Here is a 57,671-nt window from a genome sequence, read left to right as displayed (position 1 = left end):
TATGTGCCATGGCCCAAGCTGTAGCTTACCTGACAGGGACCTCAAACCCGCCAATTGTTCGCCTGGAAGATATTTCTCTGCGACGACCAATAGTCGTTAATCCAGAGACTGGGGTTGAGATTCAAATTGAAGCAGAAATTGCCGAGGCTACCAGCAATGGGGAACGTCGAGTTAAAGTGGGTATTTATACCGAGCAAACGGGCTTTTCTCTGGCTCATTTTTCTGCCAATCTCATTCTCGGAGAGTTGACTTCTGCTTTTCAGGAAAAACCCGAATTAGGCCAACCTCTCCCAATCGCTCCCAAAACCGATCTCTACGGGGATTTACTCTTCCAGGGAGAACGTTTTCAACGCCTGGGTGAAATTTACACCCTTAGTGAAAAACAGAGTGTCTTCCGTTCCCACGCTCAACTTTCTGGAGAAGATTTATCCAATCAAAGCTTTAGCAAAGGATTGAATCAGTCTTTAATCCTCGGCGATCCCTATTTTCGCGATGTCTTGCTCCAATCGGTACAGTTGACCATTCCCCAAGATATCTGTTTACCCGTGGAAATTGCCAAGATTGAGCGATTTAAACCGGCCAGCAGCGATCAAGGTCGCCGCCTTGTCACCGTTAACCTATTGGCGCGGGAAGATCGGGAGTATATTAGTGAAGTGATTGCTACCGATGAGCAGGGGAACCTAATTGAACGCTTGAGTGGATATCGCCTACGGATTCTCGAAGAACACCCAGAAAATCCGACGGCGGCTGAGTTAGTTAATCCTGAAATTCGCGATCGCCAACACCTGCGACAAGTGTTACAGACAACTTGCCAGGGATTAGAGATTCCACCGCCTACCGTTGCGCTTGGTTATGCGCCTAACCTGCAAGGGAAATCCTTAGAACAGCGCCGCCAACAGGAAAAACCCATTGTAGAACGCGCGCTGAAAACTAAGCTAGGACTCAAACCCGAGCAAAAACTTGTTTTCGAGCTTGAGTCTCTCCCCTCTGGTAAGCCTCAACTGAGCGGGACACAAGTTTCTGGGTTAAATGTTTCTTTATCTCACTGCGATCGCTATTGTCTCTGCACTGTGGCTGAAACTCCCCAAGGTTGTGATATCGAAGCAATTACCCCTCGCAGCACCGAGGACTGGGTCGCCCTCTTAAGTGATCGCCGCAGTCAACTGATGGAGCAATTAGTGCGCCAAGGAGACACCCAAGAGCGGGCCGGTATGAGGATTTGGTCAGCCACAGAAGCAGTTCGCAAAGCTTTTAATGGTAGTGATCCGCAATTTTGTCTAGTGGCGAAACAGGGAGATGGGGTCTTGTTATCCACCTCAACCCCGGAGGGTGAGTCTCAAGTGCTGACTGTCCCTGTCAAGTTAACCCGTCCACCGGAACGGATGGTGGCAATTGTGGTTTCCCACATCCCAGTGTCTGTCCCCACAGAAGCTAATTTCCAGTCTCCTCAAGCAACGGAAGCGGCGATTATCCCAGCGACGCCTGGGAAAATTGACAGCCATAGCTCTCGCTACACCCATGATGGCCCGCAAGGACAATTAGTCTATGAGCAACGCTATCAAGTCAGTTTCAAAGATAGTGGTAGCATTAGCCGTCATGTTTACTTTGCCCAATATTTTCGCTGGATTGGCAAAATTCGGGAATTGCCGATGGAAAGTATTGCCCAGCAAATGTTAGCCGACTTCTTAACCGGAGATTGGGGCATGGTTACCAATTCCGTTAGCCTGCGAGTTGTGGGAGAAGCCACCTCCTATGATGTGATTCAAGCGCGAGCCTGGGTGGGCAATATTGTCGGCTCTTCCTTTGAGACTTACATCGAGTTTTGTAAGGTACTGCCCGATAATTCCCTAGAGCGTCTGGCGATTGCCGAAGTTAAAGCCACTTGGGTGCGGTTAGTCAGCTATGGAGTTCCTGCTCCCATGCCTTTCCCGCCCTATCTCCAAGACTATTTGGCTCGCTTTGCCGCTGACAAACCCGCCAGCCTTGATTTAAAACACCCAGAAACCCTGCCTCTGGCTCCCCTACCCGCCAGCCTTGCTTCCCTCAAGCCGGGGGCTGTCATTGATGACATTCCACAACAAGAAAGCCGCTATGGACGGTTATTGCGGTCTGAGGTCTTCCAAACCACCCTGGAAGAATCGAATTTGGTCGGTAATGTTTACTACGGCAATTATTTCATCTGGCAAGGACGCATTCTCGACCTGTTTCTTTACTCAGTTGCTCCCGAATATTTGCGGATTTCTAATCCCTGTGGGGAAATGGTCTGTCTCTATACCCGCATGGACTATCTACGCGAAGCGATGCCTTTTGACCGCATTCGCACCCTTCTCTATGTGCGTTCAGTGTCCGAGTGTGGCGCATCCTTCAACTTTGAGTTCTTCCGGGAACAGCCTGATGGCACTTTGGAAAAACTCCATGTCGGTCAACAAGATGTGGCTTGGGTGGAGCGGCGAAAAGATGGAACGGCTGTAGCCGCACCCTGGCCCGAGGCGGTGAAGCAATCTTTAGTCGCAAGGGCGACCACCAGGGAAGCCGCTCTGTTAATGGTCTAGAAAAACCTGCTCTCTAGGATGGGGGGGAAACCCATCCTCAGACCAACCTACTGACTAGATTCTGCTTTCTCACTTTTCTCTATCTATCTGCCCAGGAAAATTTGTCATGTACAAGCCGAATAAATCATTGAGAAGCCAACTCCGACTGATCCACATTTTGGCATCACTTCTGTTAGGGATTTTTATCTATTCCCCCTGGCGCAATCATCCAGGAATGCTGATAGCCGTCGGGATTGTTGTCTTTCCCCTCCTAAGCTTCACTGGACTTTGGATGTGGCAAGGGCGACGCATCGAAAAATGGTTAATGGAGAGCCGAACCATACTTTCCTCAGAGGATTCTCCCTCTTAATTGAACTAACTTAACGTAATTCTGGTTCTTCGGTGTGTGTTATGTAATAGACGGGGATTATAAGGCATGAAAACCTTATAAAGAAAGACATTAGGCGATTTTTGTCAATTGTTGTTGATCTAGAAGGAACTAATCAATTAAATCTCTTGCCAGATCAGGATTTAGTCGATTTATGCCCCCCCGATCAAACCGGACCTAGTAACGAAGAACCGTGATTCTCATCCCTTTATCAGGAGAAATTGATCAATGAACACGACTCAAGCTTTGCACTACGATGTTGTAATTATGGGGGCTGGCTTTGCCGGCTTATGTCAAGCGCGACACCTGATGCTCAACATCCCTAATATTCGGGTGGCGCTGATCGATCCTCGTCCCGAAAATCGACCCGATACAGATCTCAAAATTGGCGAATCTACAGTTGAAATAGCCGCCCTACTCATCTGTAAAGAGTTGGGACTGCATGATTACATGATTGAAAATCATCCTCCTAAAGCGGGACTGAACTTCCACTGGCCGAAAAATCTGGCTGAAACTGATTCAATTGACGATTATTATCACGTCTGGATCAATCGTCAACCCCCGATTCCGACTTTTCAGATCAACCGAGCAAAGTTTGAACGGGACTTGCTCAAAATGAATAAGGAAATGGGAGCAATCTTCTACAACGGAAGAGTTGTCGATGTAGATTTAACCGAAGGCGATCAACTCAAAACCGTCACAGTCAAATTAGAGGATACAACCATAGAAATAACAGCCAAGCACATTGTTGATGCGGCTGGTCGCCGATTTATTATAGGCAAAAAAACCGACAATCTCATTTTTGGTTCAGACCAACTTTTAGGAGTTAATAATGGCTCCGCTTGGGTAAGGATTAAAGATGTAGATCGGACCATTTTCCATAGTGGTTATCATCCAGCAGGAACCACTGTCAGTCATTACTACGCTACCAACCATTACTTTGGCCCTGGTCATTGGTTGTGGATGATTCCCATTGATCGAGATAGTAAAGAACTTTCTCTGGGAGTCATTCACCACCACGATGTCATTCCCGCAGCTACCATAAACACCCAAGAAAAGTTTACTGCTTTTTTGAAAGCCAACCATACGGTTCTCTATAAATTATTGCAAAATAGCGAGTTGGTTGACTTTCATTATTTGCCCCGAGTTGCCCACAAAAGTAAAGTGATGTTTTCGCATGATAACTGGTATGTAGTGGGAGATTCAGCCTGTATTTTTGATGCTTTTTATTCCCTGGGAACGACGATGATTGCCATCGCCGTTGAAAGCATTACCGAAATTATCCGCGCCAAATTGGCAAACGAGGCCAATGCTGAAGAAAAACGGGCTGTTTACAATGACTTCAATCTGGCTTTTTCTGATAGCGTCAACACTTTCATGCAGGAACATCAAAAACAGTTAGGTCATGCCAGTATCATGAGTTGGCGGATTTACTTTGAGTATATGTGGTGGTTCGGCGTTTTAGTTCCTATGTACATCGGTAAATGGCATTTAGATCCAGCTTTTCTCAAACAGTTTACTGGTCCTTTCCGCACTTTTCTCAATGGCTTATTCGTCGATGTCTATCAAGATTGTAACAAATTGGTAGAGCGAGGAGTTAATATGGGTTTGATGGATGCGATTCGAGCCGATCAACTAATCGGCAGTTACTATACCTTTAAACACTTTGAAGACTTCCTAGAAAATAGCAAGCTTGAACCCCAACGCTGTAACATTTTCACCAGCATGAAGAATACCTTTTTCTATGTGGCAATTTGGTATGCAATGTTCCAGTGGAAAGGTTTTGGCTGGCGTGGCCTGTTGAAACCCCGCAATTTAGCTCATTTTAGCTATTTGTTAGCCCAAAGTGGATTATCAGCCCTGGGAGAAATGCGTCATAACTTCTTGACTCGTAGTCTGCCAGATAATAGCGAAATCGAGGAAATGCGCCAAGAATTCAAAGAATATCGCTATCAAGGTAAGTTACAGCCCTGGAGTGCTGAACTTTCTTAAAACTTGGTTCAAATCTCACAGTTTTTTACTCTCTCAAATTCAAGCAATTTGCCAAAAATAACGTCGATTAATTCAGGAGTAAATCAATGCAAATGACTCAAGATAAAGAGTATGATGTGGTCATTATGGGGGCTGGTTTTGCTGGCTTATGTCAAGCGCGACACCTGATGCTCAAGATTCCCAATATCAAAGTTGCTCTAGTGGATCCTCGTCCCGAACAACGCACAGATAAGGACTTAAAAATTGGCGAGTCCACCATTGAAATTGCCGCTCTTTTTCTCGCTAAAGAATTGGGACTACATGATTACCTAATTGAAAATCATGCTCCCAAACAAGGGCTTAACTTTCACTGGCCCAAAAATCCAGCAAAAACTGAAACAATCGACGACTACTATCATGCTGGCTCGAACCGACAAGTTCCCATTCCCTCTTTTCAAATCAACCGCTCCAAGTTTGAACAAGACTTGCTAAAAATGGATAAAGCCATGGGAATCAACTTCTATAACGGGCAAGTTGTTGATGTTGATTTAACTCCTGGCGATGCCATTAAAACAGTTAAAATCAAGGTAGGCGATGAAAGAATGGAACTGCAAGCCAAACACGTTATCGATGCAGCAGGACGGAAATTTATCATCGGACGCAAGACTGACAACCTCCTATTTGGTCCAGAAAACTTAATGGGATTAAACACGGGTTCTGCCTGGGTGCGAGTCAAAAATGTAGATCGTACCATCTTTCACAGTGGCTACGATCCTCTTAATGCCTCAACCAGCCATTATTACTCGACTAATCACTATTTTGGCGAAGGACATTGGCTGTGGATGATTCCGATTGACACCCAAACAATGGAATTATCTATTGGTGTGATTCATCACCATGATGTGATTAATTCTACTCAGGTAAACAGCCAGGAAAAATTCCATGATTTCCTGCGAAATAACCACCAAATTCTTGCCAATATTATTGACAGTGGAGAAGCAGTAGATTTCCACTATTGGCCGAGGATTTCTCACACAAGCAAAACCCTATTTTCTCCCGACAATTGGTATGTCCTTGGCGACGCTGCTTACATCTTCGATGCTTTCTATTCCTACGGAACCACCACGATTGCTTTAGCTATTGAAGGGATAACGGAGATTGTACGGGCCAAACTCGCAGGTGAAGCTGATGCGGAACAAAAACGGGCTGCTTACAATGAGTTTAACTTAGCCTACTCCCGTAGTGTCAACTGTCTCTATCGGGGACACGCCAAACAGTTAGGACAAGCCAGTGTGATGAGTTGGCGCATTTACTTTGAGTATATGTGGTGGTTTGGGGTACAAGTTCCCATGTATGTAGGTAAATGGCATTTGGACCTCACCTATATTCCCATCTTTCTCAAAACTCTAAACAGCAATATTGATGGACTGTTTGCTGATTTAAATGAACAATTTACCGAACTAGCAGACAAGGATGTCAATATTGGCTTGATGGATTGTTACCGGGGCGATCAACTTTTCAAGGGTTATCACACTCTCAAACACTTTGATGACTTCCTGGAAAATACCAAGTTTGAACCGCGGCGGTGTAATGTTTTTGCTGGTTTAAAAGCTACCTGTTTTTATGCCGCCCTCTGGTATGCACTCTTTCAATGGAAAGGATTTGGTATTCAAGGTTGTCTCAATCCCCGCCATATTTACCATTTCTTGCGCCTATTAGGGTTATCAGGACAAGCAACTATCGGCGAGTTAATTTATAAGTTTAAAACCAAAGGACTGCCCGCCAACAGCGAAATTGAAGCGATGCGTCAAGAGTTTAAAACTTATCAATATCAACCAAAACTCCAGCCTTGGCTGGCAGAAGCTACCAATTCTTAAGGATTTTGACTTGCATCAAATTCAACGCTCTTCTCTCAATCATCTGTGAGTGTCAATTACCTCATCAACTATCAAGGAGTTAACCATGAATTATACCATTACTCAATCCCGAGAATACGATGTTGTCATTATGGGAGCAGGCTTTGCTGGACTGTGCCAAGCACGACATCTCATGCTCAACATCCCTAATATTCGGGTGGCACTAATCGATCCCCGTCCCGTTGAACGTACAGACAAAGATTTAAAAATCGGTGAGTCTTTAATCGAAGTTGCCGCTTTATTTCTCTGCAAAGAGTTGGGACTACATGATTATTTAATCGAAAACCACCCCCCCAAATCTGGTCTCAATTTCCACTGGCCAAAAGATCCAGCAAAAACAGAAACCCTTGATGATTATTATCATGTCTGGGCAAACCGTCAAACTCCAGTGGGGTCTTTTCACCTACAACGGGCTAAATTTGAGCAAGATTTACTGGTGATGAATTGTCAGATGGGAGCCGATTTTTACGAGGGACGGGTCAAAGATGTCGCTCTTACTTCAGGGGATGAGCTAAAAACAGTTTATGCCAAAGTTGGCGAGGAAAATATTACCCTTCAAGCCAAGCACGTCATCGATGCCGCAGGCAAGAATTTTATTATTGGACGCAAAACTGATAATGTACTTTCTGGTCCAGAGAATCTCCTGGGACTCAATAATGGTTCAGCGTGGCTGCGGGTGAAAAATATCGACCGCACGATTTTCCACAGTGGCTATCATCCCGAAGGCGCATCTACGAGCCATTATTATGCCACCAATCACTATTTTGGCCAGGGTCACTGGTTGTGGATGATTCCGATTGATAAGCACTCGATGGAACTATCTATTGGCATTATTCACCATCACGATGTTATTCCCGCCCAGAGCATAAATAACCTGGAGAAGTTTTCCAATTTTCTCAAGAGCAATCATACTATTCTCTCTCGATTGATTGAAAGTGGTGAAGTAGTTGATTTTCATTACTGGCCGAAAATTGCCCACAAAAGCAAAGTTCTTTTTTCTCCTGATAACTGGTACGTTATTGGGGATGCTGCCCATATTTTTGATGCTTTTTATTCCTATGGAACGACCATGATCGCTTTTGAGGTAGAAAGTGTTACAGAAATTATCCGTGCTAAATTGGCTGAGGAAGCAGCAGCAGAACAAAAACGATCCGCTTACAATGATTTCAACCTAGCTTATGCTCGTACTGTCAACTGTCTCTACCGAGATCATGCCTATCAACTCGGTCATGCTAGTGTTATGAGTTGGCGGATTTATTTCGAGTATATGTGGTGGTTTGGTGTCCATGTTCCCACCTATATTGGTAAATGGCATCTGGACTTAAATTTTATCCCCCGCTACGTGACAATTGCCGATGGCAATGTTAATGGAATTTTCGCTGATTTATGTCAGGAATTTCATCAATTAGTGTCACAGGGTGCTAATATTGGTTTAATGGATGCCTATCGGGCCGATCAATTGCTGGGTGGTTATGGAACCTTAAAACACTTCGACGATTTCTTAGAAAATACCAAGTTCGAGCCTCGGCGCTGTAATGTTTTTGCCAGCATGAAAGCCGCTTACTTCTACATTGCTATTTGGTATGCTCTCTTTCAATGGAAAGCTTTTGGCATCGCTGGTTGGTTAAATCCGAAACATTGGTATTACTTTGGTCGGATGTTGAAGCTATCGATTCAAGCCACAATCGCCGAAGTAATTTATAAGCGCAAAACCCGAGGAATAGCTGATAACAGCCAAATTGAGAAGATGCGTGAGGAATTCAAAAACTATCACTATCAACCGCAGAAGAAATCGCCTTCTGTTGTTCAAAACGTGGTCGGTGAAAGAGTAACAATTGAGTCTTTTCCTGCTTAGTAGGAGCGAATAGCTGTCACTGGTGTCAACTTAAGCAAAGCCAAACTATAATCTGTCATGACGAGACGGCATTTTTGTCAATCCCCCCCTCGCTATGACATTCAAAAAATCATCATTTTTACTTAATTTGAGACTAATGATCGCTGTTCACCCGTAAAATTCCTGCTCTTAGTTGAGGTAATTATCATGGAATTAGCCACCTTTGTCTCATCCCAATTCATCTTAGAGCCTAATGAATTGCGCCGGGGAATTAACCGCATTGGCTTGAATCTTTCCGAATCAGAATTCAATGCACTCGTGCAGGGGAACTCAGTTGACTTGGAAGGTAGAGGACTGAGTGAAATTGGCTCAATATTTATCATGGCAGCCGCTGTTGCTCCACTTAATTTAGGTAAGCCGAGAACGCTGCTTAAGTTTTCTGATTTACCGACTCTTGTTGAGCCAAACATTCCGCCTGAAAATGCTAGTTGTCCTGGAATTCCGATTTACTGTTGGCTCTCTGACTTAGACAAAAAACGTTGTGTTTATCTCACCTTAACCGATAGTAAACCAGTTCTCCAGATCGGGTCTTAGCAGAGAATTTTATCAGTTAACTAATGAATCATAGGGAAAAAAGATGAAATTTTGGCTACTCGGCGGAATACTTATTACTTTGGTGGCACTACTGGTACTTTTAGGACTGGTTTACCAGCAAGTTGCCACAATTAAAGACCTAAGTAAGTATCCACCACCTGGTCAATTGATAGATGTAGGGGGTTATCGCTTGCATCTCCACTGTAAAAGTCAAGGTAGTCCCACTGTGGTGATGGATTATGGACTAGGGGGAATATCTCCCCTCTGGCATTGGGTTCAATCGGAAGTGGCAAAGTTCACCTCTGTCTGTGTTTACGACCGCGCTGGCTACGGCTGGAGTGAACCCAGTCCCCATCCTCGCACCAGCCTGACTATGGTTCAAGAACTACACACTCTACTAAGAAAAGGGGGAATAGCCGGGCCTTATTTACTGGTGGGTCATTCCTTGGGAGGGTTGAATATGCGCCTGTTTGCCAGCCAGTATCCTTCAGAAGTAGTGGGAGTGGTTTTAGTGGATGCGGTACCGGCAAATGTCTATAGCCGTCTGGGGAATGAATTTAGGAAAAATATGGCAGCAACGCGGCAAATGTTTCGCAGTTTATCCATCATTTCTCGCCTGGGAATCTTGCGCCTCCTGCTTCAACTCAAAGGCAGTGATGTCGCTCCCGAATTTGTCCAAAAATTGCCCCCGTCTGTACAATCTGTTGTTTTAGCAAAGTTCCTACCCCAAAGCTTTAATACTGCCTTAGCCGAAAGCGCATTAATGAAAAAAGATGCTGCATTGGTCAGTAAAACTTCCTTTCCCTCGCACTTACCCTTAGTCGTAATTTCTCACGGACTGAATATGTTTTCCGGGCAAAATGTAGAAGTGTCTGAGTCTATCTGGCGGCAATTACAGGCAGAAACCTCCGAGCTTTCGACTTCGGGAAGCTTACAAATCGCTCACAGCAGTGGTCATAATATTCATATTGATCAACCTGAATTAGTTGTTGATGCAATCAGGAAAATCTTACAACAGACTAACCTCAAGGAGAAGACAAATGAAAAACTCTAAAATTAAAATACTGGCACTTGTTCCAAGCATTATAAGCTTAACAGTTTCCCTATTGCCGGGAGCAATCACTCCCGCCAATGCATCTTCTTTAAACTGTGGTTCAGGGAACAATTGGATTTCTAATTGCTCGAGCCAGATCTATAATTTTTTCAACACAGTTATCGTTAGTGCTAACTTTGGCTTTAGTCCAAATAATTTACCAGATTTTACCGCAATTCTTCAGGGAAACACCCAGATTTTATTAGGAAATCCCGTTGATGCCATTATTGGCGATCCTTTACTGGGTAATGTAGGCAGTGTTGATGGTATTGCCGACGTAGTTCAACTGGAAGTCTTCCACAATATATCTTCAGGTACTACTCCTTTTGTCCCCCTGATTACTGCCTTAGCTGGGGATGGAGTGCCGGATTTAGCTCCGACTCCTCCAGGGTCAACTTTACCCTATGTTTCCCTTTATTCGGCAGGAGCTATCAGCCAAAGAAATGATAATCCCTCATTAGGAGATAGTTTCTTGAAATTCTTTTTAGAAATCCAAGGAACACCGGAAGGGACAATTCGCACCAGAGACCCCGTAACCCTCAATGTCTCCTCACCTTTAACTGGGTTTCCTCCAGAAGGAGCTGGGAGTCAGCTAGAATTTTTCAGTTCTGCCATTACCCCTTTATTTACTCCTGGACCTGATGGAGTGTTTTGGACAGGGGATGAAGTCGAAGTAGCTCGCATTGTTCCTGATGCTAACAATCGGGCAGTGACTCTTTCCCTAACGCCAATTCCTGAGCCTTCTAATACCTTGTCTTGTTTACTATTAGGACTCGGACTCTTCGGGGTTAGTTGTTTACAAAGACTCGGCAAAAACTTTCAGTAACTTGAAATAAAAAGCTTTTAATCGCAAAGGAGAAAATGACATGGCTACTTTTATCGGCACCACTGGCAACGATCTTTTATTCGGCAGCAATGACGATGATATTTTATATGGCAACGGTGGCAACGACTATCTTGATAGTGGACTTGGCAACGACACTTTGGTTACTGGCGATGGCAACGATGCCTTACTTGGGGGCGGCGGTAACGATTTGCTGTTCGGCGGTGGTGGTAATGACTATCTAGGTGGCGGCGATGGCAACGATGATCTACTTGGGGGCGATGGCCGTGATATTCTCCTTGGTGGTAATGGTGATGACGCTCTCAATGGCGGCGATGACAACGACATTCTCAACGGTGATGCTGGCAATGATACTTTAAGTGGAGGTGCTGGCAACGACGGGATTATTGGCGGTTCTGGCGACGATCAGGTAACAGGAGGTGATGGCAACGACGGCATCTGGGGCGGTAGTGGCAATGACGCTCTCTTTGGCGGTTCTGGCAACGATGGCATTATTGGCGATGTTGGCGACGACGTACTCAATGGCGGTGATGGTGACGATGCTCTCTTTGGTGGTTCTGGTAACGACATTCTTTTTGGTGAGGTGGGCAATGATGCTCTCTTTGGTGATAGTGGCAACGATGTATTAATTGGTGGCTTGGGTGGGGACACTCTTGCGGGCGGTACTGGAGCAGATCAATTTGTTTTCAACAGTCCCCAAGATGGCATTGACACTATTACAGATTTCTCGGTTGTTAATGATATTATGATCGTCTCTGCTGCGGGTTTCGCTGACGACCTCATAGCAGATGCTTTGCTGATGCCTGAGCAATTTGTCATTGGTACAGCAGCAGTTGATTCTAATGATAGATTTATCTATAACCGAGCTAACGGCACTTTATTCTTTGATGTCGATGGTGTAGGCGGAATCGCTCAAATTCAGATTGCTAAACTATCATCTGGACTTGATTTGACTAACAATAACATTTTTGTTAGTAATAACTTCGCAGTCTAAGCAGCGGCGTTCAACTTTTTATTTAAAGGCAAAAGTTTATGTTCAATTATCGCGGCAAAACAGCATTAATCACGGGAGCATCATCTGGGATTGGCGAGATATTCGCCCGCGAGCTTGCTAAACGTGGCATGAATCTCATTTTAGTAGCACGAACCGAAGAAAAACTACGCACAATAGCAACCGATCTTTATCAAGTTTACGGTGTCCGCACTGAAGTAATTGTTGTCGATCTAAGTCGTGAAAATGCTGCTCAGGACGTTTTCAGCGCTGTCGAGGAAAAGGCACTTACTGTAGATTTACTTGTTAATAATGCCGGGTTTCTTAACTATGCGCCCTTCGAGCAAATTCCCCTTGAGCAAGATCGCGCACAGGTGATGGTTAACGTAGTGGCTTTAGTTGATTTAACCCATAAATTTATCCCAGGAATGCTGGCTAAAGGGGAAGGAGCGGTAATCAATTTATCCTCTAGTGGAGCCTTTCAGCCCATGCCTTACATGGCCGTTTATGGAGCGAGTAAGGCGTTCGTCCTCTCCTTTAGTGAAGCGCTTTGGGCTGAGTATCGCCATCGAGGACTAAGGGTTTTAGCACTCTGTCCTGGGCCGACAGCAACACGGTCTTTAGTTAATATCTTTGATGATGGGAGTGCCACCTCTCCTCAGCGGGTGGTAGCAGTTGCTCTCAAAGCTCTTGAAGACGGGCGCAATTATGTCATTCCCGGACTAAAAAATTACTGGCTTGCTCACAGCGTTCCTCGCTTAATGCCACGCAGTATAACCGTGCAAATCTTGGAACGAATAACTCGACCGAGAAGAAAAGACCTCAATGAAACCAGATAATTAAAGAGAGTAAAGCTTCTTATGAAATCTCCACTTTTTGTCAAACCAACTAATTGGCTACTTATTACCTGTCTCACCACCGGGACTATGGCAAGTGGCGCTGTAGCGACTTATTCAATTTGGCGCTATCAATCTTTAAAAACAACATCCCCGGCTGTCGCTTCCACTACTCCGAGAAAGCTGAAAGCCGTGGCGGCTTTAGGCTATGTAGAACCGGCGGGAGAAACAATCAAGATTTCTGCTGCTGCTTTTATGGAAGGGTCTCGCATTAATCAACTGTTGGTAAAACGGGGGGACCAGGTTGAAGCTGGACAAGTTTTGGCTATCCTCGACAGTCGGGATAGGCTGCAAGCAGCACTAAAACAAGCACAGGACGAAGTTCGCATCTCTCAATCCCTTTTAACTCAGGTGAAAGCTGGCGCAAAACAGGGGGATATTATTGCCCAAAATGCCAGATTTGAAGGGACTCGCTCCGAATTAGAAGGACAGATTACCACCCAAAGAGCTACTATTGCCAGTTTAACGGCTCAATTACAAGGGGAAAAAATGGCTCAGTATGCCACTATTGAGCGCATTAAAGCTGAGTTTCACAATGCTCAAAAAGATTGTCAGCGTTACCATACTCTATACCAAGAAGGTGCGGTCTCAGAGCAAGAACGCGATCGCTTCTGTCTGATGGCTCAAACTAGCCAAGAAAGTCTGCGAGAAGCCAACGCTAATTTAAGTCGAATTGTCACCACTCTAACCGCAAGAATTGATGAAGCTGAAGCTAATCTTCAGCGCACGGTAGCAACTCTAGATCAGAAAATCAAAGAAAATCAAGCGACCTTAGATGCGGTTGCGGAAGTCCGTCCCGTAGATGTTGAAGTTGCTCAATCCCAATTAATCGCCGCTAAAAGTGCTGTCCAAAAAGCAAAAGCTGATTTAGATTTAGCTTTTGTCAAAGCTCCCAAAGCGGGGCAAATTCTCAAAATTTATACTTGGCCCGGTGAATTAATTGGTGATAAAGGCATCCTCGATCTCGGTCAAACCAGTCAAATGTATGTCACTAGCGAAGTTTACGAAACCGATGTGAGTCGGGTTAAACTAGGACAACGGGCAAAAATTACCACCGATGGATTGATTGGGGAACTAAGGGGAACCGTCGCTGAAATTGGCTTACAAATTGGCAAAAAAGATGTCTTGGGTACCGATCCAGTTGCTGATGCAGATGCGCGAGTGGTGGAAGTCAAAATTCGTCTCGATCCATCTTCTAGTAAGAAAGTGGCTAACTTGACTAATTTACAAGTCAATGTGGTGATCGATACGAACAAAACTAATCTTTAAAAGAGCTATCGAAAAATTATAACCCAATCACAGCCTGCTTTTAGGTTGTGCGCTAACTAAATAGTTCTATATATGAAATGAATACCTATTTAGTTAAATTTCTTATCTAGAAAGACTTTTAGCCTTGAGATAATGTTAGGTCAAAGTCTTAAATAAGGAGTAGTATTTGTCAACAAGTCAGCCGCGAGCAATCTAGAATCTTTAGGAGGAGCAAAAGATGAAAATATTCCACGGGAAGTTACCGACAGCTTGGTTGCAATTACGCTACCAAAAAACCAGGTTACTGGTGGCTCTATCGGGGGTTATTTTTGCGGTTGTAATTGTCTTTATGCAATTGGGGATTCGGGATGCTTTGTTTGATAGTGCTGTTCGGCTTCACCAAGCTCTACAAGGGGACTGTTTTTTAATTAGTCCTCGTACCACTTCACTGATTGGCATGGAAAGTTTTCCTCAACGGCGATTACTCCAAACCTTGGCTTTTGAAGAAGTAGATTTTGTCAGCCCGATTTATTTAGATTTTGCTCAGTGGAAAAACCCTGAAACTCGTAATTATTGGCGTAATATATTCGTGATTGGATTTGATCTTAAACATTTGGCATTTGATTTACCCGGTCTCGCAGAAAATATGGAGCTATTAAAACTTCCCGATCAAGTTTTATTTGATCAAGATTCTCGCTCTGAATTTGGTCCTATTGTTGCTAATTTTAAAAAAAAGGGATCGGTTATTACTGAGGTTAGCAATAAGGGTAACAACCGCAAAATAGAAGTCGCTGGCTTATTTAAACTGGGAACTTCTTTTGGTTCAGATGGTAATTTAATCATGAGCCATTTGAATTTTTTAAGAATTTTTAGCAACCGTTCTTATGGATTAATTAATATTGGCTTAATTCGTCTAAAACCAGGAACTAATATCAATAAATTTATCGAAGATATTCAAGCATATTTACCTAATGATATTAAAGTTTTATCAAAGCAACAGTTGATTCAATTTGAGAAGAATTATTGGCAAAGTAGTACGGCGATTGGTTTCATTTTTAATTTAGGTGTTATCCTGGGAATTATTGTTGGAATTGTCGTTGTCTATCAAATTCTCTATACAAATGTTTCGGAACATCTTTCAGAATACGCCACCCTAAAAGCGATGGGCTATCGTCATAGCTATCTCTTATCAATGGTTTTACAACAGGCTTTTTTAATTGCTGTTCTCGGATATATTCCAGGTTTTTTGATCGCTAATATTCAATATGAGTTTACTAAAAATGCCACCTTATTACCTGTCAATATGTCGCTTGATCGAGCGGTTTTTGTCTTTATCTTAACCTTAGTCATGGCCTTCGTTTCAGGAGCCACTGCTGTTAAAAAATTGCAAGATGCCGATCCAGCCGATATTTTTTAGAAAAAAGAAACAAATATCTATACCTCATCTCAAGGAACAAAGCGGTCTATGGACGTTATTGATATTCAAAACCTCAATCACTATTTCGGTCAAGGAAAGCTGAAAAAACAAGTTCTTTTTCAGATCAACCTAAAAATCATAGCGGGAGAGATCGTTATTTTAACTGGCCCCTCTGGTTCTGGAAAAACAACCTTACTATCCTTAATCGGTGGCCTACGCTCTGTTCAAGAAGGAAGCTTACAGCATTTTGAAAAAGAATTACGGGGGGCTAGTGAAGAACAATTAGTCCAAACCCGCCGTCAAATTGGTTATATTTTTCAAGCCCATAATTTGTTACCCTTTCTAACCGCAAGACAGAATGTACAAATGTCGATCGAGCTTCAGGAACATCTCGGCGGACGGGAAACAGAAGAACGCGCTGCTTTGATATTAGAAAAAGTCGGCTTAGGACATCGGATCGACTATTATCCAGATAGCTTATCCGGGGGACAAAAGCAAAGGGTAGCGATCGCACGAGCTTTGGCCGGTAATCCCCCATTAGTTTTAGCCGATGAACCAACAGCCGCCCTCGATAGTAAAACGGGACGAGACGTGGTAAATTTGATGCAACGTTTAGCCAAAGAACAGCGCCGTACTATTGTACTCGTTACCCACGATAATCGGATTTTAGATATTGCTGATCGCATTGTTCACATGGAAGATGGACGCTTGTGCAGTTGCTAATAGCCATCCAGAGAAAACTCAGAAAAGGCGCTCCTCAGCTTTTCGGCTAAGACTGGGATACCTCCACCGATAGATTCTGACACCAAATCTGTTTTTAATTGAGGAAACAACTTTTTTGTCTTAGCCTTAGTGGGAAGCTATTATATTTTCATGCTTGGCGGTGCCAACTTTGGCATCGAGAAGATTTCCTGAATCCTGAAAATGCAATCCCTAGACTTTACCACCCTCAGTGCCACTTGTGCCGAAATTGCCGCCCCTTGGCTGCCAGCCAGACTAGAACAAGTGTATCAAATTGATCGCCAAACCATCGCCCTCCATTTACGAACCTTCGATCGCAAGGGATGGTTAATTATTTCTTGGCATCCCCAAGGGGCGCGGCTGCATATTGGTGATCCACCGCCGAAAGTCCCTGATACCTTCACTTTCAGCGATCAATTGCGTCATCAACTCAATGGTTTTGCCCTGACAAAATTAGCATTTGTTGCCCCGTGGGAAAGAGTCATTGATCTGCAATTTGCCAAACGTCCCGATGATCCGGCGCTGTGGCATTTGTATATAGAAATTATGGGCAAATATAGCAATGTCATTTTAACTGCGGCTGACAATCAAATTGTCACCGTTGCCCATCAAGTTAATGCTACCCAGTCTAGTGTTCGCACCGTACAAACGGGACAAACCTATCAACTACCCCCCGTTTTATTGGCAACAGAACCCAGTTTAGAAGAATCCTTGAGCAGTTGGCAAACCCGAGTTAGTTTAATCCCTAAAACTATCGAAAAACAGCTAGTTAGTACCTATCGTGGGGTTAGTCCCGTTATCGCTCGATCGCTGTTACAAAAAGCCAAAATTAACCCAAAATTAAACACGGATCAGTTAGATAATAATGATTGGGAAAAGCTCTTTTCGGCCTGGCAAGAATGGTTAAAAATCCTTGAAAATAAAACCTTTCAACCGGGATGGACGAGAGAAGGTTATACAGTTATCGGTGGGGAGATGCTGGCAGCGGCTAAAAATGTCCAAGAATTATTAAACCGTTATTATAGCGACCAAATTAATCAAGAAAACTTTCGACAACTACAGCAAAAATTAAGCCAAAAAGTCATCTCTTTACTGACTAAACTGCAAACTAAAGCGGCAGGATTTCAAACAAGACTAGCAGAATCTGCTCATGCTGATCGCTATAAAGAGCAAGGGGATTTATTAATGGCCAATCTGCAGCAAATACAGCAGGGTATGACTAGCATTACTTTGGCAGATTTCCAGACAGGAAACCCTGTAATTATTCCTCTTGATCCCGAAAGAAATCCCGTACAGAATGCCCAATATTTTTATAAACAACATCAGAAATTAAAAAGAGCGCGGTTAGCGGTGGAACCTTTATTAGAGGAAGTGGTCAGTGAAATTAATTATCTTGAACAGGTGCGATCGAGTTTAAGTCAACTAGAAAATTATAGCAGCAGCGAAGATTTAGAGGCATTAGACGAGATACAAGAAGAATTAATTCAACAGAAGTATCTAGAAAGCAATTACCAGCGTAATCGGGCGAATAACAAAGAATCCGAACCCATGCGCTTTACTACTCCCTCTGGAGTCGAATTATGGATTGGCAGAAATAACCGTCAAAATGATCGGCTAACTTTTCGTAGTGCCAGCGATTACGATATCTGGTTTCATAGCCAAGAAATCCCTGGTAGTCACGTTTTACTCCGTTTAAACCCCGGTACAGTTCCAGAAGCCGCCGATCTGCAATTTGCTGCCGATTACGCCGCTTATTATAGCCGCGCTCGCCATAGTGAACAGGTTCCCGTCGTCTATACCCGTCCCAAATACGTCTATAAACCCAAGGGCGCCAAGCCCGGTATGGTGGTTTACAAACAGGAAACGGTAATCTGGGGCTGTCCTCAGAGGGTTGAAGATTACCGCAAAAAATAATTTTTTACCAAATTGTTTACTTTTTTTTACACAAAATGGGTATTGTCTGTTACAATTTTTACTAGAGAGACAAATGCAGTTCAGGCGCTTGGGAACGCAAGAACTATATTTCCTCAGATTACAACAACAAACAACAGCAAACCAGTGGTAGCAGCCGATAGTCGAGGGAAAGACACAAAAAACCGACTATTTAGGTGATATTAAAGCGACCACTGGTATTTTATCTTAACCTAACCGGTTCTGTAACTCCGTGATCGTCCCCGTCTCACATTTTGTAGTGGTGCAAAATTAATTTCCATCCATCCAGAAGTATAACCTAATACCATTTCTCTAAATGAAAACTACACATCGAATTTAAATCCCCCTTTAAGTTCCCCTTTTTAAGGGGCATTTAGGGGGATTAAACTTCTGTAGTCAGACTTTGGAGAATTGGTATAAATTAGGGCTTGCTGAATAATGGTAAAACCCTTTTTAATCTTTCAATAGGATTAGTTTGATCGAACATTTGGGTACAAACCCTTCCTTTAGTGTAGGGTCGGGCAGCTTTAAATAAATATGTATTGTCAACTTAAGGAATTTTGTATTAAGATGTTGATACTCGGTCAAGCATTGTCAAAATGTTTGTACTAAAATACAAAGTTAAGCCAAAACCTAATCAGATAGAAGCCATTAATGAGGCAATACGGACAACCCAATTTGTTCGGAATAAAGTCCTGCGTTATTGGATGGATAATCCTGGTGTTGGCAAAACAGAGTTATTTCGGTACAACACAGCATTAAGAAAAGAGTTTAAATTTGTTGATGATTTAAACTCCCATGCTTGCCAGACTGCTGTAGAAAGAACCTTGCGGGCAATTACTCGGTTTTACGATAATTGCCAAAATAAAGTTAAAGTAAAGAAAGGCTACCCTAAGTTTAAAAAACATTCCCATTCCGTAACGGGCAGAAACTGCTGAACAACGAGGGCAAATGCTAGAGGCGAAATTGCGAGCCTTGCAGGTAGAATTAGATTAAATTAACCTAGTTTCTGGAGCGGACAAGACAGCTTTTTTTTCTCAAGTACAAAGACACAAAGTTATACTAAAGGGTTTCTCTCACCATTAAGATAACTGCTATAATGTATTCGCTAACTCTAAGTGGTCGAACAAAATTAAAGTTAACCGTGAGGCAAGGGAATAGACCAGAGGCAATAGTCAAGGCTCTCAGCTTTATTAATGTTTCTTAATACAAACGTATTTGTTGAGAGGGTTTCCGAGCAAATATGAAGCGTAAACTGATTAGGCATCGTCCCTAATTCCTGATCCTGACTGGGGATAACTGCCATGGCTTCTACTACTTAGAAAAAAATTACCAAGTTTGTGTTGATCCCTCAAGGAGAAATTTTTATGGAAATATCTCGTCCTAATCAAGCAGAATTAACCGCCGAAGAACAACAGGAACTAGAAAAGTTGCGCGCTATTATCGAACAGGCTAGTGTTGATGGCGTGATCACTCAAGGGGAAAGGGAAAGAATTGCTCTAGCTATGAGGTCTGATGGTAAAGTGACCCTGGAAGAATTAGAGTTAGTCAGAACTTTAATTACCGAAAAAGTGAGCAAAGGGGAATTAGTTCTTGATTATCTTTAAACTCTGAAAAATCCGATAAAAAAAAGACGGGGTGAAAACCCCGTCCTATTTGTCAAGAATTATGACAAATCCTTGACTTGTGATACTAATTGTGCTACCACATCTTGAGCGCTACCAAAGAGCATAAAAGTTTTAGGATTGTAGAATAATTCGTTTTCTACCCCGGCAAAACCCGATCGCATACTGCGCTTAATCACGATCGTGTGCTGTGCCTTATCCACGTCCAGAATCGGCATTCCATAAATCGGACTAGCTTTATCATGACGGGCAGCGGGATTAACCACATCATTCGCCCCAATAATTAACGCCACATCGACGCGCTCAAACTCAGGATTAATATCATCCATATCGTAGAGCTGCGGATAGGGAACATTAGCTTCGGCCAGTAGTACATTCATGTGTCCTGGCATTCTTCCCGCCACGGGGTGAATAGCATATTTAACCTCAACGCCATTTTTTTCCAACTGTTCAGCCAATTCTCGCACTGCGTGTTGTGCTTGGGCCACTGCCATGCCGTAACCTGGTACAATCACCACAGAACGCGCATAACCGAGCATCATAGCCCCTTCTTCTGAATCAATAGCATGAACCGATTTATCGAGGCTAGAAGTGGCGCTCGCTTCGCCTCCGGCACTAGCACCTGTACCAAATGCCCCAAATAGTACACTAGCCAGCGATCGATTCATGGCTTTACACATGATCTGAGTTAGGATAATCCCCGACGCACCCACCAAAGCACCGGCGATGATCAACATACTATTCATCAGGATAAAACCGACTACGCTGGCGGCAAGTCCCGAAAAAGAGTTTAAGAGGGAGATAACCACGGGCATATCGCCGCCGCCGATGGGAAGCACGAATAAAGCCCCGAAAATTAGGGAAAGTCCCACCAAAGTCAGGAAAACATCGATCGAGGTGGGATTAAAAAAGAGATAGACACTACCCCCTAAAAAGGTGAGTAGTAAGAGAATGTTAAAGGGTTGCTGGAAAGGAAAAGTTACGGGCGCGCCACTGATTAATTCCTGTAATTTGGCAAAAGCGAGGACACTACCGGTAAAAGTGACACCACCGATCAATATACCCAAAATAGCGATCAGTATCGAGTCAAAGGCAATATTTTCACCACTTTGCAGTAAACGCCAGTATTCGCCCATGGCAATTAAAGCACTGGCAGCACCGCCTAAACCGTTAAAAATCGCCACCATTTGGGGCATAGCTGTCATCGGGACTTTTTGCGCCGAAACTAGGCCGATAATCGAGCCAATCACCAACGCCACGGCGATTAAACCATAGCTGAGGATTTCTTGATTGATTAAGGTGGCAATAACGGCGATTAGCATCCCGATGGCAGCCAGAAAATTGCCTTGACGGGCGGTAGCGGGGGAAGATAATTGTTTAAGACCGATGATAAATAAAATGGCGGCGAGTAGATAGGATAACTCGATCCCTGTGATCAGGGCATTATTCATGATTTAGCCTCTTTTTTCTTGAACATTTGCAGCATTCGATCGGTAACGACAAAACCACCGACCACGTTAACCATCGCCAAAATAACGGCAATTAACCCTAAAATTACGGTTAATTCGTGCCAATCCGTGCCTCCGGCGATGAGGAGCGCACCGACAACGGCGATACCTGAAATTGCATTCGCTCCCGACATCAGGGGTGTATGGAGAGTGGGAGGGACTTTATTGATCACCTCGAAACCGACAAAGGAAGCGAGGACAAATACCACTAAAGCGGTTAAAAGTTGGGCAGTCATTGGTTAAAGAAATAGGGGATTGGGTGTGGGGTGTGGGGTGTGGGGTGTGGGGTGTGGGGTGTGGGGTGTGGGGAGAATAAAGCTGCCTTCTGCCTTCTGCCTTCTGCCTTCTGCCTTTTGCCTTTTGCCTCCTGAATCCTGATAGCTAAAAAGCGGATAACTGTTCACTGAGGGCGGATTTAATGCGTTGGTTGCGGATTTCGCCAGCGTGGGTGACACAGGCACTATCAATGATGTCATCGGCAAAATCGAGGTTTAAACTGCCCTCTTTGCTGACTAAAAGCTGTAGCAGCATTTGCAGGTTTTTGGCGTACATCTGGCTGGCATTGGTGGCCACTGTAGCTGGAAGATTAACGGCTCCGACGATTTTTACCCCATTAACAATGATTTCTCGTCCCGGTTGGGTGTAGGCGCAATTTCCGCCCTGTTCCGCCGCTAAATCAACGATTACCGACCCCGCTTTCATGGTGGCGATCATTTCTTTGGTGACTAGCAGCGGAGCTTGTTTCCCCGGTACTTGGGCCGTGGTGATCACCACATCAGCCCGCTTAATTGGTTCCGTTAGGGCTTGACAAATGCGCTCCTGTGTGCTAAGAGAAACCTCTTTGGCATAACCGTTATCGGCGACGGTATCTTCTTCTAGGGGCATTTCAATAAATTTCGCCCCGACACTCTGCACTTCTTCTTTAACTTGCGGACGAATATCAAAAGCCTCCACCACTGCCCCCAAACGGCGGGCGGTAGCGCAAGCTTGCAATCCGGCAACTCCTGCCCCCAATACCAGCACTTTGGCGGGGGCGATCGTACCGGCGGCGGTAGTCATCATCGGGAACATTTTCGGCAGCTCAACGGCGGCGAGGAGTACCGCTTTGTAACCGGCGAGGTTAGCCTGAGAGGAGAGGGCATCCATACTCTGGGCGCGACTACTGCGGGGAATTAATTCCATGCTCAAAGCGGTGATCCCGCGATCGGCTAATTTGGCAATGCGCCGGGGTTGCCGCAGGGGATCGAGAAAGCCGATGAGGATACCGCCACCTTTCAGGCGATCGATCTCGCTATCGCTAGGAGGGACGACTTTGAGAATAATATCGGCAGTTTCATAGATATATTCGCTGTTTTCGCTCAGGGCGGCTCCCACGGCACTATAGGCACTATCGGCAAAGTTGGCACTAATTCCCGCCCCATTTTGGACAATTACCTCAAATCCCGCCTTGACTAAACGGGCGACGGTATCCGGCACTAGCGCCACCCGCGCCTCGCCTTGGTCACTTTCTTTGATTACGCCGATTTTCATGGCTGGGTTTCTCCTTAATAAGTCCTTCTCTTGTCTTATGCTGTTGGGGTAAGGGTTTCGTTAAATGCGATCGATCCCTTGGGATAATTTCGAGTCAAAATTGCTTTTCACTTCCATCCTAGCTATCCTCACCTTTCTGGCTCTTTTTCGGGCTGAATCTTAGGATTATCTTCAGAATTAAAGGGTTTTGAGCGGCATTGTTTGGGAATTTTTTTTATAATGATGAGGTACAAAGTTTTCGTTCTGGGAAACGCCAAAACGGTTAACATTAGCTAGTCTTCGGTCTTAGATACCAGATTAAGTTATACTTCATATTGATGAGAAAGGCTGTAATAGGTCTCGACAATCTCAAAGTTTTACAGTTCTTTTAACTTCGATCGCAATTCCTCTATTTCTGCATCTACTGCTGAATCCTTGAGGGTGTTTGCTGGAGGTAAATCGCTTTGATTAGAAGTTGTACCCGGTAATGCTCCCCCGGACATTTGTGCTTTTAGCAGTGCTAATTCATCATCCACATCGCTACTCGCTTCTAGTGAATCGATGTCAACCAATTCACCGTCAGCTTGACTACTGGCTTCTGACTGCATAAATTTTGCTTCCATGCGCTCAAAAGCTGAAGGGTAAATAGTATCTATACTGCCGATACTTTTTTCGTTAATCTTTCTTTCTAAAATTGGCAATTTTTCTTTCAGTTTATCAACTTGGATATTCAGTTTTTCCAGTTGATTTTTAATAATATTTGCGGTATTAATGTGATGTTTTTTCTTTATATTAGCTTCTCGTGCCAGAGACTCATCACCTTTATCTAGAGCGAGTTTAACTCTTTCTTCCCATTTTAAAACTTCAGCTTGTGCTTGGTTGTACTGTTGTTCGGCTCTTTTTTGTAAGGCAATTACTTCGATAATTGAGGAACGTAAATTAGATAAATCATCCCGCATAATAGTGATGGTTAATTATGACTAGCAATTAATATTCCCTATCTCAACGACAAAATTAATAAATAGAGACGTACCGTAGATAGTACGTCTCGACGCTCTCAAAGTTTTACAGTTCTTTTAACTTCGATCGCAATTCCTCTAATTCCGCATCCACTACCGAATCCCTGACGGTGGTTGCTTGGGGTAAAGTGGGTTGACTAGAAGTTGTGCTGGGGGGTAATGCTCCGCCAGGCATTTGTGCTTTCAGCATTGCTAATTCATCCTCCACATCGCTACCCGCTTCTAGTGCAGCGAATTGATGTTCGATGCCAATGCCCTCCAATTCACCGTAAGCTTGACTACTGGCTTCTAACTCGATAACTTTTGCTTCCATGCGCTCAAAAGCACCCACGGAACTACTGGTATTGATACTGCCGAGGGTTTTTTGGAGTTCTTCGTTAGCTTTTGCGGCTCTGGAGCGAGCTACTAACATATTTTTCTTGGTTTTTGCCTCAGAAATCTTACTTTCGAGCGCGATCAAGTTTTTTCTCAGACTATCTACCTGTACCGTTTGCTGATCCAGTTGATTTTTGAGAATGGCGGCGGTTTCCGTGCAATCTTTCTTGCGTTTAAGAGCTTCCCTGGCGAGATTTTCATCCCCTTTAGCAAGGGCTAATTTGGCTCTTTGTTCCCATTTATTGGCTTCTGACTGGTCTTTGCTGTATTTTTGTTCCGTTTGTCGTTGTTCGGCGATCGCTCTAGCAACCGCTTGACGTACCTGTACTAGATCCTCTTGCATCTCACTGACAGCTTGCTCCAGCATTTTTTCTGGATCTTCAGCCTTGCTCACCATATCATTGAGGTTAGCTCGGACAACTCGGCTAAGGCGATCGAATAAACCCATGACGCTCTTGTTCCTCTCGGTGTGTACTAAATCAGTTAACTGTTCTTAAAATTTCCTATCTTGCCTAACGGCTTATTCTCTAATATAAACCACGAGAGCTAGGATAGGCGATAGGAGTTAGGAGTCAAGAGTCAGGAGACAGCTTTTTTTCTCCCCACACCCCACACCCTACACCCCACACCCCACACCCCACACCCTACACCCCACATCACTCATCCAAGTTTTCTTGTTTTAACTTGAGTAATTCCGCTTCAATTTGTTTTTGTCCCTCCAAATCTTGGAATTGTCGCTCTAAGGGGTCTTTATACCCGATTAAATCGGCTTGGGATTCGGCTTCTAGGACTTTTGCTTCTAATTTCTCGAAAATAGTACCCATCTGACTGCTGTTCAAACTGCCCATAATTTCTTGGGCTTTTTGACTGGCACTCGCTGATCGCAATCTGGCCAGATAAAGGCTTTTCTGTGCTTTCATCTCAGCATATTTGCGTTCAATTGTCAAGAGTTCTTTCTTTAACTTTTGTATAATAGCCGTCTGTTGTTGCAGGGAGGTTTGTAGGGGGGCGATCTGACTTTGATAGGTTTGCCATTGGCTGAGAGCTTGACGGGCGAGTTCTTCGTTACCGTGATGTAGGGCTAATTGGGCGCGTTCGTGCCAAGTTTGGGCGGCTTTTTCCTGTTGTTGTCGTTGGCGCTCGGTGCGTTTCTGGGTAGCGACGGCTGCCGCTAGGGCTTGTCGCATTTGGATCAATTCCCCTTCCATCGCCAAGATCGCTTTTTCCAGCAGTTTTTCCGGATCTTGATTTTCCTGAATCAGACTATTGACTTGGGCGCGAATTGCTTGGCCCATGCGCTCAAACAAACCCATTACCGTCCTCCCGATACCAACCCTAATAGTTTACCGAAGTGCCGCTCCTATCAATAATGATAGAACTAGGGACGGGGGACTGGGAGGGATCGGCTGTTTCTGGGGGTGCCGGACTACTGGGAGAGGGAGAAGGGGATGCTTGTAATTCTGGCGGTAACTGTTTCATTAACTCCGTGGCATCCTGTGGGTTTTGATTAGCCAGACGACGGGCTTTTTCCCGTTGAAAAAAGGGTAAATTAGCGGGTGATTCTTCTCTTTGGCGCAATTCCTCTAACATTCGTTCGTTAATGACCGCCGGAGAGGGGGCGGGGGTGACTTGGGGCGGTGGTGGCGGTGGTGGGGAAACGAGGGAAGATACGGGCGGGGTATTGGGGTCCGGGGGGGCGACGGGTAAAGATTGCTGGATCTTACTGACGGGTAATGGATGGGCGGGTATGAGGGACGGTGGCGGATTCGGGGGTAAGAGGGCGTTAGTCAGATTGATGGCGGTGGGGGGACTCTGAACCACTGGTGGAGCGGGAATGTTAGCGATCGGGCTAGTTTTAACGGGAGGAGCGGGAATATTAACGATCGGACTGGTTTGAGGAGTTTTCTCTACTGGACGAGCGATCGCTATCAATCGATCGAGGTGGCGGGAGTTATTTTTGTGCTGACCCAGCAGCGAAGTCTCAGCTTTCCTCGGGGTGGTGTTGGTTAACCATTGATTGAGACTGAGGAGACTATTAGCAATTAAAAAGATCACCATTGCCCGGATGCCCCAAGGGGTAAAAAAGACATCTTTAGCTGGGGGATAGACGTTAATGACAGTAGCTTCTAGGTATTCTGGTTCCTGAGCGGGATCAATGGATGAACTGGGTTGATGGACGATCGAGAGGGGCAAATCTTGGGAGGATGGGGGTCGATCGGATTTCATGACGGTATTATAGGGTTATGCTGAAAAGTTAAGTAGGTAGGCGTTAAAAATTATCAGAAACCCCCCTTATCAAGGGGGGACTAAGGGGGGATCGGCACCCCCCTTATCAAGGGGGGACTAAGGGGGGATCGGCACCCCCCTTATCAAGGGGGGACTAAGGGGGGATCGGCACCCCCCTTATCAAGGGGAGACTAAGGGGGGATCGGCACCCCCCTTATCAAGGGGGGCAGGGGGGATCGAACCTAAAATCCATTTTTAATTTAATTATAACCAGCTACTTAGGGTTTTTTTCGTCCTAGTCTAACGTGGTACTCTCTAGATTTTCCAGATGTCTTTACATTCTCTTGACAAAATTTTAGCGGTTATTACTCAACAGGCGGGTTGGGAAGAATATCGCCACTATGAGCAAGTGCTGCAATTATGGCCAAAAATTATTAATCCCCGTCTGTTGGAGCAAACTCGGCCTTTTTCCCTCAATCGCGGGGTTTTATCGGTGGCTACCAGTAGCGCCGCTTTAGCACAGGAATTGTCTTTACAACGCTATAGCTTATTAAAACGGCTTAATAGTCAGTTAGAGACTCCCTTGGGCGATATCCGCTTTTCTGCTGCCCGTTGGCAGCAAGATAGTCAGTTAATTCCTCCAGAAGCGATCGCACCTAAATCCCTGAGAGATCATCCTAGTTATGTCACCCCGGAAAAACCGCCAGAAAATCCCCGGCAACCGGACAGTTTAGAGAGTTGGAGCCAGAAAATAGTTCATAGAACCCGATCCTGGCCAATTTGTCCTCGTTGTCAGTCTCCCAGTCCCTCCGGAGAGCTTGAGCGTTGGCAATGTTGTGCTTTTTGTTTTGCCCAGTCGGGCGGGGTAAAAGATTCAATTTCTTAATAGTCTTGTGGAAAGAGTGCTTTTGAGTCGGGAATCAATTGGCCGATCTTTTCTGTCTTAATTGAACCTGTATTCATCAATTCTATTCGGCTAAGGCTTGATCCCCGCTTTGTTATCGCCGATACCAGAGCCGATAACCTCGGCCACAACTGAGTTTAACTCCTCTGTTTTGAGACAGTGCTGCTTTTTGCAAAGTAACTATTAAAAGATTCTAAAAACAAAATTTTTTTTGGGGATCACTAAAAACTATATGGCGTATCAGTCCTAGCTATGCTAGTCAGGAAAATACCCTTGGCACGGGGTAGGACAATATTACACAGAGCGAAAAGAGAGTCATCCCTTGAGTTCCTTATAATCATCTTCCTTTTAAAGCCAACCCATGCAAGCCGCAAACTTTCTTACTTCTTCCTGTCGATACTGCCGATACTATCAAACCCAAGGTCGGCGCGGTGGCACTTGTCAACAACTAGATGTTCCCGTCGAAGCTCATTGGAAAGCCTGCGCTCTAGCGATGCCTCCTTTTGGCACTGAATGGCAAGAACTCAATCGGGTGGTTAGTTTAGAACAGTCTCTAGAATTAACCTGTGCAGTGTCGCCCACTCCCGTAGTGGTTTCCCCTAGTCGTCATGCTCCCCGACAACCGATGGCGGTTTAGAATATCTAGGGCCTAAACAGGAGCAAAAAATTGGCGTTGCCCATTAAAAATATGAATTCACCCTCCCACATCTTTCAGGGCGCTATTTTTGAGATAATAGATGAGTTGATTGCTAAGATAAAGCTGGGAAAAGCAAGAGGCAGTCGGCAAGAGTCAGGAGATTGTTTTTATTTATTCTCCCCGCACCCCGCACCCCACACCCCACTTCCCGATAATTAATGTCGCCAGAATGCCCCTGATGACTTCTCATCGTCCCTTAAAAATTGGTATAGTTGGCACAGGGTTCGCCGCTCAACGTCGCGCTGAAAGCTTGCAAGCCGACGATCGCGCCCAGCTTCTGTATTTTAGCGGTAATAGTCCCGAATCGATCGTTAATTTCTCGCAAAAATACCAAATTTCTGCCCTAGATTCGGCAATAAGCCTGGCCAGTCATCCTGATCTCGATCTGATTGTCATTGCCAACGTTAATCAGGCCCATGCCTCGATCGCCCGTACTGCCTTAAAATCTGGTAAGCACGTTATCGTCGAGTATCCTCTGGCTTTTCACCCGGCAGCGGCAGCAGAATTAATCACCCTAGCCGAAACCGAGAACAAATTACTGCACGTCGAACATATTGAACTTTTGGGGGGACTGCATCAAACCCAACAGCAGTATTTAGACAGCCTCGGCAATATCCACCTAGCCCGTTATACCACAATCGCCCCCGGCAGACCAGCACCCCGGCGCTGGACATTTCATCGGGATTTATTCGGGTTTCCTTTGATTGCTGCCCTTTCTCGTATCCATCGCTTTACTAATTTATTTGGGGAAGTGGAGTCCGTATCCTGTCATTGTCGTTATTGGAATGCCCCGGAATCCGATTATTTTCTGGCCTGTTTGTGTGAGGCGCAGTTATTATTTAAAAATGGCTTAATTGCCGAAGTTACCTACGGCAAAGGCGAAGTTTTTTGGCAAAATGAGCGAACTTTCACTATTCATGGTGAGGGGGGCAGCTTAATTTTTGAAGGGGAAAAAGGGCAGTTAATTAATAGTGAAGGTAGCCAAGTTTTAGAAGTGGAAACCCGTCGTGGTCTTTTTGCTAAAGATACCGCCATGGTGCTAGATTATCTGTTCGATCGGTCTCCTCTTTATGTTACTCCCCAAGCCAGTTTTTATGCCCTAGAAGTGGCCTACGCTGCCTATCAATCTTCTTTGTTGGGAAAAACAGTTTTTCTCGCGGACAATTAAACCGAATTAGACTTTTTGAATTAACTTTCTGCCTAGTAAACCCTGGGGACGAACTAACAACATAATAAAGAGAATAGCAAAAGCGATCGCTTCTCGATAACCGGAATATTCTGCGGGAACAAAAGCTTCGGCAATACCCAATAATAAACCACCGATTACTGCTCCGGGGATACTTCCCAATCCCCCTAAAACAATCACTCCTAAACCTTTTAATCCGAAAGCAATACCGAAATATGGACCGGCAATACTAACACTAGAACCGACTAAAGTTCCTGCTAAACCTGCCAAGGCACCACTAATAAAAAAGGTAATCACGATAAATTTTTCGGGATTGATCCCCAACAAACTGGCCGTGATGACATCTTCAGCTACTGCTTGTAAAGCTTTGCCCATTTTGGTAAAATTAACCCAATAAGTTAGTAAAGCCACCATAACTGCTGAAACCAGAAAAATAATAATCTGAATTGTGCGAATTGCCACGGGGCGATCGGCTGTACCAAAATTAATTGCGGGGGGAAGATTGCCATAAATATCATCGGGAAAAGTATAAATTTCTGCTCCGAATAAGTATTGAATAACATTGACAATTACCACGGCTGCCCCTAGACTAGAAACCAGAGTTAAGAGAGAATCGGAACCCCTTACCCGGAGGGGTTTGAAGGCTAATCTTTCCAGAAGAACCGAGGTGAAACCTGAAAGGATACAGCCTAGCAAAAGTGCTAAAAAAAAGGGTAAAGAAAAGGGTAATTTGGCATTAGCTAATAGACCATTAAAACCGAAAACTCCCCCCGTTAGAGCATAGGTAAAATAGGCGCCGAGGGTAAAAATTGCGCCATGGGCAAAATTGATAATTCCTAGAATGGAAAAAATCAAAGTGTAACCGAGGGCAAAAATAGCATAGACACTACCGATCGATAAACCGTTTAAAACCTGTTGAAAAATTGTTACTAGATCCATTGTCAGGGTTAGCTAGGGTAACTTTTGATTATAACTGACGGTCGCCACCACATCCGGTAAAGGACGCTGCAGTTTATATAACCAGAATAAACCGAAAAGACCAACAGCGATCGCTACTAAACTAATTATTTGCGCCATTTTCAAAAGCCCAAACATTAAACTATCGGTGCGTAGTCCTTCGATCCAGAATCTACCAAGACTGTAGGCGATAAAATAGACTAGGGTAAGGGTGCCAATTTTTAATTTACTAGGGTGTTTTAAACCCCAGAAAAATAGATAGATGAGTAGGGCAAAAACTCCCAGATTCCAGATAGATTCGTAGAGAAAGGTGGGGTGAAAATAATCGACGGTGATATATTTTAAAGGACGACTAGCGGGAGGAATAAACAACCTCCAAGGTAAATTAGTCGGACTGCCAAAAGCTTCCGAATTAAAAAAGTTACCCCAACGTCCAATCGCTTGACCGAGAATGACGGAAGGGGCCACCAGATCGAGCAATTGCCAAAGAGAAACCCGATTAATGCGAGCAAAGATTAGGGCTGCCAGCAAACCCCCGATAATTGCCCCGTGAATAGCGATACCTCCCTTCCAAATGGCGATAATATCGGCAGGATTTTGCGCGTATTCTTGCCACTGAAAGAGAACATAGTACAAACGGGCTGCAGGTATGGCCCCCACTACTAACCAAATGGCCAAATCAGCGATTAAATCGGGATCGATCGCTCTTTTTTGAGCTAGGTACTGGGAGAGGGTGACACCCAATAATACCGCCATAGCGATGAGAAATCCATACCAGCGCACCGAAATTGGTCCGATCTCCCAGAGGACGGGGCCGGGAGACTGAAAGACAAAACCTAAGAGCATAAAATTATTAAGAATAAAAAATTTTATCTTTCCTATAGTATCTTATGCTATGATAGGGTAAGGTGACATATTTGCGGATGTGGCGGAATTGGTAGACGCGCTAGATTTAGGTTCTAGTATCTTTTCGATGTGTGGGTTCGAGTCCCTCCATCCGCATTAACCTTTGGGTCGATGAGGTGTAACCTGATTTGGTATTGACGACCAACGACCCAAAAAGGAAAAGTTGTTAGTTCCCATTTTTGAGACTCCAGTTCAGATTTATTTTTTCAACTGACTTCTTACCCAATTCCGAAAGGGACTTGCGTGGGAATAATATCCCAGCCAGAAAATCGCTCTGTAGAAGAATCAGACCAGCCAGATGGCATATTATCAAAGCGCAAGTCCCTTAGCTGCGGGGGCTCTCGAAGGCTCTCGCCCTCCGATCGATCAGGTTTGCTGATCGATCGGAGGGCGCAAGCTTTGCGCCCCTACAGTAACCGATTTTGTCCACAATGTAGGGGCGAACTGCGTTCGCCCAAAAGGTACATTATCAAAGCGCAAGTCCCAAATGCTTTTACTAACTCTAGGTAATCCAATGTCTCAGCTTGTTGTAAAAATATAGCAATCTCTGAAATAGGAATATTTATAAAAAATTGACTGGTTGGGGAGGTGATATAACTGCCATTTTGTAATTGTTGGATAACCAGAGATTCCCCATTATAAACCCAAACCTCTGCCACGCCTAGATCTGCATAAACCTGAAGGCGATTTTGAGAACTGCTGGTGACATCAATTTCTATGACTAAATCCGGTGGTGGGTCTTCATTTAAGTCCAGTCGCTTTTTCCCCCGAACCGCCTCAATATTATCAATATAAAAACATTCATCGGGTTCTGCACCCCTTAATTGAGGGCGTTTAAAGGTGGTAGAACCGAGGGGATAAATCGGGACTGCTGATTCTTCCGCTAGGGTTTTGACAAAGCGACCGATGAGGGTTTTACTAAATTCGTGTCCGGTCGAAGGAGCCATGATTTCTAAATTGCCACGATTGTAGGTCAGCCGGAGACGGCGATCGCTCATTTCGGCGAGCAGCGTTTCGTAGGTTTTCCAGCTAATCCCGGACAGGTGAATTATTTCAGCCGGTGGTGCGAGCAGTGTTACAGTCATAGATTCAAGCAAAAATCCCCTGCTTCCATTTTAGAATAGTGATCAATATAGCGTGCCTCTCGTTTTGGCCGATCACTTATGGAGTAAAACTCATCTTAAAATAGAGGAGGAAAAACTACGGGTCTCAACTTAGTTGGGGTTTAAAGTTCAAGGTTTTATAGTTTTTGACAGCCATAAGCATTAATACTTGTTGCACAAGTGAGATGCTCCCGACGAAACGCCTGTGGACTTGGGATGATGTAGTCACATAGTATGTGCAAGCGTTAGAATCTCTTGCCTAGGTTTCGGAAACGTTGTCAGAGAAATAATTATCTACAAATTGACTGATTTCCCTTTGAAATTTCTCTGATGAAAAAAGAGACTTTTGATGGGAGAGGGACATTAAAAGCTCTTCCTGTTTCTTTTCATTACTAATTACTGCAATAATCTTTTCTACTGCTTCTTCCATACTGTTAAATTGCAATTCTGTATTGTGCTTACCGACGATTTCAGTTTGACCTCCTATTTTCTGTACAAAGGGAATGATATCTGCTCTCACCATTTCGGCTACGGAGATACCAAACTGGTCTTTCTTGGGATGGATACCATACCTACATTTGTACAGTATATTACAATAATCTGCATAGGGAAGATCCTTATACAGTTGAATCCAGTCGGAATTTTCAGCTACCAATTGTTCAATATAGTGTTGATACTTTTTATTAAAAGCTCCCCCAGCGCCCCCAGTTATATGGAGTTTGATAGAAAATCCTCTCTCCCGCACTGCTTTTAAGACTTTAATGCCGAAATCTGGACTTTTATCTACTGTTAACCTACCGCTAATTATAAAAGCATTCTCTTTTTGCTCCCGAGCAATATCCTTAACGGGAATGACCACTGGGGGATAGATAACGGTACTATCAAGCCCGTAAACTTCTTTGACTGCTTTGGCTACATCAAAAGAGTTAGAAATAGACAGATTCTTTTTGAGGTTATCTACAGAAAAATTGGAGATATTTAGGTAGGGCATATTCTGGTGTATTTTACCACCTTCAAGGACTTTAACCCAATTGATATATTGGATTCCTGGTACGCCTAGATCGGCCGCATTACAAGCTGATATCACCAAGGAATAATTTTTGGCTCTTTCTTTTAAATAACGCAGGCTTAAATGAATGGATATCTGCCGAAAATGAGGATTATTACTGATGAGAAACTCTGAGATGCCTTGCCAACTTTTTGGTAATACAGAAACAACTTTAACTTCTTTGGGACTGAGGGATGTTTCATACAACTTATTTAGCTTTTCCCAGTCTGGATAGTAAAAGGTGAAAAGAGTTAAGTCATATTTTTCTTTTAAGGCTTCTAGTATCCAGAGAGCCACAGATTCAGCACCTCCTCCCATAAAATAGGGCATATAGACTCCAATAGTTTTTTTCAGCATTTTTTAACCACCAATATACGAAATACTTGTTTTAACAATTGCTTGGCTCTCTTGTTTATCCTGTACTCAGGAAAACACCTTCTGTCCCTACCGTCCCAGTTTTCGTCCTGATTTAGGAGCATTCATAGTTGCGGCTAATAGGCATCATATAGAACAATTTGCCAACAAAACCGAAGAGAACCATTGGCATTTAGGATACCACGAAATTAGAGAGCCAGTTAAGTAGATTTAGCTCGTACAGGATAACTTGCCTCGCTTCGGCGATCGCTTCTTTCGCTTCGTGCCAAGCATCCAAACTAGAAGTGACCTCTCGCAAATAATCAACTCCTTTTTGATCCAAACTGGGCAGGCGTAAGAAACTTTTCGGTGGCAATAGTTTCTCTGCATCCGCTCCACCGTAATAAATAGGTAGACACCAAGCTAATAGCGGATCCCAGAGCTTTTCGCTGATATACCACCTACTCTGTGCGTAGTTTTCTATGGCCAGATTGTAGTAGTAGGGAGCTAGGACATTCCATTTATTTTGTACCGAGCCTCTCGAACCCGTCCAGTCCGGCAAACCTCGCCCATAAAAATCGAAAGGAAGTTCGTTATCTTTGATTAGCTGCATAAAGGACAAACGGTGGCGATGATTGGCTGTGCGGGTAGTTCCAGAGGTAATCCAAGAGCAGAGGCGAATTTTTTCCGGACAGGGCAAATCGGCCAGATCTCGAAAGCTGTTGCTTATGTGCCAGTCGGCAGGCATATAGTATGGTTGAGGCGCGTAATCATCCGGACCTGATACATAGCCACAATACTCGCTGGCGATGCGGTAATTTTCCAGATTGGTCGATAACACTTCTGGTAAGGGCGGTTCTCTTAAGAGATAGATAATGCGTTCCTTGGGAACTCTCCCCAAAATAGATGGAAGTGCCTGCTGTTGCTTTACTGGTTTTTTGAGCCAATTTTTCCAGCCGCCTTGCTCTTTCTTTGGTTCCGGAAAATCAAACTGATAAAGTAACAAGTAATCTGGCTCAGGAGCGTTAGCTTGCATGGAAATATTACCCCAAACTCCCATGGAATAAGGAGTTTGTTTCCATAGCCAATCTCCCTGATTTAAATTGGGATAGCTGCTGAGCATACCTACTATTTTTTCTGTCACAAATTAACCTCTTGTTATTAGTTAGAAAAAACTTTACGGGCTATTCTCTGTAATTTTTCCTTCATTCTTTTTCCTAAACTTTTAGGTTGATTGTACCAGACAGGACTGGATTTAAATTGAGGATAATTTTCAGGTTCGTAGAGATAGCGATAATATAAAAATAAACTGCGATAGGGAAAATCTATATTTTCTCCCTGGCAACATCTAGTAAAGAAACTGCTTGAAATCCCAATATAATGAAGGTAAATTAACCTATATCCTTTATCATACAATAAATTATCTTTTTCGACAAATTTGGGATCGGTAACGCAGTTACCTACTCTCTTTTCTGGAGGAGTATTCAAAGCATAATTGTATATAGAAGTACCTGTTCTCATCATCATGTAGTTTAGAAGAGGTTGATCCACTGCCATGGGATAGATAATCTCTGACTCTCCCGAACGCAATTGTTCCAGAATCCAATTTCTCTTTTCTTCCTCAAATAAGTTTTTTTTAGAAGCATAGATTCCTGAACAGAAAATCTCTTTTTTGATCCGTTCTTCGGAGAATATTTTCAGTAACTTTGGCGAACTAACTTCATAGACGTGCGAGGGATCTTTATACTGATAATCGTAGATAACACAATCATAATCGTCTAGCTTTTCCCAGAAATAGTCTATGGGAGACAAAAGTAAGGTATCCGCGTCCATATAGACAAATCGGTCAAAGGGGCCGTCAAAGGCACAGTAGCGACGATGGGTACCAAAACGATGATAGCCATTGCTTCCCGCTTGCTGCCACCTGATGCGGGCTGTAGGATGGGAATCCCAGGCTGCTTTGGCAAAATTATCCCACCTCTCCATCGACTCCCGCTCGCGATACAGTTCAACTTGGGGGCGTTGAGCGATTAACTTGGCAATTTCCTCGGTTTGGTCATCGTAGGGGTAGACACAAACTGGTAAGTCTTTTCCCCCATTCGCCTCAATGCTATTCAGCAGAGCCACTAGCTGATCGTAAACCCGATCGTTAGCCAAAGTACAGATTCCGTTGCTCATAAGTTTTTACTGCTCCCATCTAAAAGTATTTATATCACAGTTAACCGATTTAGAGACCGGCTCCGGCAAGACCTAGCAACGAATTAGGTTGAGATATTGCCTGTCCTTAGAGTCCTCGTGGCTTGAAAGGAGGGAACAGGAAAGGAACAAAATACTAACTTTATCCTTGGCGGTGAAATTGTTGTATCTTGACGGACTTGTAGCCCTGGCCACAATTTACTTGACCGTAAGCGTTGAGGATTTTCCTTTTCCCTGAGATTGACAAGAAAAGTTTCCCTGAGTAGAATAGCGGAAACTCGTTGATAAATCTTAACCCATGAAGACGCTTGGAAAAGTAGGTATATACTGTTTAGCTAATGATCAGGTTTTGGAATGGATGATTCCTTTCTTAGAAAGTCTCAGGGCCTATGAGCCTGAATGCCCTCTATATGTTATACCTTTTAATGATAATATATCCCAACTAAGTAAAATTTCTCAGAAATACAATTTCAATTTTTATCGCGATATAAACTTGGAGCTATTAGATGGAGTGGGAGCAAAAGTAAGGGGTATCGACGATATACATAATCACAGATTTCGTATTTTTTCCATCTTCTGGGGACCCCTAGAGCATTTTATCTTTCTAGATTCTGACATTATTGTTTTAGATAGCTTGCAAGAGCTGTTCCGAACCTATATCAACTCTGAATTAGAATTTATGTACTACTATAGGGGTATATTCGATCAGGTCTATAAAGAGGGGGAGTTTAGAGATAAAATGATCCGAGAGTATAGGGCAAATGGTTTCAACGCAGGCTCTTTTATATCTTCCCGGGGAGCTTTTAGCCTAGATGATATTCAAGAGTTGGCTGAACAAGCAGCCACAATCAGACAGCATTTTGCTGATAATTGTATTGTCCAGCCTTTTGTCAACTACTGTGTGGATATTAAGGGGCTGAAAACCCAAGCCATTACTGAGGCTATCCCAGATCTGGGCTCCGAGTGGGCAAAATTCAAGATAGAGTTTGCCGATAATACTCACAAGGTAAATGGGAAAAGAATACTATATACCCACTGGGCAGGCTTTGGTCACGGGCCAAATATGCCCAATCGCGATCTGTTTCTTAAGTACAGGCTGAAAAATTTATCTTGGCCCTGGCGCTGGCAATATGTGATCCGCGATCACCTGACCACAATTTTCCGCACTTGGAAAAGTAGGCTAAGTAAAAAACTCAAAGGTTTATTAGGCAAACCCGAGAATAAACCCCTATGAGTGCAAGATATGCTAGAGAACGATCCCATTTTTGAGCTCGGCAAAGTTTCCGTATTAATTCCCTGTTATCAGCATGGACACTTACTTGCTCAAGCAGTGGAATCTGTTTTGAGACAATCTTATCAAAACTATGAGATAATTATTGTCAATGATGGCTCCACCGACAACACCCATCAGGTAGCCCAAGAATATACCCAGAGATATCCCCAGCGGATTAAGTATTTATATCAAGAACAACAGGGGCAAGTAGCGGCCAGGAAAAACGGCAGCGCTTTGATCAGGGGCGAATTTCTAATCACTTTAGATGCCGATGATCTGCTCGCTCCGTCAATGATGGCCAAGTGTGTAGAAAGCTTAAGCAAAAACCCTGAAGCAGCCGCTGTGGCCTCTAACGTTTGGATGATGGCGGAAGATGGCCAGACTATACTAGGCCAGCTCGATCAAAGTGAAGTTCCTAGCTGGCCCAATATTCTGGAACACAATACTTGGGGGGGGATTGCGGGCATTATGATCCGCTCCCAGTCTCTGCAAAAAGTAGGCTGGTTCAATTTCGATGGTACTGCGGGGGGTGAAGACTGGGATATCTGGATTCGCTTCGCCAGATCCCGTCAGAAATTGCTGCATATACCTGATTTTTTAGCTCAATACCGTCAGAATTGTAGCTCTCATAGTCGGCAAGGACTCAGGGTCTTAAAAGGGATATTACAGGTTTTGGATTGCTTAACCAAGGAAGATCCGCGCCTGATTCAGCTAGAAAACGTCCATCCCCCCATTGATATTTCTTACTACAATCAACTCCGTAATCGAGCCGTTTTTTTTAACTATGGTGTCGCCTTAGCGGCGGCAGAAGGTGAGGAGACTCTCCAAGATATCTTGCAATACTTTGTGCCATCTGATTTAGATTTAGAAACTCTAGCAACTGCCTATATTAAGGGGCTCATTTTCGTCAGTCGAGTGCAAGGAAACCCTAACATTTTTTGTCCAGATTTTCAAGATGATGCCTTAGGCAATGCGCTAAGTTACCTAGAAAATAAAATCTCTGAAGATACGGCCAAGTTGTTGAGGATTAAGATAGCAGAAAATTTAATCACGCAAATTCAAAGATCTACCAAAAATTCTAATCTATTCAAGAGTAAAATAAAAACTATCCTGATTAAAATTAAGCAAAAGTTATCAGCTCTGGCAAACCTAAATAAGACGTAAACAACTCCTCTGCCGATTCCTAAAGAGAGGGTATAAGAACTGACTTCAGGCTAAGGAAAACCCCTATAGATCAAATATTTTCTGACTTAATACCCACTGCTTGTAAATCTCTATTGTAGTCCGTCTTTAATCCTCCCCCTAAAAACAGCCTAACTTTCTCAGAAATCCTTGTCCACTTTACCGCTAAAGTAACCAAGACCACCTTGATCCGATCGCTTTGGTTGGGAATTCTGGCATCTTTGTAGATAGCCAGAAGATCGTTCAGGTTAGGCCAATCTCGCCAAATATCACCGATTAAGCCCCGGAAACGGTTTAAATTAGACCGATGGGGGTAACTGATTAAATTGATCTGATGCAATCCCCCCATGACCCTTATGGTTCTAGACCTTAAGGAAGGCCAAGTTTTGCGAGCAGGATGTTTGACTAGGGCTTTTGGGGCATAAACTACTTGATAACCTGCGCTACTAACTCGCCGTCCCCATTCTAAATCTCCTCCCGAGGGAAGAGAGAGATTGAAAAATCCTACGGTTTCAAAAATCTGTTTAAAAGTAAAAATATTAGCAGTTGCGCCAAATTTCATCTTCGTAACTAATTCTTCTTGGGGTAAAGCTGTAATCATCTCAAAAAGCTCAACCGCGTTGGCTTTGCCTTCGATTTCGGGAAAAACCTCAATATGACCTGCAACCAAACCACAATTAGGAGTATTGACCAAATCCTCTACCCCCTCTCTCAGCCAGTGGGCATCGGGAAGGCAGTCAGCATCAGTAAAAGCAATGATTTCACCCCGGCATTCCCTAATCCCCGTGTTGCGGGCAGCAAATTGCGTGGGGATGGTTTCTACCAGATAAGAGGCTCGAGGAAATCGAGCCACGCAATCTTTAATGCTATCATCGGGCCCGTTATCGACAACAACGATCTCCCAATCGTCCGTAGGATACATTTGTCGCTCAAGAGCTTCTAGGCAAGTTTTCAGACCCTCTACATCATTAAAAACAGGAATAATAATTGAGACAAAGGGGAAAGTCATAAAATACTTAGAGATCAATCGTCCCAGTTGGGCATCTTCTAAAAAATTACCTCACAAATCCCAGTCTTGTCAACTAACTCTATAAGACTAGGAACTGGGGTGGGGTTTAAACTGCCAAAAGGGGTAAAAAAGCTGTGAAGATGTTATAATAAGCCCCGTCCCGTATCTAAATGGTTAGAGGCAAGATTAATGGCATCTCCTACTTGTTCGCTTTGGTTTTTTGTAGCGCGGACTGACTTACCATTTATGATGCTTACTATCCCCCATATAGTTAAGATGTGTAATTTTCCCTTTCAAGAAAAAGTGTTAGCCATAGACACGGCTGCTTTAAGTGGGGAAAAAGTTGATCGTCCTGGTATTGGTACGATGGAAGACTTACGCCAATGTGCACAAACTTTGCTGCACAAGGGTGTGGTTGACCGGATTGTAGATTTTAATTACGATTCCAGGTATCAAGAACGATTATATCTAAAACATTTCGGCAGTGCCATAAAACCTACTCATAACTATAAAGGCTATCCGATCCTTGGCTCGATTTTTAAGATAGAAGAATGTCAGAGTGACTATCTGCTGCATTTTGATAGCGATATGATGATGTACCAAGAGCCAGGCTACAAATGGATTGCTGAAGGAATTGATCTGATGGAAGCAAATCCTCGGATTATGTTTGTCCGTCCTATGACAGGACCGCCCACCTCTGATGGTAAGTTTTTTGAATCAGATACGGGCAAATTAAATCCTCAAGGTTTTTATGAATTTAAATATTTTGGAAGTCGCCTATATTTGCTCAAATGTAACCGGTTTGATGAGTTATTACCCCTGCCTATCATCTGGTATAATGAATATCGGCAGCAGTTTGTAAAAAATTGGTCAGAAGGGATGAAAACAGCCCTAAATATCTGGACTGGAAAGGGAAAATTAGATTCTTGGGAAATTATGGTTTCTGAGAAGCTCAAACAGACGGATTATCTGAGGATTAACCTCACCAACCCTAGAGCTTGGAGTCTACACCCGAAAGAGAGAAGCCCTGCTTTCATCGCAGCTTTACCATCAATTATTGCTAGGATAGAAAGGGGCGATTTTCCAGCCAAACAAGCGGGATTTTATGATTTAATTTTTGACCTGTGGGTTTAGCTCTGAATCATCCCAAGGCTATCAGAACATTAAATTGCGGTTCTTCGGTTTGTCTGATGCAATGTACAGGGTTATAAGGAATGAAACTCTTATAGAGAAAGGCATTTAGCGATTTTTGTCAATTGTTTTTTATCTAGAGGGAACTAATCAATTAAGTCTCTTGCCATATAAGGATTTAGTCGATTTATGCCCCCCTATCGAACCATAACAAGTAACGAAGAGCCGAATAATTTGACGTGCTGTCACCCATTTTACCTTAGCTGACAATAAGTACCTAAGCAAAATTAATTACACACATCTAACCCCCCCTTGCCTTTTGCCTTTTGCCTTTCTTCACTAGGAAATTTATTTTGCACGACTACTTAATTATAAATTTTTATTTCCCTTGAATTCCCTATTCTAAAAACAGAACTATCTTCCTGAATTAACCCCGTTCGTTCTCAGCCAATCCCTTTGATTGCTTGAGTATTTATAATTAATTTGTCCCACCAGTTGTTTTTTTTGTGATCGCCTGTCCCTGAAAAATAGTCACTTTCTACTATATTTTGCCTTCCAAAATCGGGGTTAATGCTCTATTTATTTCAAAATGAGAATTGCTGGATATTCAGCCAATTCTACTTATCCTGACTTCCCACACCCCACACCCTAGGAAAAACTTTTTGCCGCAAACCCTAGATACAGATTTTGGGCGGTGGATTGGTTGTGATAGAAATATAAATATCGATCGCTTGCTATCAATCTTGATGAAAAGACGATATTTTCTGGCTTTTATCGGCTCAATTGTCCTTAGTTGCTTATTATCTCTAGGAATAAACCTTTTTTCATCTACTATCGCCACCGCGCAAACCCAGACAATTCTAGTTTCCGCCGCCGCTAGTCTCAAAGAGGCCCTAGAAGAAATCAAGCCGGGGTTTGAAAAAGCCCATAGTAACATTAAAGTTAATTATAACTTCGGTGCGTCGGGAGCTTTGCAACAGCAAATTACACAAGGTGCGCCGGCCGATGTTTTCCTCTCGGCTGCCACTAAGCAAATGGACGCTTTAGCAAAAGCTGGTTTAATCGATACAACTACCAGAAGAAACCTGCTCACTAATCGCCTAGTTTTAATCGTTCCCAAGAATTCCGCCCTAAAAATCAGCGATTTTCCTTCCCTGACTAACAGTAATATCCAAAGAATTGCCGTGGGTGAACCGCGCAGCGTTCCCGTCGGTCAGTACAGTGAAGAAGTTCTGAAAAATCTCGGCATTTTAGAGCAAATAAGACCAAAATTGGTCTTTTCCAACTCCGTCCGTCATGTTCTCGCCGCCGTAGAGACTGGTAACGCCGATGCTGGCATTGTTTACATCACCGATGCTAAAATTTCCGACCAAGTAAAAGTAGTGGCTACGGCTGCCAATAATCTCCATTCTCCGATTATTTATCCCATAGCTGTGATTAAAGCCAGCAAAAACCCGCAAGCTGCCAAGACTTTCGCCCAATATCTCACCAGGACAGCCGCTAAAAACATTTTTGAAAAATTCGGCTTCGGAATAGCCAGATAAACAATGCCAGACTTTTCCCCCCTATGGATATCCCTGAAAACCGCCACCATTGCCCTGATAATCATCTTTTTTCTCGGTATTGCCGCCGCTTATTGGATGTTAGGCTATCGTGGACGGTGGAAATCCCTAATCGAGGCAGTTTTCGTCGCGCCCCTAATCTTGCCCCCGACGGTGCTAGGCTTCATTTTACTGCTCCTATTCGGCAAAAACGGACCATTAGGACAGTTATTAGACTTATTCAATTTTCGCATCGTTTTTACTTGGTATGCCGCCGTTATCACCGCGACGGTGGTAGCTTTTCCCCTGATGTACAAAACCACCCTCGGCGCTTTTGAACAGGTGGATGCCAGTCTTTTACAGGTTGCCCGCACCCTAGGGGCATCGGAAGGGAAAATATTCTGGCGCCTACTTTTGCCCCTCTCCTTCCCCGGGGTATTAGCAGGATTAACCCTAGCTTTTGCCCGCGCTTTGGGGGAATTTGGGGCGACTTTGATGTTAGCCGGTAATATTCCGGGGCAAACTCAAACTATCCCGATGGCGATTTTCTTCGCTGTGGAAGCAGGAGAGATGACCGAGGCTTGGATATGGGTATTTATTATCATATTAATCTCCCTATCGGGTATTATCGCCGTTAATCTCTGGCAAAGTCAACGTAAACAGCAATTAGGACGACTGGGAGAAAGCAAACCTAACGAGATGGAGGACTGGCTGCCACCCTGGGAGGGTCGCGATTTTGCCCTTTTAGCAGCTGAAAATCAGCATTATAGGGATAAAATAGGCTTATTTGTCGATATAGAGAAATGTTTACCCGGTTTTAACCTCTCAGTCACTTTTAACTGCCAAAATCAGCCATTAGGACTATTAGGGGCTTCGGGTTCGGGAAAAAGCCTGATTTTGCGATCGCTGGCTGGGGTAGAAACGCCCTCAAGGGGCCGTATTGTCTTAAATGGTCGCATTCTCTTCGATTCGGAAAAGGGAATTAATCTCCCCAGTCGTCAGCGTCGCATCGGTTTTGTGGTGCAGAATTATGCTCTTTTTCCCCATCTCACCGTGGCAGAAAATATCGCTTTTAGTCTCCCGAAAAACTTATCTAAAAAAGTTATTAAACAGCAGATTGCCAACCAATTAGAATTAGTGCAGTTACCCGGCATGGAAAACCGTTATCCCCATCAATTATCGGGGGGACAACAGCAACGGGTCGCCATCGCTCGCGCTTTAGCTAGTCGTCCGGAAGCTTTATTATTAGATGAGCCTTTTTCTGCCCTTGATACCCATCTACGCGCTCAATTAGAACGTCAGATGATCAAAACTTTAAGTAATTACGATGGCGTGACAATTTTTGTTACCCATAATATGGATGAAGCCTATCGAATATGTGAGAATTTATTAGTTATGGAAAAAGGGCGGGCAATTGCTAATAATTCTAAACAGAAAATTTTTGAGCGACCAGATAGCGTTAGTTTGGCAAAAATTACTGGCTGTAAAAATTTTTCCCGTGCTATTATCATCAATAATCAACAATTGGAGGCCATTGATTGGGATGTTAAATTACACACCATCCCCGGAATTCCCGACTATTTAGCCTATACGGGAATTCGCGCCCATCAAATTATTTTTGGTCGAGATTTAGGCGATATTAATACTTTTCCCTGTTGGTTAGCTAATGCCATTGAAGGACCCCATCGGGTGACTCTCTATCTGAAACTTAATCAACCCTCCAACCACGACAGAGATTTTCATATCCAAGCAGAGTTATATAAGGATAAATGGTTAGAAATTAAGGAGCAAGCTTTGCCTTGGACTGTTACTTTATCTCCCCAGCGTTTATTGTTATTAAAATAAACAGAGATTTTGATGCTAAGTTGTCAAACACCCCCCTTATCAAGGGGGGCAGGGGGGATCGGCACCCCCTTATTAAGGCGGGATTAAGGGGGGATCGGCACAAGGGGGGATCAAGGCTGGATCGAACCCAAAATCTATCTTCAATAGAGTTCTAATATAATTAGAAGAGGTTGATCAAAGGGGGTTTATGGACGATAAAACCGCAAAGCTGGAAGCATCGGAATCTGAGGAGAAAAAAGAATCAGATTTTGACCAGGAAAAGGAACAGGCTCAAGTTTGGACGGGAAAAATCACTGCTTTTGTTGCCCATCAACTCCGAACCTCCGCTCCTTCCCTTCCAATTATCGGGGGTAGCATTACAGGCGGCTTAACTTGGCTTAGTCAACATGACACGGTTAAGGCGATTATTGTCGGGGGAGTCACCTTTATCGTCACGGGCTTTTTTACCTACGGATCAGCCTGGAGTAAAGCGTTTTTAGAAGTGGCAAGAACCAAAGGTAAAAATCATGGTAAAGGTACAGCTTTAAGCTTTTTTGTTTGGCTAGACAAAGGACTGGAAAAAATACGTTGGCAATTAGCTAATCCTGACGGGAAATATTTAATTAAATTACGGGATTCAGATTGTCGTTATGATGATATTGAAGGGATTGAAGATACAATCTTTGGTTTTTCTACTCCGGAACTAGAAGAAATTTTTATTAATTTGGATCTGAGTCAATTAGAACTGCGCTCAGAAGAAGAGTCTAAAGGTACGGGGGATGATATTTGGGATTTGTTGCGACGGGCTAAAAAGAGGACAAATTTACGGTTGTTAATTCTGGCTCCTGGTGGACGAGGAAAAACGACTTTATTGCGTCATTTAGCCTATAACTACGCTCTAAAACAACCGAAACAAAATGCACCTTTTTTAATTCCTGTCTTTTTACGTTTACGGAGATGGCAGGAAGTGATTACCACCACAGAAGGATTGGATTTACCGACCTTAATTGAGCGACATCTTAAACAAGATATTTCTCAAGAATTAGATTTACCTCAGAACTGGGCTAAAAGTCATTTAACCCGTCAGCGAATGTTAGTGATGTTTGATGGTTTTGATGAAGTTAAACCCGAATATGCCGAAAAAGTCAGTCAATGGATTGGCAAACAGTGGCAAGATTTTCGCCAAAACTATTTTATTTTAACCTCTCGTCCCAAAGGCTATCAAGCGTTTAGCTCTGAGCATAAACCTCGGCAAAAGGTGTTTATTAATGAATTTACCGATAAAAATATTCAGGATTTTGTGTATAAATGGTATTTCTGGCAAGAGCAGGAAACCAGAGTTAGCAGAAGTTTAAAAGCTAAACAAGAAGCTGCCGACAATAAAGCAAAGGATTTAATTAATCAGTTATTTGCTCTCGATGATTCCGGGGAAAGTTCTACTCTATTAGCCTTGGCGAGAAATCCCTTAAATCTGAATATGATAGTACAGTTACATCGGGCAAACTTTGGCTCGGGACAAAAATTACCTCAGCAACGAGTGGATTTATTTCGCCGAATTTTTGATCTGCAATTGATCACTCGCCCTCAAGCTAGGGGCATTGATATGATTTTAGATAACAATGAGGAAAATCATCGTCAACTGGTATTGCAACAGTTAGCCCTGAAAATGGGAAATACAACCACGATTGAATATTCGGAATTACTGAGTTCTATACAAAATTTTATTCAGGAATTGGGTTATCCTGAAAGCACTTCGGCTAAGGATTTTGTAGAGCGGTTAATTCATGTGAGCGAGTTAATTTTGAAAAAGGATGAATACTATGAGTTTGCCCATAATCTTTTTCAGTCCTATTTAATTGCTTTGGAGATTAAACGGTTAAAGCAAGAAAATTTACTCAAGGAAAATTGGCAGCAAAATCTCTGGTACGAGGCTTGCATTATGTATGCAACTTTATTGATTAATCCGACTGATTTTATTGTCTATTTTTATAATCAATCTAATCCTAAAGCTCAGGGATTAGCGGAGCGATGTTATTGGGAATTACCTGTTAAAAAACGTCGCAGATTGGAACTTTTAGAACAAAAACGACAGACTTCTCTCTTTACTCAACTAGAAACCTATCTGAAAAATGGGCAATGGCGCGAAGCCGATGAGGAAACGATGCGGTTAATGTTGTTAATTGCTAAAAGGGAAGATGAAGGCTGGCTAGATGAAGAAAGTGCTGAAAACTTTCCCTGTGAGGAATTACGCACCATTGACAAGCTCTGGGTAGATAATAGCGGCAGCAAATTTGGCTTTTCTGTGCAGAAAAAAGTCTGGCTGGATTGCGGTGGTGTCCTAGGGAAATACGATTATGATGTGTATAAAAAATTCGCTGACGAGGTGGGTTGGCGCGGGGACGGACAATGGTTGATCTATGATGAGCTAACTTTTTTATTAGAGGATAGTCAACACGCACACCTACCCTTGAAGAGGGATAAAGATGGGTTTGTGAGGTGGTATATTTCTTTTCTCGCGCAGAGACTTGTAACCTGTAATATATCACAGACTTATACATCTTAAACCAGTAAAAAGCCCCCCTTATCAAGGGGGGTTGGGGGGATCAAATTAAACCAGTAAAAAGCCCCCCTTATCAAGGGGGGTTGGGGGGATCAAATTCAACCAATAAAAAGCCCCCCTTATCAAGGGGGGTTGGGGGGATCAAACCTCAAAACTGCCCGCCAAAATTCCCCTGCTAACAGCAAAACTTATCAACAATAACACCTGATTTTTTAATAAAAAAACGCAATCGCTTTAAGTTTCATCCCCCCGCCTACGACTCCTTGATAAGGGATATTATAGCGGTTCTCACCCCTGTGTGGCACAGTTAAACCTTTGCTGATTAAGCTTTTCAACATTAATAATGTACCTCGTGCGAACAGAAAACGCTATATATGCTAAACTTATTAGTTGAAAAATAATCTTTCTTTTTTTAATAAATAAAACTGCAATCACGTTAAGTTTGATCCCCCCAACCCCCCTTGATAAGGGGGGCTAAGTACGGTAACATGACTAACCAGAAAGTAAGCTTATGGAATTAACCAATCATCATCATCTACCCTACAATCCCAAACTCGTAGAACTAGCCAAAGAACTCCGTAAAAATATGACCAAAGCTGAAAGAAAACTTTGGTATGAATACTTAAACAATTTTCAATATAGAGTTCATCGCCAAAGACCGATTAATCAATTTATTGTTGACTTTTATTGCCCCGAATTAAAATTAGTGATTGAAATTGATGGTGATAGTCATAATAGGGAAGATGCTCAGACCTATGACTTAGAAAGAACCCAAATTTTATCAGGTTATGGATTAACAGTAATCCGCTTTACTAATCAAGAAGTTTTGAGTAATTTTGAGGGAGTTTGTGGAGTAATTGGAAGTTTGATCCCCCCAACCCCCCTTGATAAGGGGGGCTTTGATCCTTCTTGATAAGGGGCTTTGATCCTTCTTGATAAGGGGCTTTGATCCCCCCAACCCCCCTTGATAAGGGGGGCTTTGATCCTTCTTGATAAGGGGCTTTGATCCTTCTTGATAAGGGGCTTTGATCCTTCTTGATCAGGGGCTTTGATCCTTCTTGATAAGGGGCTTTGATCCTTCTTGATCAGGGGCTTTGATCCCCCCAACCCCCCTTGATAAGGGGGGCTTTGATCCTTCTTGATAAGGGGCTTTGATTCTCCCAACCCCAGCTGCCGCAAATACGGCGCTGAGAATGTCAGGTCTTACTCCACTCGATTAAAGCGCTAGTCAATCCTTCTAGGGTATATTCTCGCGCCTCGATATCAACACGACCAAATAACTCTTGACAGGTTTTTGAAGTTTGCGGACCGATAGAAGCCAGACAAACTTTTTCTAATAGGGAATTAACCGATAATTGTACCGTTTCTTGCAGCAATAACTGATAAAAATTCTGGACGGTTTTGGAACTAGCAAAGGTGACTATATCGACTTTCCCCTCTCGAAACGCTTCCCAGATGCCACTATCCATGCGTGCGGGACATCCGGAATAATATGCGGCCACTTCCGTCACCTGACCAGCTTTGGCCGTTAACTCCTTAACTAATATCTCTCTCCCTCCCGTTTCCACGCGAGGAAAGAGGAATTTTTGCCCCTTAATCGGGTCGGGAAACTCGTTTACCAAAGCATCGGCGACAAAATCCCCCGGGATAAAATCCGCTTTTAATCCCCGTGAGTGCAAAACTTGGCTGGTTTTTTTGCCCACCACGGCGATTTTTACAGTCGCTAAAGCCCTAGCATCTTTTCCCCAAAATGTCAAGCGATCGAAGAAAAAATTAACAGCATTGGCAGAAGTTAAAATCAGCCAATCAAACTCTTTTAACTGAGCGATGGCATCGTCTAAACCTTGCCAACGGTCGGGGGGACGAATCTCTAAAGCGGGCATTTCCAGGACTTCTGCGCCTTGATTTTGCAAAATTTCGCTAAATTGACTCGTTTGCTCGGCTGCACGGGTAATAACAATAGTTTTACCGCCTAGGGGTGGGGGAGAGGACATAATCGCCAGATCCACAACTTGACCAATGACCATAATAGAGGGTGAGAGGGACACTCCGGCGGTTTGAGCGAGAATATTTTCTAAAGTGCCGCGCCAAATTTGTTGATCCTTGCGTCCCGCCTGACGGATAATAGCGATCGAGTCGTCAATATTCCGCCCATTTTGGTATAGTTTCTCGATAATTTGCCCTAAGGACTGACCGGCCATCAATAGCACAAGTGTATCAATTTTAGCTAAAGCTGACCAATCGAGAGACTCGGGATCGTGAGCGCTCAAGACCGCAAAACAGCGACTAATATCCTTTTCGGTCAGGGGAATTCCGGCCAATAAAGGAGCGGCTAAAGCGGAGGAAATACCGGTTATCAGTTCAAAATCACAGCCTGCCTGCTTTAGGGCCAACATTTCAGGATATACTCGCCCAAAAACCCCTGGATCACCACTTTTAAGCCGAATAACTCGTTTTCCCTCTTGACAATAATTAACCAGTATCCGATTAATCTGATTCTGCTCGGCCCCGGGTTGTCCCCCCCGTTTGCCCACATCGACTAAAACACAGGTTTTCGGCACTAGGGAGAAGATTTGACTATCCACTAGGGCATCGTACAGCAAAACCTCGGCCGTGGCTAAAATTGCTCGCGCTTGCAGGGTGAGAAAACTACTCTGACCGATTCCCGCACCGAGAAGATAAACTTTACCCCGGGGATGGACGACTGCTGACATAATCGCAAATTTGGGTTTAATCTTGAATTTAGCACTGGAGAAGAAACAAATTACTAACGCAACCAGGGCAGCAGTAAAGTGACGAAATAATATACTAGGGGAGCGGTGAAGACATAACTATCAGTGCGATCAAGGATACCACCGTGACCGGGGATTAACTGGCCGGAATCCTTGACCCCAGCATCGCGTTTCATCATCGATTCGGTTAAATCGCCCAATAAACTGACAATACCAATTAATAAGCCCAAAAATAAGCCCGTCAGCTGCCAATAGGGCCAATCTAAATACCAAGCACCCAAATCGGCCACCGCTATACTGCCTAAAATGCCAAAAAAGGAACCTTCCACGGTTTTTTTGGGACTAATCAGCGATAAACTGGTTTTCCCTAACCATTTTCCCATGATATAAGCTCCGATATCGGCGGCCCAAATGCAACCGAAGGCCAGAAAAGTCACCGTCAAAGCGGCCGGGAATAATTTCGGTTCCATCCACGATTCCGGCCAATATCCCATCAGGGGTAAGTTACTGGCCATAGCCACGGGACCACTTTCAGGAGAAAAACCGACCCGTAAACGAATCCAATAACTAGGTAAGTAACCACCATAAAACAGACCGAGAATTGAGGTGGAAATGTCGGCAATTGTCGCCATTTTTGGCTGAAAGAGCAGATAAAAACAAATTAACGCTCCGGCCAGGGGAAACATGGCATCGGTGAGGGGGGCTGCCATAGTTGCCGTCAGTAGTAATAATTGGGAAACTACGAGAGTGGTTTTAGCGGCCGGTTCAATGCCTTTAGCGCGAACTAAGCGAAAATACTCTAATTGTCCCAAAAAGACGATAACACCGATGCCGAGGGTGAAATACCAACCCCCAACGATAATAATTCCCAGTGCGAAGGCAATAGCAAAAATAGCGCTGACAATGCGTGGCCAAGGCATGGTTAATCCAGAGAAATTAGGCGGCATTGTCATAATTATATAGATTAAGAAAACTTTATGGAAGGTTATCCCCAATTAAAGTTTATCGCCGCTCAGGATAAACATGGGATCAACGGCGGCAAAAACTTGGTGAATACCCCTAGTTTCTAGGCGATTTACTGCCGCTTGGACAATCTCGATATTACGGGCCTGTAAATTAGAAAAACCTTCGGAAAATTGATAGAGGGTTTCTAAATTATTGGCCGTAGCCACGATGCGGCCGTTGGGTTTCAGGTATTGCCACACTTCTTGCAGAACCGATTTAATCGGTTTGCCGCCCTCGATACAGACGCGATCGGGTGCTAGGGATATATTGGGCAGACAATCGGGGGCGCTGCCTTCAAAAACCGTAACATTTTTTACCCCGAAGCGATCGCAATTACGGCGGATTAAACTGGCCACTTCTTCATCCCTTTCAATAGCAATAATCGGACTATTGGGGCATAATAAGCCAATTTCAACGGGAATAGTGCCGGTTCCTGCTCCTATATCCCAGAAAACCCCCCCATCACCTAACCTCAAAGCGGAAATCATCAATAATCTCACCTCGCGTTTACTCAGGGGAATCCCGGGTAAACGTTCAAACAATTCATCGGGAATACCGGGGGTTTTATATAACCAAGTCATGGGGGATCAATTATTGAGAAGCTTCACTACCAAGCATTATTATATAAGTTTGTCAAATTTTCTTTATTAAGTAAACAGGGACTTTTATAGGCATAAAACCCTGATTATAGCTCTAACAAGCTATTGTCTGTCATTAAGCTAAGACGTATTTTAACCCCCCGATCCTTAGATTAGGTCAATCTCTCCCAATCCCTTTACTGTTGCAACACTGCCACAGTGCCTCATCTCAACAAACAATTTAAATACGCGGGCAGCTGATCTTAATGATGAGATAGGAAGTTTTTGTTTTGGCGGGTCAGTCCTCGGTCGTTAACACCAAATTAGGTTACACTTCATCTTTATGGGAAAGGCTGTCATGATCCTTTTTCTTAAGCATAGATTGTCCTAATCAATTTCTTTTGGTATTGTCTATCAAATGTTACTAAATACTCTGGCTATTCAACCTTCCTAGCATCTGTCAGCCAAAAACTATAGACTAACTCCTGTTTTATCAACGATAACTCTAAGTAGCTGGTTATAATTAAATTAAAAATGGATTTTAAGTTCGATCCCCCCTGCCCCCTTTGATAATGGGGGTGCCGATCCCCCCTTAATCCCCCCTTAATAAGGGGGGCATCTGAAAGTTTTTAATACCTATCTAGTTATCATGTCTAATATCTATCGTCTTGCCCAGGGCCATTTAAACCTATTGGAAACCTGTCCACCGAGATTTCAAAAAGTCTATCTAGAGCAACTTAACACACCGGCTGACCCCGGGCAATTGGAGAGGCAAGAATGGGGCAGTCAGTTTCACCTATTATTACAGCAGCGGGAATTAGGGCTGCCAATCACGTCCCTATTACGCGAAAATGAACAGTTAGAACATTGTTTAACAGCCCTATTAAAGGCCGCCCCGGCAATTGCCCAAAATCCGGGAGAAGCTAATCGAGAAGCGGAACATTGTCGCAGTTTAACTGTGGGTAATTATTTATTAACGGTTATCTATGATTTAATTTTACTAGAGAGCGATCGAGCGGTAATTTTTGACTGGAAAACCTACTTAAAACCTATCGATGCCGACAAACTAGCCAAAAATTGGCAGACGAGACTTTATCTGTATGTGTTGGCAGAAACTTCTGCTTATCCTCCTGATAGTTTATCGATGACCTATTGGTTTGTGCAGTTACCCCGCAACCCCGAACAAATTACTTTTAACTATAACCAGAAACTACACCAACGGACAGGACGGGATTTACGCCGTTTATTGAAGGATCTCGATCGCTATCTATCAGCATACCAAAATGATTTAGTCGATTTTCCCCATCGTCCCGATTGTCAGCTTCATTGTCCCTATTATCTTACACAAGAGCGATCGGGTCAAATAGACTTACCCTCGATCGAGGATATCCCTGAAATCAATCCTTTTGTCTAAATCACTGATAACTGATCACTGATAACTGACAATTCCCCTTCTCCGCCTGGTTAACCATGATCGATAATAACAAAAGACAGATCGATCGCTTGCGCTCATGACCGGCAACCACTACCAAACCTTAGAAATCAGCCATAAATCGACCCCTGACGAGATTAAACGGGCCTATCGGCGTTTAGCCAGACAATTCCATCCCGATAGTCAAAACGATAGTGCCAGTCACGATAAAATCGTCGCTATTAACGCCGCCTACGAGATCCTAAGCGATCCGAGACTAAGAAAGGACTACGATAACCAACTAATCGCCAATTCTCCCGAAAAACGCGCCCAACGCACCGCCACCGCCCAGGCAAATTACCATCGTTACAAAGAAGCAGTCCAGGAAGACGAAGCCCTGGTCAAACAGTGGTATAACCAGACCTATAGCCCGATTAATCGCCTGATCGGTCAAATTATCCGACCCCTCAAAGGTCAGATCGATCACCTATCCGCCGATCCCTTCGATGATCAGTTAATGGCTGTTTTTCAAGACTATCTAGAAACCTGTCGCCAAAATCTCGATCGAGCCAAAACCCTCTTTTCCCAACGGCCCAACCCTGCCAAAATGGCCAAAGTGGCCGCCTCTGTGTACTACTGTCTCAATCATCTCACTGACGGACTAGAAGAATTAGAAACCTTTGCCCTTAACTACGATGATCGCTCTCTCCACACCGGTCAAGAGATGTTTCGCATGGCCCAGCGTTTACAGGTAGAAGCTAAACAGATAGCCAGTCAGTGCCAAAATTAAATCTCTAGCCATGGGCAAAAAAAAAGACGAAAATAGATCAAGACCAGATTTACCCAATCCCTAGCTTAACCCCGATGAGAGACAAACAATCAGAAATTACCAATATATCCACCCCTAGAGATTCTGATCTTTATTCCTTGCCTCCAGCCGTCCAACGGGCTGCTAATATCCTTTTACGTCAGGGAAGAATCGGTTTTTGGACGCAGATTGTCCTAGGCGTAATTTCAGGGGTTTTATTGCTCATTGCTACCGCTAGTTTATTAGGGACGAGACAACGCACTTCCGGTATTGAAATCGGTGTTTTATGTGCCATTGGTGGGGCTTGTTTCTTGGTGGTTGCCATTTTCTTTTCTTCTCGTTACATGAAAATCGCCCGTCAAATGTTGGGGGGTGATCAAGATAGTCGCCCGAAAAAATCCGATACTATTCAATTAATCCGTCAGGGTTTAATCGCTAATATTATCGGGATGTTTTTAACAATTTTGGGAGCGCAAGCCTTGGCGGGAATCGTCTTAATTAAATCCCTCAATGTTCCTCAAGGCACTTTTAATGTTGCCTCTAACCCCAGTCAATTTGTTAATTCCGTTGACCTGTTAATTGTGCAGGCTAATACTAATACAATTCTCGCGCACTTTACTGGTATTGTTACCTCTTTGTGGCTTCTTAATCGTATTACTTCTAAATAAATATGACCATGCAACGCACCCGTTTAAGTACGCTGGCTAATGTCACCAGCAGTCGATTTAATAGCTTTTTTGGTAATCCTTGGCGGCGGATTTCCCTCCAGATAATTTGTGTTTTATTTGGAGTTTTTTCTGGGCAAGCAATTGTCACTACTGCTGGACAAACTGCTCAATGGGATGTCACCGCTGCCGGTTTATTACTGCTGTTTACGGAGGCGACTAGCCGGATTGTTTATCGAAAAAGTTCCCAGGCTAAACCAGCACCGATTCTGCGAGAATCTTTCAATTTACTAAAAATTGGTATCACCTATAGTTTATTTCTAGAAGCCTTTAAAATTGGCTCTTAAATCCCCAATTGAAAAATAAAACGCACGACTACTTAAGAGTTGACAGAGAAAGTCTCATCAGGTTTTGTCGGATTAATACAACAACAACTAACATAGAACCAAGAAACTTACTCTACCAACTTGGTCAAGAGGGAAATTTATTGACTATAAACTACAGAATAAAGGCGGTAACTGCGCCTAGGGAGTCGAGGTAGTTCACTATGTTTCAAAATAGCTCCAGTGAAGTTAGTATTCTCCCCATGGACGAACATAATCAAAAATTAGTTAATTATGTTCATCCTGCCGATTGGCTCAATCCCCAACCCCAAGATTGTTATGATTTAGTTGTCATTGGTGGGGGTACTGCGGGTTTAGTCGTAGCGGCGGGGGCGGCGGGTTTAGAGATAGGTTTAAAAGTGGCTTTAGTGGAAAAACACTTAATGGGGGGAGATTGCCTCAATTTCGGTTGTGTTCCTTCTAAATGTTTGATTCGTTCCTCTAGAATTATCGGGGAAATTGAGAAAGCCAAAAAATTGGGAATTGATATTGGAGATACTAGAGTAGATTTTGCCAGAGTAATGACCAGAATGCGGCAAATTCGCGCCGATATTAGCCATAATGATTCGGTGCAACGTTTCCAAAAACTAGGTATCGATGTCTTCTTGGGTAGCGCTCGTTTTTTAGGACAAAATGCTGTGGAAGTGACGGGAAAAACCCTCGCTTATAAAAAAGCTGTCATTGCCACTGGTGCTAGGGCTTTTCATCCCGATATCCCCGGACTAAAAGAAGCGGGATTTTATACCAATGAAACAATTTTTTCCCTCACAGAATTACCTCCTCGATTAGCTGTTATCGGTGGCGGGCCGATTGGTTGTGAATTAGCTCAAGCTTTTCAACGGTTAGGCGCACAGGTGATTTTATTTCATAATTATTCCCATCTTTTGAATAAAGAAGACCCAGAAGCAGCCGAAATTATTGAGAATACTTTCCTGCGGGAAGGAATGCAATTAATTCTCTCTTGCCAAATTGAACGGGTGACAAAAAATGAGCAGGGTAAAACCATTGAATATACTAGCAACGGCCAAGGAGCAACTATCACCGTTGATGAGATTTTAGTCGCTGCCGGCCGGGAGCCTAATGTGTCAGGATTAAATTTAGAAGCGGTGGCCGTGGAATACGATACTCGTCGGGGAGTCAAAGTTAATGATTATCTGCAAACTACTAACCCGAAAATTTATGCGGCCGGTGATATCTGTATGGATTGGAAATTTACCCATGCTGCCGATGCAGCCGCCCGTATTGTGATTAAAAATACTCTCTTTTCTCCCTTCGGTTTCGGACGCGATAAGCTCAGTAATTTAGTTATGCCTTGGGTCACTTATACCGACCCAGAAATTGCTCGTGTGGGTATGGATGAAACCCAAGCACAGACCCGGGGATTGGTCACTAATACTATTAAAATTCCTTTGAGTATAGTCGATCGAGCTATCGCTGATGGCGAAACAGCAGGTTTTTTAAAAATTATTCACAAACAAGGTTCCGACCAAATTTTAGGAGCCACTATCGTCGCCTCCCACGCCGGTGAGATGATTTCCGAAATTACCACCGCTATGGTTGCCAAAATCGGATTGAGTAAACTGTCTATGGTTATTCATCCCTATCCCACCCAAGCGGAAGCGATTAAAAAGGCCGCCGATGCCTATCGTCGAACTCTCTTGACTCCTAATAGTAAAAAACTCTTGGAATTGTTGACTAAATTATCCCGTTAAAATCAGTTATTGCCACCAGAGAACTGCGGCAGAACTTTGAACAATTCTGGCGGGAAGCTGCCGCACAGTTGGGGAACGCCCAATCCCTCACCGAACGGAGGCCGGGGAAATGGCAAGAGTACCAGTTGGAGAAATACCAACCCCTGACGTAGCTCTGCCCTTTTTAGAATACAAGTAAACGGTGAAAACCTTCTTGCTCAAAATGGCGATCGGTGGTTAATGCTTCATTAATATTGAACTGACGCATCAATAAAAAGCTAACTGCATCACACAAGGAATAAGTCTTATCTTGCCGTGCCATCAATAGTTTGACCGCAGCACGATGTAAAGGCTCTTCTATCCAAACTGTCTCGATATCTGGATTTTCTAGCAAATCGGTGATAAATTCTAGGGTAGCTAAACGCGGGTAACGCCGAACTTGAGCTAGAGCAACTAACTCTGCTAAAACGTAACTGTGGGTGATGCTTTTACCTGCACTATCTAACAATTGGACAGCTTCTTCATGTCCTGGTTGATCACGATAGACATAGCAAAGTAACCCAGAATTATCGAGGAGTATCACCGATTTCATGTCTCCTCATGAGTATCTCCATACTCTCTCCCTAAGTCAGCATCAATGCTTTCATTATCTGCTCCTGTCGGATAGCCGCTAATTGAGCCAGCGTGCGCTCGAAAGCGTTGACGTGCTGCTTCTTTTTCCGCTTCCGTGCGTTGGTCTTTATTTTTGTTCAAGCGATACTGTCGCTCTAGGGAAGTTGTTACTAATTCTGACAGGTCGATACCTAATATTTTAGCTTGCTGTTGCAGGACGGCATAAACTTCATCGCTCAATTCTAGGGTTAAGACTTGACTCATTTGGCTGTACCTTCATTGTGGCTATTGATTAGATTAATTTCTTTTTTAACTCTTTGACCATTATAACCTCGGACATCAGCTTGTCTCTTCACAGTAGCACTGTAGGGTGGGTTAGCGACAGCGTAACCCACCGAATATTAGGAAATTGATGGTGCGTTACATTAACATTAACGCACCCTACGAAAGCTTATAAGTCATCTTCCGATAATCGAGCTATTTTCATAATTGATTTTAAAGTTCCAATTTTTAAGTCCTGATTGCGGTGTACAGGAATAGATAGAATTTTATCTTCATCCTCCTTTTCATAAATATGGTGACTACTGGTAATTTTTTTGAGTATCCAACCTTTTTTTTCGACAATTTTACAGAGTTTTTTCCTTGATATTGATTTCATACAGCAATTTCAATCACTTCTGACCTAGATTCAGGTTGTTTGCTTTCATTGGCAACTTCTAACCAGCCTTGTATGGCATCTTGGAGGTTATCGACAACTTCGTCCATACTATCTCCTTCTGTTATACAACCGGGCAGAGCGGGAACTTCAGCCCAGTAACCGCCTTCTTCGGCTGGATGAATAATAGCTTTGATTTTCATCAGGTTCAGAATTTTTGAAAACTTATCTCTTATTTTAATTTGACATCCTCACCGCCGTAAACGGACGGTGATTCCCAAACCTCACGATTTAGGTTTCTGCTTCTTTCCCGAAGGATTTTTCGCACCTGCCTTAACAGATTTACTCTGTTCTGGTCTTATGGTCGCTCTACAGACTGACACCGCAAGCCCTGCGGCCAAAATATTTTTACTGGCGTTAATATCTCGGTCATGGTGAGTCCCACAGTCTGGACAATCCCATTCTCGAACATTTAACGGCATTTTCTCAGCAATATGCCCACAATTACTACACCTTTTAGAGCTAGGAAACCATCTATCTATTTCGATGTAATTTCTGCCGTACCAACGGCATTTATAGGCTAATTGTCGAGTGATTTCTCC

Annotated in this window: 52 protein-coding genes, 1 tRNA gene and 1 pseudogene (1 of these 54 running past the window's edge); 32 read left to right on the top strand and 22 right to left on the bottom strand. The window is 43.6% G+C overall.

The window, feature by feature from the left end; translation table 11 throughout:
• The 16 genes and pseudogenes from H6G40_RS06845 to H6G40_RS06770 form a co-directional block, all read left to right on the top strand.
• On the top strand, positions 1 to 2,552 hold the 3' portion of the coding sequence (locus H6G40_RS06845; protein ID WP_190537447.1) for an SDR family NAD(P)-dependent oxidoreductase. It extends 2,611 nt beyond the left edge of the window; the window shows 2,552 of its 5,163 coding nt (coding positions 2,612-5,163); its start codon lies beyond the left edge, outside the window; the stop codon is at positions 2,550 to 2,552.
• Between the two features lie 157 nt (positions 2,553 to 2,709).
• Positions 2,710 to 2,901, top strand: coding sequence for a hypothetical protein (locus tag H6G40_RS06840; RefSeq protein ID WP_002733463.1), 192 nt, complete (start codon positions 2,710 to 2,712; stop codon positions 2,899 to 2,901).
• Between the two features lie 246 nt (positions 2,902 to 3,147).
• Complete coding sequence (locus H6G40_RS06835) at positions 3,148 to 4,911, top strand: NAD(P)/FAD-dependent oxidoreductase (RefSeq protein WP_069474038.1); 1,764 nt, start codon at positions 3,148 to 3,150, stop codon at positions 4,909 to 4,911.
• A gap of 86 nt (positions 4,912 to 4,997) precedes the next feature.
• A complete protein-coding gene (locus H6G40_RS06830; protein WP_069474039.1) occupies positions 4,998 to 6,767 on the top strand; it encodes an NAD(P)/FAD-dependent oxidoreductase in 1,770 nt (589 codons plus the stop codon).
• Between the two features lie 85 nt (positions 6,768 to 6,852).
• On the top strand, positions 6,853 to 8,661 hold the full coding sequence (locus H6G40_RS06825) for an NAD(P)/FAD-dependent oxidoreductase (RefSeq protein WP_069474040.1): 1,809 nt from the start codon (positions 6,853 to 6,855) through the stop codon (positions 8,659 to 8,661).
• Between the two features lie 186 nt (positions 8,662 to 8,847).
• Positions 8,848 to 9,234 (top strand): hypothetical protein, encoded by a 387-nt coding sequence (locus tag H6G40_RS06820; RefSeq protein WP_002731634.1) that lies wholly within the window; start codon positions 8,848 to 8,850, stop codon positions 9,232 to 9,234.
• Between the two features lie 43 nt (positions 9,235 to 9,277).
• Positions 9,278 to 10,288: an alpha/beta fold hydrolase gene (locus H6G40_RS06815; RefSeq protein ID WP_002733671.1), complete on the top strand. Its 1,011-nt coding sequence runs from the start codon at positions 9,278 to 9,280 to the stop codon at positions 10,286 to 10,288.
• A complete protein-coding gene (locus H6G40_RS06810; protein ID WP_002733077.1) occupies positions 10,275 to 11,153 on the top strand; it encodes a hypothetical protein in 879 nt (292 codons plus the stop codon). The genes H6G40_RS06815 and H6G40_RS06810 overlap by 14 nt, the downstream gene beginning before the upstream one ends.
• Positions 11,154 to 11,193: 40 nt before the next feature.
• A complete protein-coding gene (locus H6G40_RS06805) occupies positions 11,194 to 12,165 on the top strand; it encodes a calcium-binding protein (protein WP_002734838.1) in 972 nt (323 codons plus the stop codon).
• A 38-nt stretch (positions 12,166 to 12,203) separates the two neighbouring features.
• On the top strand, positions 12,204 to 13,001 hold the full coding sequence (locus H6G40_RS06800; protein ID WP_002733374.1) for an SDR family NAD(P)-dependent oxidoreductase: 798 nt from the start codon (positions 12,204 to 12,206) through the stop codon (positions 12,999 to 13,001).
• A 21-nt stretch (positions 13,002 to 13,022) separates the two neighbouring features.
• Positions 13,023 to 14,327 (top strand): ABC exporter membrane fusion protein, encoded by a 1,305-nt coding sequence (locus tag H6G40_RS06795; protein WP_002734853.1) that lies wholly within the window; start codon positions 13,023 to 13,025, stop codon positions 14,325 to 14,327.
• Between the two features lie 217 nt (positions 14,328 to 14,544).
• The gene (devC, locus tag H6G40_RS06790; RefSeq protein ID WP_002733284.1) at positions 14,545 to 15,723 is read left to right on the top strand and encodes an ABC transporter permease DevC; all 1,179 of its coding nucleotides are present in this window, start codon (positions 14,545 to 14,547) and stop codon (positions 15,721 to 15,723) included.
• 48 nt (positions 15,724 to 15,771) lie between these two features.
• Positions 15,772 to 16,446, top strand: a complete 675-nt coding sequence (locus H6G40_RS06785; protein WP_002734055.1) for a DevA family ABC transporter ATP-binding protein — start codon at positions 15,772 to 15,774, stop codon at positions 16,444 to 16,446.
• Between the two features lie 201 nt (positions 16,447 to 16,647).
• Positions 16,648 to 18,378 (top strand): Rqc2 family fibronectin-binding protein, encoded by a 1,731-nt coding sequence (locus tag H6G40_RS06780; RefSeq protein ID WP_069474041.1) that lies wholly within the window; start codon positions 16,648 to 16,650, stop codon positions 18,376 to 18,378.
• 617 nt (positions 18,379 to 18,995) lie between these two features.
• A pseudogene (locus H6G40_RS06775) lies at positions 18,996 to 19,316 on the top strand (RNA-guided endonuclease TnpB family protein); the annotation flags it as partial.
• Positions 19,317 to 19,763: 447 nt separating this feature from the next.
• A complete protein-coding gene (locus tag H6G40_RS06770) occupies positions 19,764 to 20,003 on the top strand; it encodes a hypothetical protein (protein WP_002757689.1) in 240 nt (79 codons plus the stop codon).
• Between the two features lie 59 nt (positions 20,004 to 20,062).
• Here the strand turns inward: H6G40_RS06770 and H6G40_RS06765 are convergent, their stop codons facing one another.
• The 7 genes from H6G40_RS06765 to H6G40_RS06735 all read right to left on the bottom strand — a co-directional run bounded on the left by H6G40_RS06765 (position 20,063) and on the right by H6G40_RS06735 (position 26,658).
• Positions 20,063 to 21,472 carry an NAD(P)(+) transhydrogenase (Re/Si-specific) subunit beta gene (locus H6G40_RS06765; protein WP_002733654.1) on the bottom strand — a complete coding sequence of 470 codons (1,410 nt, stop codon included), beginning with the start codon at positions 21,470 to 21,472 and terminating at the stop codon, positions 20,063 to 20,065.
• Positions 21,469 to 21,765 (bottom strand): NAD(P) transhydrogenase subunit alpha part 2, encoded by a 297-nt coding sequence (locus H6G40_RS06760; protein ID WP_002733247.1) that lies wholly within the window; start codon positions 21,763 to 21,765, stop codon positions 21,469 to 21,471. The genes H6G40_RS06765 and H6G40_RS06760 overlap by 4 nt, the downstream gene beginning before the upstream one ends.
• 145 nt (positions 21,766 to 21,910) lie before the next feature.
• Positions 21,911 to 23,059: a Re/Si-specific NAD(P)(+) transhydrogenase subunit alpha gene (locus H6G40_RS06755; RefSeq protein ID WP_002731970.1), complete on the bottom strand. Its 1,149-nt coding sequence runs from the start codon at positions 23,057 to 23,059 to the stop codon at positions 21,911 to 21,913.
• Positions 23,060 to 23,415: 356 nt separating this feature from the next.
• The gene (locus H6G40_RS06750) at positions 23,416 to 23,997 is read right to left on the bottom strand and encodes a PspA/IM30 family protein (RefSeq protein WP_069474042.1); all 582 of its coding nucleotides are present in this window, start codon (positions 23,995 to 23,997) and stop codon (positions 23,416 to 23,418) included.
• Positions 23,998 to 24,103: 106 nt separating this feature from the next.
• A complete protein-coding gene (locus H6G40_RS06745) occupies positions 24,104 to 24,880 on the bottom strand; it encodes a PspA/IM30 family protein (RefSeq protein ID WP_002794189.1) in 777 nt (258 codons plus the stop codon).
• A 208-nt stretch (positions 24,881 to 25,088) separates the two neighbouring features.
• Positions 25,089 to 25,745 (bottom strand): PspA/IM30 family protein, encoded by a 657-nt coding sequence (locus H6G40_RS06740; RefSeq protein WP_002734761.1) that lies wholly within the window; start codon positions 25,743 to 25,745, stop codon positions 25,089 to 25,091.
• Between the two features lie 22 nt (positions 25,746 to 25,767).
• Positions 25,768 to 26,658: a hypothetical protein gene (locus H6G40_RS06735; protein WP_069474043.1), complete on the bottom strand. Its 891-nt coding sequence runs from the start codon at positions 26,656 to 26,658 to the stop codon at positions 25,768 to 25,770.
• 328 nt (positions 26,659 to 26,986) lie between these two features.
• On the opposite strand from H6G40_RS06735, the gene H6G40_RS06730 reads away from it, so the two are divergent.
• The 3 genes from H6G40_RS06730 (at position 26,987) to H6G40_RS06720 (ending at position 29,427) form a co-directional block, all read left to right on the top strand.
• The gene (locus H6G40_RS06730) at positions 26,987 to 27,544 is read left to right on the top strand and encodes a DciA family protein (protein WP_002733675.1); all 558 of its coding nucleotides are present in this window, start codon (positions 26,987 to 26,989) and stop codon (positions 27,542 to 27,544) included.
• Positions 27,545 to 27,923: 379 nt separating this feature from the next.
• Complete coding sequence (locus H6G40_RS06725) at positions 27,924 to 28,199, top strand: hypothetical protein (RefSeq protein WP_002733655.1); 276 nt, start codon at positions 27,924 to 27,926, stop codon at positions 28,197 to 28,199.
• Positions 28,200 to 28,428: 229 nt separating this feature from the next.
• Positions 28,429 to 29,427 carry a Gfo/Idh/MocA family protein gene (locus H6G40_RS06720; RefSeq protein ID WP_002734189.1) on the top strand — a complete coding sequence of 333 codons (999 nt, stop codon included), beginning with the start codon at positions 28,429 to 28,431 and terminating at the stop codon, positions 29,425 to 29,427.
• A gap of 6 nt (positions 29,428 to 29,433) precedes the next feature.
• On the opposite strand, the gene H6G40_RS06715 is transcribed toward H6G40_RS06720, so the two are convergent.
• Positions 29,434 to 30,384 (bottom strand): branched-chain amino acid ABC transporter permease, encoded by a 951-nt coding sequence (locus H6G40_RS06715; protein ID WP_069474044.1) that lies wholly within the window; start codon positions 30,382 to 30,384, stop codon positions 29,434 to 29,436.
• A 12-nt stretch (positions 30,385 to 30,396) separates the two neighbouring features.
• The gene (lgt, locus tag H6G40_RS06710; RefSeq protein WP_069474045.1) at positions 30,397 to 31,248 is read right to left on the bottom strand and encodes a prolipoprotein diacylglyceryl transferase; all 852 of its coding nucleotides are present in this window, start codon (positions 31,246 to 31,248) and stop codon (positions 30,397 to 30,399) included.
• A gap of 73 nt (positions 31,249 to 31,321) precedes the next feature.
• Between lgt and H6G40_RS06705 the strand changes: the two genes are divergently transcribed.
• Positions 31,322 to 31,404: transfer RNA gene (locus H6G40_RS06705), tRNA-Leu, on the top strand.
• Positions 31,405 to 31,715: 311 nt separating this feature from the next.
• On the opposite strand, the gene H6G40_RS06700 is transcribed toward H6G40_RS06705, so the two are convergent.
• From H6G40_RS06700 to H6G40_RS06685, 4 genes are all read right to left on the bottom strand, one after another.
• Positions 31,716 to 32,393, bottom strand: coding sequence for a Uma2 family endonuclease (locus tag H6G40_RS06700; protein ID WP_002733121.1), 678 nt, complete (start codon positions 32,391 to 32,393; stop codon positions 31,716 to 31,718).
• A 277-nt stretch (positions 32,394 to 32,670) separates the two neighbouring features.
• Entirely contained in the window at positions 32,671 to 33,816 is a 1,146-nt protein-coding gene (locus tag H6G40_RS06695; protein WP_002733396.1) for a glycosyltransferase, read from the bottom strand.
• A gap of 190 nt (positions 33,817 to 34,006) precedes the next feature.
• Positions 34,007 to 34,957, bottom strand: a complete 951-nt coding sequence (locus H6G40_RS06690; RefSeq protein WP_069474046.1) for a glycosyltransferase family 10 domain-containing protein — start codon at positions 34,955 to 34,957, stop codon at positions 34,007 to 34,009.
• A 17-nt stretch (positions 34,958 to 34,974) separates the two neighbouring features.
• A complete protein-coding gene (locus H6G40_RS06685) occupies positions 34,975 to 35,991 on the bottom strand; it encodes an Npun_R2821/Npun_R2822 family protein (RefSeq protein WP_002734110.1) in 1,017 nt (338 codons plus the stop codon).
• A 316-nt stretch (positions 35,992 to 36,307) separates the two neighbouring features.
• Between H6G40_RS06685 and H6G40_RS06680 the strand changes: the two genes are divergently transcribed.
• On the top strand, positions 36,308 to 37,243 hold the full coding sequence (locus tag H6G40_RS06680) for a glycosyltransferase (RefSeq protein ID WP_002733992.1): 936 nt from the start codon (positions 36,308 to 36,310) through the stop codon (positions 37,241 to 37,243).
• 9 nt (positions 37,244 to 37,252) lie between these two features.
• Positions 37,253 to 38,446 carry a glycosyltransferase family 2 protein gene (locus H6G40_RS06675; protein WP_069474110.1) on the top strand — a complete coding sequence of 398 codons (1,194 nt, stop codon included), beginning with the start codon at positions 37,253 to 37,255 and terminating at the stop codon, positions 38,444 to 38,446.
• Between the two features lie 70 nt (positions 38,447 to 38,516).
• Here the strand turns inward: H6G40_RS06675 and H6G40_RS06670 are convergent, their stop codons facing one another.
• Positions 38,517 to 39,473: a glycosyltransferase family 2 protein gene (locus H6G40_RS06670; protein ID WP_123230889.1), complete on the bottom strand. Its 957-nt coding sequence runs from the start codon at positions 39,471 to 39,473 to the stop codon at positions 38,517 to 38,519.
• Between the two features lie 189 nt (positions 39,474 to 39,662).
• Between H6G40_RS06670 and H6G40_RS06665 the strand changes: the two genes are divergently transcribed.
• The 5 genes from H6G40_RS06665 to H6G40_RS06645 all read left to right on the top strand — a co-directional run bounded on the left by H6G40_RS06665 (position 39,663) and on the right by H6G40_RS06645 (position 47,442).
• Positions 39,663 to 40,607, top strand: coding sequence for a hypothetical protein (locus H6G40_RS06665; protein ID WP_190537445.1), 945 nt, complete (start codon positions 39,663 to 39,665; stop codon positions 40,605 to 40,607).
• Positions 40,608 to 41,350: 743 nt separating this feature from the next.
• The gene (modA, locus tag H6G40_RS06660) at positions 41,351 to 42,148 is read left to right on the top strand and encodes a molybdate ABC transporter substrate-binding protein (RefSeq protein WP_002731822.1); all 798 of its coding nucleotides are present in this window, start codon (positions 41,351 to 41,353) and stop codon (positions 42,146 to 42,148) included.
• Between the two features lie 3 nt (positions 42,149 to 42,151).
• A complete protein-coding gene (modB, locus tag H6G40_RS06655) occupies positions 42,152 to 43,990 on the top strand; it encodes a molybdate ABC transporter permease subunit (RefSeq protein WP_002731653.1) in 1,839 nt (612 codons plus the stop codon).
• Between the two features lie 187 nt (positions 43,991 to 44,177).
• The gene (locus H6G40_RS06650; RefSeq protein WP_190537443.1) at positions 44,178 to 46,532 is read left to right on the top strand and encodes a GUN4 domain-containing protein; all 2,355 of its coding nucleotides are present in this window, start codon (positions 44,178 to 44,180) and stop codon (positions 46,530 to 46,532) included.
• Positions 46,533 to 47,040: 508 nt separating this feature from the next.
• Positions 47,041 to 47,442: an endonuclease domain-containing protein gene (locus H6G40_RS06645; RefSeq protein WP_069474050.1), complete on the top strand. Its 402-nt coding sequence runs from the start codon at positions 47,041 to 47,043 to the stop codon at positions 47,440 to 47,442.
• 283 nt (positions 47,443 to 47,725) lie between these two features.
• Here the strand turns inward: H6G40_RS06645 and cobA are convergent, their stop codons facing one another.
• The 3 genes from cobA to cbiT are packed head-to-tail and all read right to left on the bottom strand — an operon-like array spanning position 47,726 to position 50,847.
• On the bottom strand, positions 47,726 to 49,243 hold the full coding sequence (gene cobA / locus H6G40_RS06640) for a uroporphyrinogen-III C-methyltransferase (protein WP_069474051.1): 1,518 nt from the start codon (positions 49,241 to 49,243) through the stop codon (positions 47,726 to 47,728).
• 53 nt (positions 49,244 to 49,296) lie between these two features.
• Positions 49,297 to 50,214 carry a phosphatidate cytidylyltransferase gene (locus tag H6G40_RS06635; RefSeq protein ID WP_043997242.1) on the bottom strand — a complete coding sequence of 306 codons (918 nt, stop codon included), beginning with the start codon at positions 50,212 to 50,214 and terminating at the stop codon, positions 49,297 to 49,299.
• Between the two features lie 42 nt (positions 50,215 to 50,256).
• A complete protein-coding gene (cbiT, locus tag H6G40_RS06630; RefSeq protein WP_002732225.1) occupies positions 50,257 to 50,847 on the bottom strand; it encodes a precorrin-6Y C5,15-methyltransferase subunit CbiT in 591 nt (196 codons plus the stop codon).
• 646 nt (positions 50,848 to 51,493) lie between these two features.
• On the opposite strand from cbiT, the gene H6G40_RS06625 reads away from it, so the two are divergent.
• From H6G40_RS06625 to H6G40_RS06605, 5 genes are all read left to right on the top strand, one after another.
• Complete coding sequence (locus tag H6G40_RS06625) at positions 51,494 to 52,258, top strand: PD-(D/E)XK nuclease family protein (RefSeq protein ID WP_069474052.1); 765 nt, start codon at positions 51,494 to 51,496, stop codon at positions 52,256 to 52,258.
• Between the two features lie 97 nt (positions 52,259 to 52,355).
• Complete coding sequence (locus H6G40_RS06620; protein WP_002774939.1) at positions 52,356 to 53,045, top strand: J domain-containing protein; 690 nt, start codon at positions 52,356 to 52,358, stop codon at positions 53,043 to 53,045.
• A gap of 74 nt (positions 53,046 to 53,119) precedes the next feature.
• Positions 53,120 to 53,731, top strand: a complete 612-nt coding sequence (locus tag H6G40_RS06615) for a DUF3611 family protein (RefSeq protein ID WP_002733490.1) — start codon at positions 53,120 to 53,122, stop codon at positions 53,729 to 53,731.
• 2 nt (positions 53,732 to 53,733) lie between these two features.
• On the top strand, positions 53,734 to 54,075 hold the full coding sequence (locus H6G40_RS06610) for a DUF565 domain-containing protein (protein ID WP_002753579.1): 342 nt from the start codon (positions 53,734 to 53,736) through the stop codon (positions 54,073 to 54,075).
• Positions 54,076 to 54,275: 200 nt separating this feature from the next.
• The gene (locus H6G40_RS06605) at positions 54,276 to 55,823 is read left to right on the top strand and encodes a mercuric reductase (RefSeq protein ID WP_190537440.1); all 1,548 of its coding nucleotides are present in this window, start codon (positions 54,276 to 54,278) and stop codon (positions 55,821 to 55,823) included.
• A gap of 163 nt (positions 55,824 to 55,986) precedes the next feature.
• Here the strand turns inward: H6G40_RS06605 and H6G40_RS06600 are convergent, their stop codons facing one another.
• The 5 genes from H6G40_RS06600 to H6G40_RS06580 all read right to left on the bottom strand — a co-directional run.
• Positions 55,987 to 56,385, bottom strand: coding sequence for a type II toxin-antitoxin system VapC family toxin (locus tag H6G40_RS06600; RefSeq protein WP_288035564.1), 399 nt, complete (start codon positions 56,383 to 56,385; stop codon positions 55,987 to 55,989).
• A 5-nt stretch (positions 56,386 to 56,390) separates the two neighbouring features.
• Entirely contained in the window at positions 56,391 to 56,678 is a 288-nt protein-coding gene (locus tag H6G40_RS06595) for a hypothetical protein (protein WP_190537436.1), read from the bottom strand.
• Positions 56,679 to 56,865: 187 nt separating this feature from the next.
• Positions 56,866 to 57,072: a type II toxin-antitoxin system HicA family toxin gene (locus H6G40_RS06590; protein ID WP_002731781.1), complete on the bottom strand. Its 207-nt coding sequence runs from the start codon at positions 57,070 to 57,072 to the stop codon at positions 56,866 to 56,868.
• Complete coding sequence (locus H6G40_RS06585; protein WP_002734086.1) at positions 57,069 to 57,272, bottom strand: type II toxin-antitoxin system HicB family antitoxin; 204 nt, start codon at positions 57,270 to 57,272, stop codon at positions 57,069 to 57,071. The genes H6G40_RS06590 and H6G40_RS06585 overlap by 4 nt, the downstream gene beginning before the upstream one ends.
• An 81-nt stretch (positions 57,273 to 57,353) precedes the next feature.
• On the bottom strand, positions 57,354 to 57,671 hold a 318-nt coding region (locus tag H6G40_RS06580; protein WP_190537435.1), incomplete at its 5' end, for an RNA-guided endonuclease InsQ/TnpB family protein.

The organism is Microcystis viridis FACHB-1342 (genome assembly GCF_014698335.1).
Classification (GTDB): Bacteria; Cyanobacteriota; Cyanobacteriia; order Cyanobacteriales; family Microcystaceae; genus Microcystis; species Microcystis ichthyoblabe_A.
This window is presented reverse-complemented; position numbering and strand designations above follow the sequence as displayed.

Bases quoted from the DNA above. Each gene is read 5' to 3' on its own strand.
- H6G40_RS06815 (WP_002733671.1), top strand. From the start codon at position 9,278: ATGAAATTTTGGCTACTCGGCGGAATACTTATTACTTTGGTGGCACTA.
- H6G40_RS06595 (WP_190537436.1), bottom strand. From the start codon at position 56,678: ATGAGTCAAGTCTTAACCCTAGAATTGAGCGATGAAGTTTATGCCGTC.
- H6G40_RS06750 (WP_069474042.1), bottom strand. From the start codon at position 23,997: ATGCGGGATGATTTATCTAATTTACGTTCCTCAATTATCGAAGTAATT.
- H6G40_RS06680 (WP_002733992.1), top strand. From the start codon at position 36,308: ATGAAGACGCTTGGAAAAGTAGGTATATACTGTTTAGCTAATGATCAG.
- modA (WP_002731822.1), top strand. From the start codon at position 41,351: ATGAAAAGACGATATTTTCTGGCTTTTATCGGCTCAATTGTCCTTAGT.
- H6G40_RS06835 (WP_069474038.1), top strand. From the start codon at position 3,148: ATGAACACGACTCAAGCTTTGCACTACGATGTTGTAATTATGGGGGCT.
- modB (WP_002731653.1), top strand. From the start codon at position 42,152: ATGCCAGACTTTTCCCCCCTATGGATATCCCTGAAAACCGCCACCATT.
- H6G40_RS06745 (WP_002794189.1), bottom strand. From the start codon at position 24,880: ATGGGTTTATTCGATCGCCTTAGCCGAGTTGTCCGAGCTAACCTCAAT.
- H6G40_RS06605 (WP_190537440.1), top strand. From the start codon at position 54,276: ATGTTTCAAAATAGCTCCAGTGAAGTTAGTATTCTCCCCATGGACGAA.
- H6G40_RS06730 (WP_002733675.1), top strand. From the start codon at position 26,987: ATGTCTTTACATTCTCTTGACAAAATTTTAGCGGTTATTACTCAACAG.
- H6G40_RS06780 (WP_069474041.1), top strand. From the start codon at position 16,648: ATGCAATCCCTAGACTTTACCACCCTCAGTGCCACTTGTGCCGAAATT.
- H6G40_RS06735 (WP_069474043.1), bottom strand. From the start codon at position 26,658: ATGAAATCCGATCGACCCCCATCCTCCCAAGATTTGCCCCTCTCGATC.
- devC (WP_002733284.1), top strand. From the start codon at position 14,545: ATGAAAATATTCCACGGGAAGTTACCGACAGCTTGGTTGCAATTACGC.
- H6G40_RS06650 (WP_190537443.1), top strand. From the start codon at position 44,178: ATGGACGATAAAACCGCAAAGCTGGAAGCATCGGAATCTGAGGAGAAA.
- H6G40_RS06820 (WP_002731634.1), top strand. From the start codon at position 8,848: ATGGAATTAGCCACCTTTGTCTCATCCCAATTCATCTTAGAGCCTAAT.
- H6G40_RS06585 (WP_002734086.1), bottom strand. From the start codon at position 57,272: ATGAAAATCAAAGCTATTATTCATCCAGCCGAAGAAGGCGGTTACTGG.
- H6G40_RS06795 (WP_002734853.1), top strand. From the start codon at position 13,023: ATGAAATCTCCACTTTTTGTCAAACCAACTAATTGGCTACTTATTACC.
- H6G40_RS06665 (WP_190537445.1), top strand. From the start codon at position 39,663: ATGGCATCTCCTACTTGTTCGCTTTGGTTTTTTGTAGCGCGGACTGAC.
- H6G40_RS06685 (WP_002734110.1), bottom strand. From the start codon at position 35,991: ATGAGCAACGGAATCTGTACTTTGGCTAACGATCGGGTTTACGATCAG.
- H6G40_RS06670 (WP_123230889.1), bottom strand. From the start codon at position 39,473: ATGACTTTCCCCTTTGTCTCAATTATTATTCCTGTTTTTAATGATGTA.
- H6G40_RS06615 (WP_002733490.1), top strand. From the start codon at position 53,120: ATGAGAGACAAACAATCAGAAATTACCAATATATCCACCCCTAGAGAT.
- cbiT (WP_002732225.1), bottom strand. From the start codon at position 50,847: ATGACTTGGTTATATAAAACCCCCGGTATTCCCGATGAATTGTTTGAA.
- H6G40_RS06620 (WP_002774939.1), top strand. From the start codon at position 52,356: ATGACCGGCAACCACTACCAAACCTTAGAAATCAGCCATAAATCGACC.
- lgt (WP_069474045.1), bottom strand. From the start codon at position 31,248: ATGCTCTTAGGTTTTGTCTTTCAGTCTCCCGGCCCCGTCCTCTGGGAG.
- H6G40_RS06785 (WP_002734055.1), top strand. From the start codon at position 15,772: ATGGACGTTATTGATATTCAAAACCTCAATCACTATTTCGGTCAAGGA.
- H6G40_RS06610 (WP_002753579.1), top strand. From the start codon at position 53,734: ATGACCATGCAACGCACCCGTTTAAGTACGCTGGCTAATGTCACCAGC.
- H6G40_RS06740 (WP_002734761.1), bottom strand. From the start codon at position 25,745: ATGGGTTTGTTTGAGCGCATGGGCCAAGCAATTCGCGCCCAAGTCAAT.
- H6G40_RS06695 (WP_002733396.1), bottom strand. From the start codon at position 33,816: ATGCTGAAAAAAACTATTGGAGTCTATATGCCCTATTTTATGGGAGGA.
- H6G40_RS06810 (WP_002733077.1), top strand. From the start codon at position 10,275: ATGAAAAACTCTAAAATTAAAATACTGGCACTTGTTCCAAGCATTATA.
- H6G40_RS06755 (WP_002731970.1), bottom strand. From the start codon at position 23,059: ATGAAAATCGGCGTAATCAAAGAAAGTGACCAAGGCGAGGCGCGGGTG.
- H6G40_RS06725 (WP_002733655.1), top strand. From the start codon at position 27,924: ATGCAAGCCGCAAACTTTCTTACTTCTTCCTGTCGATACTGCCGATAC.
- H6G40_RS06765 (WP_002733654.1), bottom strand. From the start codon at position 21,472: ATGAATAATGCCCTGATCACAGGGATCGAGTTATCCTATCTACTCGCC.
- H6G40_RS06800 (WP_002733374.1), top strand. From the start codon at position 12,204: ATGTTCAATTATCGCGGCAAAACAGCATTAATCACGGGAGCATCATCT.
- H6G40_RS06635 (WP_043997242.1), bottom strand. From the start codon at position 50,214: ATGACAATGCCGCCTAATTTCTCTGGATTAACCATGCCTTGGCCACGC.
- H6G40_RS06805 (WP_002734838.1), top strand. From the start codon at position 11,194: ATGGCTACTTTTATCGGCACCACTGGCAACGATCTTTTATTCGGCAGC.
- H6G40_RS06645 (WP_069474050.1), top strand. From the start codon at position 47,041: ATGGAATTAACCAATCATCATCATCTACCCTACAATCCCAAACTCGTA.
- H6G40_RS06715 (WP_069474044.1), bottom strand. From the start codon at position 30,384: ATGGATCTAGTAACAATTTTTCAACAGGTTTTAAACGGTTTATCGATC.
- H6G40_RS06830 (WP_069474039.1), top strand. From the start codon at position 4,998: ATGCAAATGACTCAAGATAAAGAGTATGATGTGGTCATTATGGGGGCT.
- cobA (WP_069474051.1), bottom strand. From the start codon at position 49,243: ATGTCAGCAGTCGTCCATCCCCGGGGTAAAGTTTATCTTCTCGGTGCG.
- H6G40_RS06770 (WP_002757689.1), top strand. From the start codon at position 19,764: ATGGAAATATCTCGTCCTAATCAAGCAGAATTAACCGCCGAAGAACAA.
- H6G40_RS06625 (WP_069474052.1), top strand. From the start codon at position 51,494: ATGTCTAATATCTATCGTCTTGCCCAGGGCCATTTAAACCTATTGGAA.
- H6G40_RS06825 (WP_069474040.1), top strand. From the start codon at position 6,853: ATGAATTATACCATTACTCAATCCCGAGAATACGATGTTGTCATTATG.
- H6G40_RS06760 (WP_002733247.1), bottom strand. From the start codon at position 21,765: ATGACTGCCCAACTTTTAACCGCTTTAGTGGTATTTGTCCTCGCTTCC.
- H6G40_RS06590 (WP_002731781.1), bottom strand. From the start codon at position 57,072: ATGAAATCAATATCAAGGAAAAAACTCTGTAAAATTGTCGAAAAAAAA.
- H6G40_RS06720 (WP_002734189.1), top strand. From the start codon at position 28,429: ATGCCCCTGATGACTTCTCATCGTCCCTTAAAAATTGGTATAGTTGGC.
- H6G40_RS06700 (WP_002733121.1), bottom strand. From the start codon at position 32,393: ATGACTGTAACACTGCTCGCACCACCGGCTGAAATAATTCACCTGTCC.
- H6G40_RS06675 (WP_069474110.1), top strand. From the start codon at position 37,253: ATGCTAGAGAACGATCCCATTTTTGAGCTCGGCAAAGTTTCCGTATTA.